Annotated in this window: 55 protein-coding genes and 1 tRNA gene (1 of these 56 running past the window's edge); 33 read left to right on the forward strand and 23 right to left on the reverse strand. The window is 40.1% G+C overall.

The annotated features are described in order from the left end of the window. From Q4575_RS17760 to lldD, 18 genes are all read left to right on the forward strand, one after another. A tRNA-Phe gene (locus tag Q4575_RS17760) sits at positions 1–76 on the forward strand. A gap of 656 nt (positions 77–732) precedes the next feature. Beyond that, positions 733–1,221, forward strand: coding sequence for a GreA/GreB family elongation factor (locus Q4575_RS17765; RefSeq protein ID WP_215964255.1), 489 nt, complete (start codon positions 733–735; stop codon positions 1,219–1,221). A 215-nt stretch (positions 1,222–1,436) separates the two neighbouring features. Continuing rightward, on the forward strand, positions 1,437–2,504 hold the full coding sequence (locus Q4575_RS17770) for a glycoside hydrolase family protein (RefSeq protein WP_215964254.1): 1,068 nt from the start codon (positions 1,437–1,439) through the stop codon (positions 2,502–2,504). A gap of 231 nt (positions 2,505–2,735) precedes the next feature. After that, positions 2,736–4,298 (forward strand): sodium/sugar symporter, encoded by a 1,563-nt coding sequence (locus tag Q4575_RS17775; protein WP_272180776.1) that lies wholly within the window; start codon positions 2,736–2,738, stop codon positions 4,296–4,298. A gap of 133 nt (positions 4,299–4,431) precedes the next feature. Then, positions 4,432–5,457 (forward strand): family 43 glycosylhydrolase, encoded by a 1,026-nt coding sequence (locus tag Q4575_RS17780; RefSeq protein ID WP_303523710.1) that lies wholly within the window; start codon positions 4,432–4,434, stop codon positions 5,455–5,457. A 529-nt stretch (positions 5,458–5,986) separates the two neighbouring features. Beyond that, a complete protein-coding gene (locus tag Q4575_RS17785) occupies positions 5,987–8,257 on the forward strand; it encodes a dockerin type I domain-containing protein (RefSeq protein WP_215964251.1) in 2,271 nt (756 codons plus the stop codon). A gap of 70 nt (positions 8,258–8,327) precedes the next feature. Then, a complete protein-coding gene (locus Q4575_RS17790) occupies positions 8,328–8,885 on the forward strand; it encodes a hypothetical protein (RefSeq protein WP_303523711.1) in 558 nt (185 codons plus the stop codon). A gap of 157 nt (positions 8,886–9,042) precedes the next feature. Next, positions 9,043–10,722 (forward strand): glycoside hydrolase family 172 protein, encoded by a 1,680-nt coding sequence (locus tag Q4575_RS17795; protein WP_303523712.1) that lies wholly within the window; start codon positions 9,043–9,045, stop codon positions 10,720–10,722. Between the two features lie 227 nt (positions 10,723–10,949). Further along, positions 10,950–12,191 carry a leucine-rich repeat-containing protein kinase family protein gene (locus Q4575_RS17800; RefSeq protein ID WP_303523713.1) on the forward strand — a complete coding sequence of 414 codons (1,242 nt, stop codon included), beginning with the start codon at positions 10,950–10,952 and terminating at the stop codon, positions 12,189–12,191. A 662-nt stretch (positions 12,192–12,853) separates the two neighbouring features. Next, positions 12,854–13,159: a UxaA family hydrolase gene (locus tag Q4575_RS17805; RefSeq protein WP_215964247.1), complete on the forward strand. Its 306-nt coding sequence runs from the start codon at positions 12,854–12,856 to the stop codon at positions 13,157–13,159. Beyond that, complete coding sequence (locus tag Q4575_RS17810; RefSeq protein WP_303523714.1) at positions 13,156–14,349, forward strand: UxaA family hydrolase; 1,194 nt, start codon at positions 13,156–13,158, stop codon at positions 14,347–14,349. Before Q4575_RS17805 ends, Q4575_RS17810 begins: the two co-directional genes overlap by 4 nt. Before the next feature lie 15 nt (positions 14,350–14,364). Next, on the forward strand, positions 14,365–15,402 hold the full coding sequence (locus Q4575_RS17815; RefSeq protein ID WP_303523715.1) for an aldo/keto reductase: 1,038 nt from the start codon (positions 14,365–14,367) through the stop codon (positions 15,400–15,402). Further along, the gene (locus tag Q4575_RS17820; protein WP_303523716.1) at positions 15,402–16,259 is read left to right on the forward strand and encodes an amidohydrolase; all 858 of its coding nucleotides are present in this window, start codon (positions 15,402–15,404) and stop codon (positions 16,257–16,259) included. The genes Q4575_RS17815 and Q4575_RS17820 overlap by 1 nt, the downstream gene beginning before the upstream one ends. 34 nt (positions 16,260–16,293) lie before the next feature. Further along, the gene (locus Q4575_RS17825; RefSeq protein ID WP_215964243.1) at positions 16,294–17,064 is read left to right on the forward strand and encodes an SDR family NAD(P)-dependent oxidoreductase; all 771 of its coding nucleotides are present in this window, start codon (positions 16,294–16,296) and stop codon (positions 17,062–17,064) included. Between the two features lie 47 nt (positions 17,065–17,111). Further along, positions 17,112–18,482 (forward strand): L-fucose:H+ symporter permease, encoded by a 1,371-nt coding sequence (gene fucP, locus Q4575_RS17830; protein WP_215964242.1) that lies wholly within the window; start codon positions 17,112–17,114, stop codon positions 18,480–18,482. After that, positions 18,483–18,830 (forward strand): L-rhamnose mutarotase, encoded by a 348-nt coding sequence (locus Q4575_RS17835; RefSeq protein WP_303523717.1) that lies wholly within the window; start codon positions 18,483–18,485, stop codon positions 18,828–18,830. It abuts the gene before it with no gap. Between the two features lie 26 nt (positions 18,831–18,856). After that, positions 18,857–19,705, forward strand: a complete 849-nt coding sequence (locus tag Q4575_RS17840; RefSeq protein ID WP_303523718.1) for a fumarylacetoacetate hydrolase family protein — start codon at positions 18,857–18,859, stop codon at positions 19,703–19,705. Between the two features lie 21 nt (positions 19,706–19,726). Then, positions 19,727–20,869: an FMN-dependent L-lactate dehydrogenase LldD gene (lldD, locus tag Q4575_RS17845; RefSeq protein ID WP_215964239.1), complete on the forward strand. Its 1,143-nt coding sequence runs from the start codon at positions 19,727–19,729 to the stop codon at positions 20,867–20,869. A 138-nt stretch (positions 20,870–21,007) separates the two neighbouring features. Here the strand turns inward: lldD and Q4575_RS17850 are convergent, their stop codons facing one another. Both Q4575_RS17850 and Q4575_RS17855 read right to left on the reverse strand, forming a co-directional pair. Continuing rightward, on the reverse strand, positions 21,008–21,958 hold the full coding sequence (locus tag Q4575_RS17850; RefSeq protein WP_252736725.1) for a GntR family transcriptional regulator: 951 nt from the start codon (positions 21,956–21,958) through the stop codon (positions 21,008–21,010). Between the two features lie 469 nt (positions 21,959–22,427). After that, complete coding sequence (locus Q4575_RS17855) at positions 22,428–22,817, reverse strand: MAPEG family protein (RefSeq protein WP_303523719.1); 390 nt, start codon at positions 22,815–22,817, stop codon at positions 22,428–22,430. Between the two features lie 359 nt (positions 22,818–23,176). On the opposite strand from Q4575_RS17855, the gene Q4575_RS17860 reads away from it, so the two are divergent. Further along, positions 23,177–24,976, forward strand: a complete 1,800-nt coding sequence (locus Q4575_RS17860) for a sodium:proton antiporter (protein ID WP_215964237.1) — start codon at positions 23,177–23,179, stop codon at positions 24,974–24,976. 91 nt (positions 24,977–25,067) lie between these two features. Beyond that, positions 25,068–25,595 carry a DUF3750 domain-containing protein gene (locus tag Q4575_RS17865; protein ID WP_215964236.1) on the forward strand — a complete coding sequence of 176 codons (528 nt, stop codon included), beginning with the start codon at positions 25,068–25,070 and terminating at the stop codon, positions 25,593–25,595. A gap of 127 nt (positions 25,596–25,722) precedes the next feature. Here the strand turns inward: Q4575_RS17865 and soxR are convergent, their stop codons facing one another. Further along, positions 25,723–26,166 carry a redox-sensitive transcriptional activator SoxR gene (gene soxR, locus Q4575_RS17870; protein ID WP_215964235.1) on the reverse strand — a complete coding sequence of 148 codons (444 nt, stop codon included), beginning with the start codon at positions 26,164–26,166 and terminating at the stop codon, positions 25,723–25,725. A gap of 114 nt (positions 26,167–26,280) precedes the next feature. Here soxR and Q4575_RS17875 point away from each other — a divergent pair, with 114 nt between their 5' ends. The 5 genes from Q4575_RS17875 (at position 26,281) to Q4575_RS17895 (ending at position 28,734) form a co-directional block, all read left to right on the forward strand. Beyond that, positions 26,281–26,436 carry a hypothetical protein gene (locus Q4575_RS17875; RefSeq protein WP_303523720.1) on the forward strand — a complete coding sequence of 52 codons (156 nt, stop codon included), beginning with the start codon at positions 26,281–26,283 and terminating at the stop codon, positions 26,434–26,436. 11 nt (positions 26,437–26,447) lie between these two features. Further along, positions 26,448–26,864 (forward strand): VOC family protein, encoded by a 417-nt coding sequence (locus Q4575_RS17880; protein ID WP_303523721.1) that lies wholly within the window; start codon positions 26,448–26,450, stop codon positions 26,862–26,864. Next, positions 26,857–27,366 (forward strand): flavodoxin family protein, encoded by a 510-nt coding sequence (locus Q4575_RS17885; protein WP_303523722.1) that lies wholly within the window; start codon positions 26,857–26,859, stop codon positions 27,364–27,366. The genes Q4575_RS17880 and Q4575_RS17885 overlap by 8 nt, the downstream gene beginning before the upstream one ends. Before the next feature lie 97 nt (positions 27,367–27,463). Beyond that, the gene (locus tag Q4575_RS17890; RefSeq protein ID WP_303523723.1) at positions 27,464–27,637 is read left to right on the forward strand and encodes an oxidoreductase-like domain-containing protein; all 174 of its coding nucleotides are present in this window, start codon (positions 27,464–27,466) and stop codon (positions 27,635–27,637) included. 134 nt (positions 27,638–27,771) lie between these two features. Beyond that, the gene (locus tag Q4575_RS17895) at positions 27,772–28,734 is read left to right on the forward strand and encodes a zinc transporter ZntB (RefSeq protein ID WP_215964230.1); all 963 of its coding nucleotides are present in this window, start codon (positions 27,772–27,774) and stop codon (positions 28,732–28,734) included. Positions 28,735–28,788: 54 nt separating this feature from the next. Here Q4575_RS17895 and Q4575_RS17900 read toward each other — a convergent pair whose 3' ends face one another. Then, positions 28,789–29,637 (reverse strand): LysR family transcriptional regulator, encoded by an 849-nt coding sequence (locus Q4575_RS17900; RefSeq protein ID WP_215964229.1) that lies wholly within the window; start codon positions 29,635–29,637, stop codon positions 28,789–28,791. 148 nt (positions 29,638–29,785) lie between these two features. Between Q4575_RS17900 and rimK the strand changes: the two genes are divergently transcribed. Genes rimK through Q4575_RS17920 form a run of 4 tightly spaced genes read left to right on the forward strand, consistent with a single transcriptional unit; the run spans position 29,786 to position 33,090 of the window. Next, positions 29,786–30,691, forward strand: a complete 906-nt coding sequence (gene rimK, locus Q4575_RS17905; RefSeq protein WP_215964228.1) for a 30S ribosomal protein S6--L-glutamate ligase — start codon at positions 29,786–29,788, stop codon at positions 30,689–30,691. Positions 30,692–30,702: 11 nt separating this feature from the next. After that, positions 30,703–31,743, forward strand: coding sequence for a succinylglutamate desuccinylase/aspartoacylase family protein (locus tag Q4575_RS17910; RefSeq protein WP_252736724.1), 1,041 nt, complete (start codon positions 30,703–30,705; stop codon positions 31,741–31,743). 15 nt (positions 31,744–31,758) lie between these two features. Continuing rightward, a complete protein-coding gene (locus Q4575_RS17915) occupies positions 31,759–32,208 on the forward strand; it encodes a RimK/LysX family protein (RefSeq protein WP_215964227.1) in 450 nt (149 codons plus the stop codon). Between the two features lie 3 nt (positions 32,209–32,211). Further along, positions 32,212–33,090, forward strand: a complete 879-nt coding sequence (locus Q4575_RS17920; protein WP_303523724.1) for a mechanosensitive ion channel family protein — start codon at positions 32,212–32,214, stop codon at positions 33,088–33,090. Between the two features lie 105 nt (positions 33,091–33,195). On the opposite strand, the gene Q4575_RS17925 is transcribed toward Q4575_RS17920, so the two are convergent. The 14 genes from Q4575_RS17925 to Q4575_RS17990 form a co-directional block, all read right to left on the reverse strand. Then, positions 33,196–34,389, reverse strand: coding sequence for an OprO/OprP family phosphate-selective porin (locus Q4575_RS17925; protein WP_303523725.1), 1,194 nt, complete (start codon positions 34,387–34,389; stop codon positions 33,196–33,198). An 11-nt stretch (positions 34,390–34,400) separates the two neighbouring features. Further along, positions 34,401–34,997: a DUF4956 domain-containing protein gene (locus tag Q4575_RS17930; protein WP_215964224.1), complete on the reverse strand. Its 597-nt coding sequence runs from the start codon at positions 34,995–34,997 to the stop codon at positions 34,401–34,403. Continuing rightward, entirely contained in the window at positions 34,981–35,742 is a 762-nt protein-coding gene (locus tag Q4575_RS17935; RefSeq protein WP_215964223.1) for a polyphosphate polymerase domain-containing protein, read from the reverse strand. The genes Q4575_RS17930 and Q4575_RS17935 overlap by 17 nt, the downstream gene beginning before the upstream one ends. A gap of 31 nt (positions 35,743–35,773) precedes the next feature. Then, entirely contained in the window at positions 35,774–38,590 is a 2,817-nt protein-coding gene (locus Q4575_RS17940) for a CotH kinase family protein (RefSeq protein WP_303523726.1), read from the reverse strand. A gap of 192 nt (positions 38,591–38,782) precedes the next feature. Continuing rightward, positions 38,783–40,012: a cyclopropane-fatty-acyl-phospholipid synthase family protein gene (locus tag Q4575_RS17945; RefSeq protein ID WP_303523727.1), complete on the reverse strand. Its 1,230-nt coding sequence runs from the start codon at positions 40,010–40,012 to the stop codon at positions 38,783–38,785. Positions 40,013–40,019: 7 nt separating this feature from the next. Next, positions 40,020–40,760: a DUF1365 domain-containing protein gene (locus Q4575_RS17950; RefSeq protein ID WP_215964220.1), complete on the reverse strand. Its 741-nt coding sequence runs from the start codon at positions 40,758–40,760 to the stop codon at positions 40,020–40,022. After that, the gene (locus Q4575_RS17955) at positions 40,757–42,013 is read right to left on the reverse strand and encodes an NAD(P)/FAD-dependent oxidoreductase (protein ID WP_303523728.1); all 1,257 of its coding nucleotides are present in this window, start codon (positions 42,011–42,013) and stop codon (positions 40,757–40,759) included. Before Q4575_RS17955 ends, Q4575_RS17950 begins: the two co-directional genes overlap by 4 nt. Continuing rightward, the gene (locus Q4575_RS17960; RefSeq protein ID WP_303523729.1) at positions 42,014–42,739 is read right to left on the reverse strand and encodes an SDR family NAD(P)-dependent oxidoreductase; all 726 of its coding nucleotides are present in this window, start codon (positions 42,737–42,739) and stop codon (positions 42,014–42,016) included. It abuts the gene before it with no gap. Further along, positions 42,736–43,179 (reverse strand): nuclear transport factor 2 family protein, encoded by a 444-nt coding sequence (locus Q4575_RS17965; RefSeq protein WP_215964217.1) that lies wholly within the window; start codon positions 43,177–43,179, stop codon positions 42,736–42,738. Before Q4575_RS17965 ends, Q4575_RS17960 begins: the two co-directional genes overlap by 4 nt. Next, the gene (locus tag Q4575_RS17970) at positions 43,179–44,555 is read right to left on the reverse strand and encodes a deoxyribodipyrimidine photo-lyase (protein ID WP_303523730.1); all 1,377 of its coding nucleotides are present in this window, start codon (positions 44,553–44,555) and stop codon (positions 43,179–43,181) included. The genes Q4575_RS17965 and Q4575_RS17970 overlap by 1 nt, the downstream gene beginning before the upstream one ends. Before the next feature lie 6 nt (positions 44,556–44,561). After that, positions 44,562–45,509, reverse strand: coding sequence for a DUF523 and DUF1722 domain-containing protein (locus tag Q4575_RS17975; protein ID WP_215964215.1), 948 nt, complete (start codon positions 45,507–45,509; stop codon positions 44,562–44,564). 20 nt (positions 45,510–45,529) lie between these two features. Next, on the reverse strand, positions 45,530–46,219 hold the full coding sequence (locus Q4575_RS17980) for a ChrR family anti-sigma-E factor (RefSeq protein WP_272180735.1): 690 nt from the start codon (positions 46,217–46,219) through the stop codon (positions 45,530–45,532). Then, positions 46,212–46,829: a sigma-70 family RNA polymerase sigma factor gene (locus tag Q4575_RS17985; RefSeq protein ID WP_272180734.1), complete on the reverse strand. Its 618-nt coding sequence runs from the start codon at positions 46,827–46,829 to the stop codon at positions 46,212–46,214. The genes Q4575_RS17980 and Q4575_RS17985 overlap by 8 nt, the downstream gene beginning before the upstream one ends. A 76-nt stretch (positions 46,830–46,905) precedes the next feature. Further along, a complete protein-coding gene (locus tag Q4575_RS17990) occupies positions 46,906–47,526 on the reverse strand; it encodes an LON peptidase substrate-binding domain-containing protein (protein WP_215964274.1) in 621 nt (206 codons plus the stop codon). 196 nt (positions 47,527–47,722) lie between these two features. Between Q4575_RS17990 and prsT the strand changes: the two genes are divergently transcribed. From prsT to Q4575_RS18005, 3 genes are all read left to right on the forward strand, one after another. Continuing rightward, entirely contained in the window at positions 47,723–50,500 is a 2,778-nt protein-coding gene (prsT, locus tag Q4575_RS17995) for an XrtA/PEP-CTERM system TPR-repeat protein PrsT (RefSeq protein WP_303523731.1), read from the forward strand. Positions 50,501–50,749: 249 nt separating this feature from the next. Beyond that, entirely contained in the window at positions 50,750–51,025 is a 276-nt protein-coding gene (locus Q4575_RS18000; protein WP_215964211.1) for an HU family DNA-binding protein, read from the forward strand. 382 nt (positions 51,026–51,407) lie between these two features. Next, positions 51,408–52,292 (forward strand): choice-of-anchor A family protein, encoded by an 885-nt coding sequence (locus tag Q4575_RS18005; RefSeq protein WP_303523732.1) that lies wholly within the window; start codon positions 51,408–51,410, stop codon positions 52,290–52,292. 62 nt (positions 52,293–52,354) lie between these two features. Here Q4575_RS18005 and Q4575_RS18010 read toward each other — a convergent pair whose 3' ends face one another. The 5 genes from Q4575_RS18010 to Q4575_RS18030 are packed head-to-tail and all read right to left on the reverse strand — an operon-like array spanning position 52,355 to position 56,958. Next, positions 52,355–53,518, reverse strand: a complete 1,164-nt coding sequence (locus tag Q4575_RS18010; RefSeq protein ID WP_303523733.1) for a retroviral-like aspartic protease family protein — start codon at positions 53,516–53,518, stop codon at positions 52,355–52,357. 54 nt (positions 53,519–53,572) lie between these two features. Further along, positions 53,573–54,130: a division/outer membrane stress-associated lipid-binding lipoprotein gene (gene dolP / locus Q4575_RS18015; protein ID WP_215964208.1), complete on the reverse strand. Its 558-nt coding sequence runs from the start codon at positions 54,128–54,130 to the stop codon at positions 53,573–53,575. A gap of 23 nt (positions 54,131–54,153) precedes the next feature. Then, positions 54,154–54,741 (reverse strand): SIS domain-containing protein, encoded by a 588-nt coding sequence (locus tag Q4575_RS18020; protein ID WP_215964207.1) that lies wholly within the window; start codon positions 54,739–54,741, stop codon positions 54,154–54,156. Then, the gene (locus Q4575_RS18025; RefSeq protein ID WP_215964206.1) at positions 54,738–55,100 is read right to left on the reverse strand and encodes a YraN family protein; all 363 of its coding nucleotides are present in this window, start codon (positions 55,098–55,100) and stop codon (positions 54,738–54,740) included. Before Q4575_RS18025 ends, Q4575_RS18020 begins: the two co-directional genes overlap by 4 nt. Next, positions 55,075–56,958, reverse strand: a complete 1,884-nt coding sequence (locus tag Q4575_RS18030) for a penicillin-binding protein activator (protein WP_303523734.1) — start codon at positions 56,956–56,958, stop codon at positions 55,075–55,077. Before Q4575_RS18030 ends, Q4575_RS18025 begins: the two co-directional genes overlap by 26 nt. 128 nt (positions 56,959–57,086) lie before the next feature. Between Q4575_RS18030 and rsmI the strand changes: the two genes are divergently transcribed. Then, positions 57,087–57,671, forward strand: the 5' portion of a protein-coding gene (rsmI, locus tag Q4575_RS18035; RefSeq protein WP_303523735.1) for a 16S rRNA (cytidine(1402)-2'-O)-methyltransferase. 258 nt of this gene lie beyond the right edge of the window; 585 of the gene's 843 nt are visible here — the first part of the coding sequence; the start codon lies at positions 57,087–57,089; the stop codon falls past the right edge of the window.

The following is a 57,671-nucleotide window of genomic DNA, read 5'->3' on the forward strand; positions in this document are numbered from 1 at the left end:
GCCTCGATAGCTCAGTCGGTAGAGCAGGGGATTGAAAATCCCCGTGTCCCTGGTTCGATTCCGGGTCGAGGCACCATTTTTATCCTAATAAAAATCTCCCAAATCCTTTATATCCAGTAGTATTCGCACGTTTTATCGAATTGGGTTGATTCTGTCTTTTTCTTTATTTCTACAAAATCAATTGGGTCTTAAATTCACTTTCAATCCCGCAGTATATGCAGCCCGAACTCGCGAACAGAAGGTAAAAAGCATTAATAGGTTGCAGGTTAGTGGTGGAGTAAAAAACTGTGAAGGGTACTAGCACCACAAATATCCGTGGCTTGTGTAACCCTCCCATAAAATCAGAATGTTGAAACTCTTGGATTTCATGCATATCTAGTAACTAATAGAAAGTATATTGACTAATCAAAAATCCCCGTGTCCCTCGTTCGATTCCGGGTCGAGGCACCATTTTTCTTCTAATAAAAATCACCCCACTTATCCAATTAAACTTAATAAGTAGCCTTTTTGAGAAGTTTTTGTGCGCGCTAAATAGCGGGTTGTCAAAATATAGCCCGAACATCTCACGATACTCGAGCCGCTTATGTGCTTCGAGCTTTCTGAGTTAATCTCTTTGTCATTTCCAGCCTTACATATTAATAGACACCTAACTACGTTAAAATGACCACCTTGTTAGCCTTCTTTATGTTGGCAATTTAACGCTTTGCTTTCGACCAATAGTGATCCCTATAAATGCATATTGATAAACAAGAGCTGATCCAATCTCTGATCGCTGAGTTGCAACAGTCTCTTTTAAATGCCGTACAAGCAGCGAAAGATGCCCATGATCTTGCGACGCATGACCAAAGTAAAGCCGAGACCCAATACGACACCGTTGCCATCGAGGCGGCTTATTTAGCTGAGGGGCAATCTAAACGTGTTGAGGGTTTTAAACAGGCCATTGCAGATTGGAAAATGTTGAAAGAAAAATCTCTAAACGGTGAAGCTGTTGTTAACGTCGGCTCATTAGTTTGTGTCGAAAATGAGCAGGAACAGGTTTTATATTATCTACTGGGCAATGAGGCTGGTGGCTTAAAATTGCAATTTGACGATAAATGCGTGACGGTCATCTCTGTACTATCTCCAATCGGTAAAGCATTGCTTGGTAAAGAAATTGACGATGAAGTGCAATTTAAAGTGGGTAATGAAACGCGGCTGATTGCTATTTTAGAGATCCATTAAATTGTAATTTTGTTTTGATAAAAGTACTTATTTCGCATGATGCTCCGCGCTTGCTTTAAACACCATTTCATTTATTTCCTGATAGGGATTAGCACCGCTAGTGCGTTATTTTCCGCTGCTTATCTTTTATTACAATTAAATTAATGCGGTTTTTGCTACATCATTTGTTTTAATCATAACGAGAAAAACCAAGTACATTTATCGGAGCATACTAAATGAAATTCGCCTTCTTAAAAAGGAGCTTATTTGCTTTTTTATTCTTAATTCCTGGGTTAAGCCAAGCTGAAACTTATGATTTTGACTACGAATATGTAGGCAAGGTATTGGAGAAAAAAGATACCCATATATGGGGAGCATCACCTATTATAGGTCCAGACGGCAAAGTGCATTTATTTGTTGCCCAATGGCCAACTAAAACCCAAAAAAATTTTAGCGGTTGGTTTAAAGATAGCGAAATAGGCCATTATGTCGCCGATAAACCAGAAGGCCCGTTTACCTATCTTGGTAAAGCGGTTGCCGATTTGGACACCGGTTTTAATGCCCCGCACAACCCTACAATTAAATACTTAGATGGAAAGTATGTACTTACTTTTATAGTGAACTCTAACAACCAGTTAAAAACACAACGAATTATTATGTTTGTCGCCGATGACTTAAAGGGTAACTGGCGACCGGCTAAAAGTGCTGAGGCTGACGGTACCATTTTACGTAAATCTACTGACAAAACTGCTTGGAATTATCACGCAAGACTGGGTGTTTCTAATCCAAGCCTGATTAAAAAAGATGGTAAATATCTGTTGTATTTAAAATCTGTTATTCAGAAAAATCCAAAGAAAAAAAGAGGCGCGTTCACTTACGGTATAGCAAGTTCTGATAATTTAGAAGGACCATACACTTATCACAAAAGTGCAACAACCCGTGCAGGCATTGAAGATGCTTATGCGTTTGAGTACAAAGACAGTGTCTATTTGCTGAGTCGCGATTTTGGTAACTTAAAAGGCGATCACGGTGGTGGTTTACTTTGGCGCTCAGATGACGGCATGTTTTTCCCAGAGGAAAAAATTACACGCTCTTTTGAAGCATTGGAGCACTATGTTGGCAAAGCGGCGCTCAAAGACTCTATTGTCTATCGCGGTAAAATAAATGGTCGTTTAGAACGCCCACAAATCTTATTTATCGATGGCAAACCGGCTTATGTTTATATGGCCACAGGCATAAATGAAACTCCAGAACATGGCAGTGCTTCGCATTTATTTAAGATCATTCCTAAAAAAGTAGACTAACGTGTCTAACTTATCATGGTAGATAACTAAAGGGGCCAACATATTGTTAGCCCCTTTAAGTTTTTGGATCGAATCAAATTGCGGCATTTGTTATGTATATTAGGCACCCACAATCTCCCGTCAAAAATATAAATAATTCAATGTCTTATTATTGCTGATATTAAAAATACGGTTTTTTGATGTTCCGCTTGTTTACTAATAATAAAATAAGAACCATCCCAAGGAACAATAATGAAGTTAGAAATGTTGGATACAACGGTATTCATTGCATATGTATTAGGTCTGCTAATGCTAGCGCTGTGGATTTCACGTGAAGATAAACAAGGCGGTAAAAATACCGAAGATTATTTTTTAGCGAGTAAGTCTTTACCATGGTGGGCAATTGGCGCATCACTCATAGCCTCTAACATATCAGCAGAACAAATTATCGGTATGTCTGGTTCAGGATATGCGGTTGGTATCGCAATAGCATCGTATGAATGGATGGCGGCCATTACCCTAATTATTGTAGGTAAATACATGTTGCCTATTTTCCTGAAAAACAATATCTACACTATGCCACAGTATTTAGAGCAACGTTTTGATAGCAAAGTGAAAACGACGTTAGCGCTATTTTGGTTAGCAGTTTATGTATTTGTTAACTTAACCGCGGTACTTTGGTTAGGCGGATTAGCTATCGAAACGGTAGCAGGCGTAGATTGGATGTATGGCATGATCTTCCTTGCTGTATTCTCTATTGCTTATTCGTTATACGGCGGTTTAAAAGCGGTTGCTTATACCGACATTTTACAGGTTGTATTGTTAGTCTTTGGTGGTTTGTTACTAAGTTACTTAGCGCTAGACGCGGTTTCTGATGGTCAAGGCTTTATCGCTGGGTTTAGTGTTTTAACTGAACATGCTCCTGCTCATTTTGACATGATCTTATCCCCTGAAAATGAACATTATATGAGCCTACCAGGTATATCGGTATTAGTTGGTGGTATGTGGATAATGAACTTCAGCTACTGGGGTTTCAATCAATATATTATTCAACGAGCTTTAGCGGCTAAAGATGTAAAAGAAGCCCAAAAAGGCATCGCGTTTGCTGCTTTCCTTAAATTACTAATGCCGTTGATTGTTGTTGTACCTGGTATCGCTGCAGTTATTCTATATCCTCAATTAAGCGCACCTGACCAAGCTTATCCTTCGATGATGTCATTAATGCCAGTCGGTATTAAAGGTTTAGTATTTGCGGCATTAGTTGCGGCAATTGTGTCGTCATTAGCATCAATGACTAACAGTATTTCAACAATATTCACTATGGATATTTATGCCAAGATGAAACAAGGCAAGTCGCAACGTCATTATGTACAAGTTGGCCGTGTTGCAGCGTTAGCATCACTAACAATCGCGCTATTTGTCGCTGAACCATTACTTGGTAAGTTTGACCAAGCATTCCAGTATATCCAAGAGTTCACGGGCTTCTTTACGCCGGGTATTGTTGTGATATTTGTTATGGGTATGTTCTGGTCTAAAGCGACATCTGCCGGCGCATTAGCTGCTGCATTAGGTTCAGCCGGGTTCTCATTACTACTCAAAGTTTACTGGCCTGAACTGCCGTTTATGGACCGTGTAGGCGTTGTCTTCTTATTATGTTTGGCATTATGCGTCATCGTTTCGCTTGCAGGTAAAGCTGAATCGAGTAATGAAAGTGTTGATTTAAGTGAAGTCAGTTTTGAAACGACCAAAGGATTTAATATTGCTACGGTTGTTGTTGTAATCATTCTAATCGCCCTTTACACCACATGGTGGTAGTCAAAGTCTAGTACCTTTATAGAGCAGTATTTTTATTGCAAGGTACTTTTAGAATAATACTGAAAAAGGCTGCTAATGAATATTAGCAGCCTTTTTTAATTTAGATTTTCCGAATTAACATGAGCGTACTTAGATGGATCAAAAACGAATTAAGGTTATGGCAACATTAACAATGGCTCTGGTAATGAGTTTACTCGTTGCGTGCAATACATCCCCTATTAAAACAGACAATACAGAAGAGGCTGAGGTGTTACCTTCTAACCCTATCTTAAAAAAAGGCGAAGCGGGTTTTTTGTATGTAGCTGACCCTGCCGCTGAAGTATTTGACGGCAAAGTCTATGTTTACGCATCTCATGACCAACCTGATGCAAAAAGTTTTAATAGCATGCAAGATTATTTAGTTTTGGAATCATCGGACTTAAAAACCTGGATAAATCACGGCGTAGTGCTCAAACCTAGGGAGTATAGCTGGGCATCGGGCCAAATGAATGCACCTGATGTTGCCTATAAAGATGGTTGGTATTATTTCTACTTTCCATATGAAAAAACACATGTTGGCGTCGCTAAAAGCCGAACGCCCATCGGACCTTGGGAAGAAGCAGTCACTGACAAGATAACCTCTATTTTTGACCCAACCGTATTTGTTGATGACGACGGCCAAGCCTATATTTATGGTAATGATCATAAAGTGGATATTGGCGCTCCCGGTTGGCATGTCATGGGCGCGAAACTCAAATCGAACATGACAGAGTTAGATGGACCTTGGATCAGACTATCAAAAGAGCAGGTAAACGAAGCTGTGACAGTGTTTAAACGAGACGGTAAGTACTACTTTTTAGCGCGCCGCGGGGCAAGGACTGAATATTTTATGTCAGATACGCCACTGCCTTCATCCTATGCAACTCACATGGGACCAATGACACCGGATCAAACAGATTCTCCAGCGCATACTTCTGCAATTGAATTCGAGAACCAATGGTACTTATTTTACCATCGGAGTGATGTTAATGACGGCACCTTCTTCCGACGCTCTGCAAGTTTTGAGCGTATGGATTTTAATGAAGATGGCAGCATTAAAATGGTTCAATTTTCGCCGGAAATTAGCGCATCCAAAGTTCCTGGCTCCCGCAAATTAAAACCACCAAAAGCGGTAAATTAGCATGACCTACTTTATTATCGAGTAATAATAGAGCGCAATTAATGACACTTTAATCGTAATTCGAGGGCGCTGAACCCAAAATATGTGCGCTCTTATTTACAAACTATGAACGTATTAATGACCTTCGTGCTCTTTTTGTCATGTTTGCAATCAGCATATTTTCCTAAATTATTACCTTATCTACCTGAAATTTAGTTCCATTTCACCACGTCTCGACATTGTTTTATATCCGCCAACCTCACAACAATATTCGAAATATTAACGAATATTTACGGTTTTCGTATTTTCTATTGTTTAAATTTTAGGCCGGAGTAAGGGCATGCGGTTTTACCACCTATGGTTGAAATTGATTTCGTTAATTCGTTGGTATTTTGCGAGTGACGATCGTCGTTTATTTAGGAAGGTTGAATGTTCACGTATTAACCGAGGTGTATTAACAATAAAGATGAAAGAAACGGTAGTGGAATGAATTTACTGCCAAAAGTCGACAGGTAATTTGAAAAATATAATAAAAATAAAAGGTATTACTATGAGTAATCATCAACAAATTAAAAACGGAATAAATCAGTACCGAGGAAAGCGGAAGATTCGTGTTTCTAAAGCACAAGTCTCATACGCATCGTATTTCAAATCATTACATCTCATGCTTGTTATGTGTCTAGGCCTATTTGCTGGCGCTTCCCAAGCAGCGGAAACCATTCCACCTGGTGCTAACTGGAGTTTATGTTCTAGCGCGTTAGAAACCTGCGAATTTGACGGAAGCAAAGAAGTTGCTTTTGGGGTCAATGGCGCTTTTGCTTATCAATATCATACTGATGGCGTGTATTGCGCGCCTTCGGTTTTTGGCGACCCTTTGCCAGGAAAAAGAAAGTACTGTTGGACACGTAAAGATACATCACATTTAACACCGCCAGAGGGGGCCGGCTGGATTTTTTGCATAGGTGAACGTAATACCTGTCCATTTGAAGGCACATATGAAGTCGCTTTTGGTCGTGATGGGTTATTTGCATTTCAAACCCATGAAGATGGCGCGAGCTGTACAAATGCGGTATTCGGTGACGCTGCACCGGGTAAATACAAGCACTGCTGGATTAGACAACCGGTTACTGAAGAACCAGTTGCGCCAGAGGGCGAAGAATGGACATATTGCGGTTCAGAAGGTGATACATGTTACTTAACTGACTATCATGAAGTCGCTTATGGCAGAGAAGGCGCTTTCTTTTATAAAACGGTATATGAAGATGTCTCTTGCTCAAATAGCGTATTTGGTGACCCAGCGTCAGGTAGAAGTAAATTTTGTTGGTCGCGCCCGGTTGAAGTTGAAAACAGTATTACGATTGACTTAACTGATCCTCAACAAGAAATTACCTTGATGGGCTCAGATATGGAGCGCTCGCAATTCTTCCTAAATAATGCCAGTAATTCGCAACAAATTTCAGATTGGGTATTCAAAGACATTAAATTCGACTATTCACGAGTGTCTTACGACCGTAAACAAGAATTAGTTGAAGGTGCACCAAATTTGGCTTTTTACAATAGAGCCGTTTTATCAATGAAAATGGCGAGACAATCTAATCCAAACCTTAAGTTTTGGGCGACATTAAAATCTGATTATGACGGGTATGGCACAACCAATAATCTACCAGACTGGATTTATACCGGCGGTGGACACAATGGCGGTAGTTACGAACCAAGCAAACTTAACATTCAAAAGTACGCACGATTTTTAGCTGATTATCTCAAGTACATGAGTGATAACGACGTTGCAATTAGTGTAATGAGCGTGGTTAAAGAGTGGTCTCAGGTGGTTTCAGCAACAAACGAAGTTGCCGTGATACAAGAAATTAAACGTCTATTAACAACAAGTGACTACGCTGGCGTGCCTGAGCCAGAGTTTTCAGGACCATCAACTTGGGGCACTAAGCAAGCGATCTCTATTTTAAACAGCTACAAAAATCAAAATGCGCTTGGTTTGTTTAAAGGAATTTCAACTCATAGTTATGACAACGCGACGGAAGCAACTTGGACCACTCTTATTAATAACGCCAATGAATTGGGTTTGTCTGTTTGGCACACTGAAACGGGTCTAGGAACTGGCCCTACTTATGGTGTCGAGTTGGACATGGATTTTCCAATTGGTCGAATGTCTAGCCGAGCTATGTTTTATCGTTCAGGTATGGAAGGTGAATTGTTTTTTGAACCGTGGTCACGCGGTATCGGGCGTGAAACACGCGCTATTTATTTCGCGAACAAAGGTGAAGGTGAGCGTATGCGTGCTTACTACATCATGAAAATGTTTGGTAACCATGCCCCAGCTGGTGCGCATTATATTCCAACCCAAAAAACAGGTTTAGCCAATGTTGAAACCATGGCGTTTCGCGATGGCAATAAATTAATCCTTTGGGTTATGAATAGCAATGAAGCTGAGCACTTAGATACAACGCTTAATATTAATGGCGAAGAACTTGGTGATGCGACTATTGAACGTGTTGCTTGGTTTGAAGGGACATCGGCAGAAGGTGAGCAGATGTCACTTACTAAAATGACTGAAACAAGTGCAGAAACCGAGATAAATGCAAAATCGGTTGTTGCTTATGTCATCACGTTCCCAGAACCACAAATTGCTGGTGATATTAACAACGATGGCGAAATTAACCGCGGTGACATTACGGCATTTATGGCTGTCTATGGTTTAAGAAGTAGCGACGAGGGTTATTTGCCCGCTGCTGACTTTGATAACGATGGTGTCATTTCACGCTTAGATTACGGTCAGCTTTACGCTATTTACCGTCAACAATAATCAATCAACTTGCCGCCACTAACTCTTTATGTGGCGGCATTTTAAAACAATAATAAATAGGTAACTTTTAATGAAAACACTAATATCACTAAAAAACTCGATGAAGACATGTTTGGTCTCACTCTTTTTGATTTTATCTACAAGTGCACAAGCTGGCATTATCTATGAAATTTCATCTACAGATATCAAAGTAGGTGATGATTTTACTATCGACGTTGTATTTGATAATGCAACGCAGCAAACGTTAGAAGGTTTCGCTTTTGATATTAATGATGAAGCATTACAAACTGTCGATTATTTAGGTGACAGTCTATTTAATTTAGACTTTATGTCATTTCCTGGCGGCGCAGATATCGATCAGTTTGTCGTTTCTTTTGACCCAATTAACAGTGCTCAAGTGACATTAGCAACGCTTAATTTTACTGCTCATACAGCCGGTTCAGATACCCTAACGTTATTGGGTAACGATGGCATGTTTACAGGCATATTCTTGGCTAATTTTGGGTATGAATCCGTTGATAGCAGCGTTACATTTAGTGTAACTGACGTACCTGAGCCTTCAGCATTTGCATTTCTAATCTGCTCGCTTGTCTTATTGGTCGGTAAACGTCGCGCTTCTAGTAAGTAATCTAAGTAGAAGCTTTGAATCACTGACGTTTATTCAGTTGGCCTAGCTTCTACAAATTTAAAAATAGTCATTTATCAGCTTCAAAATCAGATTGTTTCTACCCGTGCAATGTTCGGTTTTTAGTAGAAAATAAGCGGTAACTCATAAGGTAAATATAATGCCAAAGTTAAGATATTTCGTAATTGTCGTTTTATTAGGGGTTCTTGCCCTTAGTGTTATTAATTTAACCCACAATTCGGAGTCAGGAAAAACCAGCAGCGGAGAGGACAGGGGCGCAAGACTTATTTCGGTAGAGTCGCTTTTAACAGAAATGATTGACCGGGATTTGATTACGCATTATCCAGACGCAGAATTTAGGCTAAAGCAAGAGTCTAGTTACAACAGGGCGTCTGACGATCCACAAAATCCAGAAACATGGTTTTTAAATCATGATTTTAACAGTAATAAAAAAGATAAAAACTTTATTAGAATTGAAGAAACAGCAAATGGTAATGAATGGGTCTTAATGGATGCAAAAGGTCCGGGGGCTTTAGTGCGTACTTGGATGCCGTGGAAAAATGATAAAAAAGCTACGACCAATTCGATCATTCGCTTTTATATAGATGGCGCAAAAGAGCCTGTGCTAGAAGGCAACATGTTTGAGTTGTTAAATGGTAAAGGCGCCATACCCTTCCCACTTGCGCATGAATCGCTTCGTTCTGCGGTTTCATTCTATCCAATTCCATATGCCAAAGGTCTAAAAATTACCGTTTCGGAACGCCCGTTCTTTTACCAAATGACTTATCGTGAATATAACAAAACAGCTAAAGTTGAAAGTTATTCTGCGGCAGAGTTTACAGCTGCAATACCTTTGATGGAAAAAGTCGCAAAACAACTTAATGCACCGTACAAAGCAGTAGAAGGTCAGGTTAATGCAATCGCTGGGACGTTAAACAACGGTGAGGAGAAATCGTTAGATATCGATACCGGCTCGTCGGCGATTAACGAATTGTCATTAAAACTGAATGATTATAGTGATAAAAACATCACACGTTCAGTTGTTTTAAAAATAGAATTTGATGGGCAACAAACGGTCTATACACCAATTAGTGAATTTTTTGGCACTGGCGTTGGCTTAAACCCGTTTGAAGGTTGGTATCGAACGGTCACCAAAGCCGGTAAGTTAACGACTCGTTGGGTTATGCCATTTCAAAAAACAGCTAAAGTGTCGATTTTAAATATGTCCAATAAGCCTGTCGATTTTACACTTCAGGTTAAAGTCACTGATCGTAAATGGGATGACAGCTCACTTTATTTTCATGCGAGCTGGCGTGGCGAATATCCTGTTGCCACTCGTCCGTTCTCAGACTGGAATTACGTTAAATTAAGTGGCCGCGGGGTTTATGTGGGTGATACGTTGACCATTTGGAATCCGATTGCCCGCTGGTGGGGTGAAGGCGATGAAAAAATCTATGTTGACGGCGAAACATTCCCATCAATTTTTGGAACGGGTACCGAAGACTATTATGGGTATTCGTGGGGCGGTATAAGTACCGACTTTTACCAACACCCATTCCATGCTCAACCGGCGAGTAACGTTTATAATCAGTTAAATCGCAAAGAGACAAATGAACGAAATACGCAGGGTTATAGTGTTGAAACACGTACTCGCTCACTTGATACGATGCCATTTTCTAAGTCACTTACTTTAGATATGGAAGTGTGGCACTGGAAAGACGTTGAAATGGGATATGCGGTTGGCGCTTATTGGTATGGTGATTTAGCCACTAAAAATAATGGCGAGACAAATGTTACCAATGCGCCCAAATTAACTGAGTTGGAATCAAAACTAGACTAAATTCAGATGCGGGTTTGTGTGGCGATGAAGCCTAATTGTTCATCGTTCCACCTACTCGATATTACCCTGAGCCATTGGTAAATGCTTATCACAGCGACTTAAAATGGCCAAGCGGCAACATCAATTTGAGATGGCGTTCCACAATTAGTCGGTAACGCCATCTGATTTTTTCGGCAAAACCTTGTAGACTACGCGCGATTTGTTTTTCAACATTTGGACGTTTTGTTTTGCATACTCTATCTCAACTTCAATCTGGTGAACTCGTTGGCGCACAGCACCTAAAAATCCAACAAGATTTAACTTCATTTCCAATGGAAATTTTGACCCTAGCGGATAGTTTAGAGATATTAGATTTGTCGGGAAACCGCCTAAGCAGTTTACCGCCAGAGTTTAGCCAACTGCACAAGCTAAAGATTGTATTTGCTTCTAATAACTTATTTACCAGTTTGCCGGTGGTGTTAGGTCAATGCAAAAACCTTGAAATGGTCGGCTTTAAAGCGAACCAAATCAAACACGTTCCAGAACAGGCTTTACCAGAACAGTTGCGTTGGTTGATTTTGACCGATAACGAAATAGAGTTATTACCGGAGTCGTTAGGTTATCGCCCACGATTGCAAAAGTTGGCACTAGCTGGGAACCAGCTTAAAACTTTGCCACAAAGCTTGCGCCATTTACACAACCTCGAACTTATCAGGATATCAGCTAATCAACTTACCGAATGCCCTGAGCAATTATTAGGTTTGCCTAAATTGGCATGGTTGGCATTTTCTGGTAATCCTTTTTGCCAAGTTAACATTAAAATACAAGATGTGCCTACGGTTCGTTTCGATAGTTTTGAACTGCAACAAGTGCTTGGGCAAGGAGCCTCGGGAGTGATCTCAAAAGCTAAATGGCGTAAACCACAAAATCAGTTTCCAGAAGACGTAGCAGTTAAAGTATTTAAAGGTGAAGTGACCAGCGATGGTTATCCTCAAGACGAACTGCAAGCGTGTTTAAAAGTAGGTAATCATCCTAATCTTATTCAGTCATTAGCCCAAGTTAATGAAGCTGGCTATTTAGCGCTAATCATGGAATTAATCCCAGATAATTTTTATAACCTAGGCTTGCCACCGTGTTTTGATTCGTGCACTCGTGACAATTTTGCCCCCGGTCTGAGTTTGCCAATTTCAAAGATAAATAAAATGGTAGATCAGATGACAGAGGTCTTTGAACACTTACATCAAAACCAAGTTTGCCATGGTGATCTCTATGCTCACAATACGTTATTTGATGACGAGGCTAATATTATTGTTGGTGATTTTGGCGCTGCGACCATGTATCACATGTTGACGGGAACTCAGCAAGCTCTTGTTAAACAAATAGAATACCGCGCACTTATGCACTTTATCGATGACTTACTTAGCATCTGTGATGTTAAGGATAAATCGTCGGCATCCTTTCAAAAGCTCAGTGAAATGGTTAACGCTTAGTTTAGCTGTTACTTAGCGGCATAAGCCAAACCACAAAAGACGGAACCTGACCTTCGGTGGAAAAATTATTCACCGGAGGTAATAGCATAGGGTTAGGGAAGCACAACTTAATGCTAGTTTACATGGTCGCAAGTCCTACACTCTTTTATATTCACCTTTTAACAACGCGTCTTGGTATACCCCACCGGTGCGACTGTTTTTCCTATAACCTCACAATCACCATATAACAGCAATAAAATTTACCTTATTGATGGTTTATAAAGTGATGGGCTCGCTCACATCTTGACGTCCCAAACTTGGCTTTTAAATTGCCTGCCATTTAGTCATTTTTACGTTTTTTAAGGTGTTCTTTTGTTATCAAAGTATCAGCTATTTTGAAATTTCGAAATTGGCCATTTTGAAACGCTTTTAAGCGGGCAATAAAAGGCTATCTGAAACCTTATTTGGTCGTATTGATTATGATGTTTGACTATTTTTATACACCAAATGTGTAGAGTTAAATATAAAAATACACAAATTTATTGACGAAGAGCTTGAATGTTGTTTAAATTCACGATATCCGGAAATAGCTTTTCGATGCGCATAAAAATTAGGTTTAGCTGCGAGTGTCATAGTTGTTCCTCGGCGAATGCTTGGCTTAATGATCTCAATAGGATGTAAAAATGATAAACAAACATTTTGTATTGCTGCACCAAGCTGACAATGTTTTTGTATGTTGCAAGCAGTTGGCTGCTGGCAGTTTAACGACCTTAGAAACAGTCGAAGTTGCTATGACAACCGACATCACTGTCGGCCACAAAATCGCAAGAACAGAGATAAGCAAAGGCGACAAAATTATTAAATACGGCGTATCAATTGGATCCGCTACACAGGATATTGTATTTGGCGAACACATCCATATGCACAATATGAAAAGTGACTATATTGCTAGCCACACACGCCAGAGTCGAACAGGGGAAGAGTCATGAAAGGTTATCTAAGAGCGGATGGCCGCAAAGGTATTCGTAACGTCATATTAGTCACTTACCTAGTGGAATGCGCGCACCATGTTGCTCGTTCTGTCGTTGCTGACTCAACTGATGATGAGGTACAACTCATTGGCTTTCCTGGATGTTACCCAAATGAATATTCGTTAAAAATAATGGAAGGTTTGTGCAGTCATCCGAACGTAGGTGGTGTCCTTATTGTTTCTTTAGGTTGTGAAGGCTTTAACCGCGAGCAATTAGCCAAAACTGTCGAAGCAAGCGGCAGACCAGTAGAAACACTTGTTATCCAGCAATCAGGTGGCACAAGGAAAACCATTGAAGCTGGGTTATCAAGTGTTAGCCGACTTCGTGAAATCGCGGATCAAACTGAGTTAGTGCCTATGGCCATGAATGAACTTGTTGTCGGGACTATTTGTGGTGGCTCTGACGGAACAAGTGGTATAGGTGCAAATCCTGCGGTTGGTCGTTGCTTTGACAAGCTTATCGAAGATGATGCTATTTGTATGTTTGAAGAAACTGGTGAATTAATCGGTTGTGAACAGATCATGGCTGAACGAGCCATAACGCCAGAGCTTGGTGTTGAAATTATAAAATCCGTCGAGAAAGCAGAAGATTACTATACCCGCATGGGCTACGGAAGTTTTGCACCAGGCAATGCTGAAGGTGGCCTTTCTACTCAAGAAGAAAAATCGATGGGGGCGTACGCTAAATCGGGCAGCTCTAAAATACATGGTTTGATTAAGCCAGGTGATATTCCAACCCAAGGTGGTTTGTATTTAATGGACGTTGTACCTGACGGCGACCCGATGTTTGGTTTTCCAAACATTGTCGATAGTGCAGAAATTGTCGAAATGATCGCATCTGGGTCCCATATCATTTTATTTACAACAGGCCGAGGCTCTGTTGTCGGTTCTGCAATTTCTCCTGTTATTAAAGTTTGTGCTAATCCAGAAACCTATGAAAACTTGTCCGAGGATATGGATATTAATGCTGGTAAAGTCATCAACGGTGAAGCAACCGTTGACCAAGTTGGTGAAGAAATTTACCAATTGGTGACAGAAGTAGCGCAAGGCAAACAATCTAAATCTGAAGAGTTAGGGCACCAAGAATTTGTGTTAACGTACAAAAAGTTTGAAGGAATTGGTCCTTCTTGTTTGCCTACCATTAGATAGTGGAGTCGAAAATCGATGTTTAAAAACAGACAAATTGGTGACACAGGTCTTGAAGTTTCAGAACTTGGTTTTGGAGCGGCATCGCTTGGAAATTTATACAAGGCTATTTCTGATAATGAAGCTCAAGAAACCCTTGATGCAGCAAAAGCATCGGGGATTAACCTTTATGATACTGCACCGAGATATGGACTGGGTTTAAGCGAAAGAAGACTAGGTGATGCGCTTAGAACATTACCTAAATCTGACTATGTAATTTCCACCAAAGTTGGCCGAACTTTAACTCCTGATCACAAAGCAAATGTAAAAGAACTTAGGTACGGTTTTGACACCCCAATGCCTTTTGACTCGCACTACGACTATACCTACGACGGCATAATGCGTTCGTTTGAAGATAGTTTACAGCGTTTAGGCTTGGCTCAAATTGATATTTTATTAGTACATGATATTGGCGTAGATACTCACGGTGAGCAAGACCCTTATTATTACCAACAACTAGCTTCTAGCGGTTATAAAGCGCTGGATGAACTTCGTTCCCAAGGTGTAATTAAAGCCGTTGGCCTAGGTGTAAATGAAACCGAAATTTGCGAACGGGTTATGGGAATTGGTCAATTTGATTGTTTCTTATTAGCCGGTCGGTATTCATTACTTGAGCAAGACGCGTTAGACACTTTTTTACCTCAATGTGAGCAACACGGAGCATCCATTATATTAGGTGGTCCCTATAACTCGGGGATTCTAGCGACAGGTGTTAAAAATAGTAAGATTACACCTTACTACAACTACGAACCTGCGCCGGCTGAAGTGGTGGCGAAAGTTAATAAAATTGAAGACATCTGCGCGCAGTTTCAAGTACCACTTGCCGCCGCGGCGTTACAATTTCCACTAGGACATTCTGCGGTCTCGACAGTTATACCTGGTTTGGGCAGTGCCAAACGAGTCGATCAAGCCATAGAGTTGTTTAACTACGATATTCCAAAGGCGTTTTGGACTCAGCTTAAAGATGATGGGCTGTTGCGACAAGATGCGCCATTACCAACTAGAGACGCTTACTAATGACAGATGCCCGCACTGAAATTATAGATAGCCATCAGCATTTTTGGCAGTTGAGTCGTGGCGACTATAGCTGGTTGACGCCTGAGTTATCGGAGTTGTATAGCGATTTTTTACCGACGGATTATATTCAAGTTGCAGGAAAAAATTTACCTAGCAATACGGTTTTAGTGCAGGCGGCTGATAGTGATGAAGAGACGGACTTTCTTTTGCAATTGGCCTCTGAAAATGAGCTGGTGTCTGGTGTCGTTGGCTGGGTTCAATTTGATGGAATAAGTCAAATTGTTGTCGAACGTTTAAAGCAGCTTTCAGTTAATCCTTTTTTTAAAGGTGTACGGCCAATGTTGCAAGACATTGAAGATGTCGAATGGATTTTAAATCCAGCCTTTAATCCGACGTTTGAATGTTTAGTGAACCTAGATTTGACCTTTGATGCATTAGTTAAAACAGAACATTTGAAAACAATTTATACCCTTGCGAATCGTCACCCAAAACTCAAAATTGTGATCGACCATTGTGCGAAACCCAATATCACTGAAAATGAGTTCCAATTATGGGCAGATGAATTAGCGGTGTTTAAACCGCTAACCAATGTTTATATCAAAGTATCAGGATTAACTACCGAAGCGAATGCTGATCAACAAAGTAGCGCTCATTTCCAACATTATTTTGATCATGTCTATCAGACATTTGGTGCAAGCCGAATGATGTGGGGCAGTGATTGGCCAGTGGTGAATTTAAAAAGCAATTACTCTGACTGGCTGACTCTTTCACAAACATTAGTGAGTGACTTATCAGAACAGGAAAAAGAACGGTTTTGGTGCGGTACAGCAAACGAATTTTACCAACTGAATCGTTAACCAAAACGATTAAATAGAAATCATGGGATTTAAGATGAATACGCAAAAAGTTTCAATTGTAACGGGCGGCGGCAGCGGCATCGGTCACGCTATCTCTATCGCATTAGCATCTGCGGAGCAGTACATCATTGTGGTTGACCTATCGTTAGAATCCGCGCAGACAACCGTGGATGAGATCAAATCTCTAGGTGGTAATGCCGAGGCAGTTGCGCTGGACGTGTCTAATCATCAACTGACAAAAGAGACTTTTGATAATATTGCCGACAAACACGGCCGTATTGACGTTTTAGTTAATAATGCCGGAATTGGCTCTGTTGGTACATTAGAACAAACGCCAGAAGATGAGCTTGATAAAGTCTACCGTGTCAATGTTAAAGGGGTTTACAACTGTGCTCAAGCGGTTGTTGGCCATATGAAAAAGCAGCAATCAGGTGTTATCGTTAACATGGCATCAATCGCCTCTAGTGTTGGTATCCCTGACCGTTTTGCTTATTCAATGAGTAAAGGGGCGGTGTTGACCATGACTTATTCTATCGCTAAAGATTACGTTAATGACGGTATTCGCTGTAACAGCGTTGCACCAGCTCGAGTACATACACCGTTTGTCGACAGCTACTTAGAAAAAAATTACCCAGACCAAGTCGATGAAATGTTTGAAACATTATCAAAAACACAACCGATTGGTCGAATGGGCACACCAAAGGAAATCGGCGCATTAGTAAAATACTTATGTTCAGATGAAGCTTCCTTCATCACCGGCAGTAATTTCCCAATTGATGGTGGTTTTGTAACGATCAATAACTAAACGTTTTATAAATTTGTACTAATAAAAATAATAAAATAAGGCCAATTATGAATACGACAGATACCGCAAACAGCGCTGCTGACCTTCAACAGGGTGGTGAAAGATCTTCAAAAGAAGTCGTGCCAAAGGTATACCTTGTTAGTTTTATCCTTGTCACTTTGTGTTTTCCTTTGTGGGGGTTTGCAAATGATATAACGAACCCTTTGGTAAAAGCTTTTTCAAAAGTATTGCAGATGAGTACAACTCAAAGTACCTGGGTGCAAGTGGCGTTTTACGGTGGTTATGGCGTAATGGCCATTCCCGCTGCTATCTTTATAAAAAAATTCTCCTATAAAGCAGGTTTGCTTATGGGATTAGGGTTTTATGCGTTGGGTGCGTTGTTGTTTATACCGGCAGCTGGTGCCCAGGCATTTGCGCCGTTTTTATTGGCCTTTTTTGTAATGACTTGTGGGCTTTCGTTTTTGGAAACGAGTGCAAATCCATATATTTTATCAATGGGACCAAAAGAAACAGCAACTCAACGACTCAATTTGGCCCAGGCGTTTAATCCTGTTGGTTCATTACTCGGTATGTTTGTCGCCACCCAATTTATCATTCAAAAACTAAACCCAGCTTCAGATGCAGAACGTCAGGCCCTCGCGGCAGACGGTTCAGCTGCTGCGCTGGATAAGCTATCTGCGATTACGGCCAATGACTTAGAGGTAATTCGTAATCCGTATTTGGCGATTGGTGTAGTCGTATTGTTGGTCCTTTTTGTTATCGCCATTAAAAAAATGCCGCGTACTGAAACTGTGTCAGAAGGGCTTGATTTAAAAGGTACTTTTAAACGCCTGTTGGCAAACCGAAATTATCGTGAAGGTGTTATCGCACAAATGTTTTATGTGGGTGCGCAAATCATGTGTTGGACTTTCATTATTCACTACGGCACAGAAGTGTTTGTCCAGCTAGGAATGACAGAACAAGCAGCTGAAGCAAAATCGCAAATGATGAATATTTACGCGATGATCATATTCTGTTTGAGTCGTTTTATTTGTACTTTCTTATTAAAGTACATTAACCCAAGTAAGTTATTGATGTTGCTGGCTGCAGGCGGCATGTTCTTTACTGTATTAACTATATTCTTAGATGGCGTTGCAGGGGTTTATGCCCTTGTTGGAATATCCGCCTGTATGTCACTGATGTTTCCAACTATCTACGGCATAGCGTTAACTGACACTGGCGATGATGCCAAATTGGGTGCCGCTGGACTAATTATGGCTATTGTCGGCGGGACTTTCTTGCCAATGGCACAGGCATCAATCATTGATATGAACACAATATTTGACAGTTTCTCGGCGACTAAAGCGTCATTTGTGCTGCCGTTATTGTGCTTTGTTGTTATTGCTATTTATGGCAAACGTTCGCAACAGGTGAACTAAATGGCTAGTAAGTATTGTTTTGCCCTAGATTTAAAAGACGATAAAACGTTAATTGAAGAATACAAAAAATACCACGAAAGTGGTGCTGTTTGGCCTGAAATTGTTGAAAGCATTAGGTCAGTAGGCATTACGGGAATGGAGATTTTTTTGGTTGGAAACCGCTTATTTATGATCATGAATGTCGACGAGACATTCAGTTTTGAGAACAAAACAAGAGTCGACCAACAAAGCGAAAAAGTACAAGAATGGGAAGCGTTAATGAGCACTTTTCAACAAAAGTTACCCTGGGCGAATGAAGGCCAAAGCTGGGAACTGATGGATAAAATTTTTGATTTAAATGAACAATAATGTAAAAAATTGAAGCAGAGGTAATTATGAAATTAGTAAGATTTGGCGACTTAGGTCAAGAGAAACCTGGAATTTTAGACAGCCAAGGTGAGCTTCGCGATGCGTCTAGTCATTTTGATGATTACGACAAAGCTTTTTTTAACGATAACGGTCTGGCTAAATTACAAAAATTAGATATTTCAAGCCTACCAGTGGTCGACCGCAATGTCCGTATTGCAGAGCCTGTAGCTGAAGTAGGGAAAATGATCTGTGTTGGTTTGAACTATGCGGATCATGCGGCTGAGTCTGGTATGGATGTACCACCAGAGCCGGTTTTATTCTTCAAAGCAACATCTTCTATTATCGGTCCAAACGACAACGTTGTATTGCCACCTAAATCAGAAAAAAGTGATTGGGAAGTCGAGCTAGGTGTCGTTATTGGCAAAGAAGCTAAATATGTATCAGAAGAAGATGCAATGGATTACGTTGCTGGTTTCTGTGTCGTTAACGACTTGTCAGAACGCGAATATCAAATAGAGCGCGCTGGTCAATGGTGTAAAGGTAAGGGCTGTGACACTTTTGGTCCTGTTGGTCCTTATTTAGTGACACCGGACGAAGTTGAAGATTTTGATAACCTGAACATTTGGTTAGAACTTAACGGCAAAAAAGTGCAAAACGGTTCGACCAATACCATGGTTTATAAAGTGCCACACTTAGTACATTACATAAGCCAATTCATGAGCTTACAACCTGGCGATATTATCAGTACAGGTACACCTCCAGGCGTTGGTCTTGGAATGACACCACCATTATATCTAAAAGAAGGTGATGTAATGCGTTTAGGCATCGATGGGTTAGGGGTTCAGCAACAAACTGTTGAACGTTACAAAGCCTAAATCAAACTAAAGGGATAGGTTATGATAATTTCAGCTCCTACGGATTTTCGTGCAGCGGCTAAAAAGCGCCTACCGCCATTTTTATTTCATTATATTGATGGAGGTTCATACCGAGAGGACACACTGCGTCGTAATGTTGATGACTTAGCGGACATCGGGCTAAAGCAACGCGTATTGAACAATATGTCTGAGCTTGATTTAAGCACCGAAATATTTGGTGAAAAATTAGATTTACCTATCGCTTTAGCGCCTGTTGGTCTTACTGGTATGTACGCAAACCGTGGTGAAGTTCAAGCGGCTAAAGCGGCTGAAAAGAAAGGCATTCCTTTTATCATGTCCACGGTTTCCGTTTGCCCAATTGAAGAGGTGACACCTGCGATTGAGAGACCAATGTGGTTTCAATTGTATGTTTTAAAAGATCGTGAATTCATGAAAAATGTGCTGCAACGAGCTAAGGCAGCAGGTGTAACAACTTTAGTATTTACTGTTGATATGCCAGTCCCCGGCGCACGTTATCGCGATATGCATTCGGGAATGAGTGGCCCATTTGCGGCATCTCGTCGAATTTTACAAGCGATGACTCACCCTCATTGGGCATTTGATGTTGGTCTGTTTGGTAAACCTCACGACTTGGGTAATATCTCAGCGTATCGTGGCGAACCAACAAAACTTGAAGACTATATTGGTTGGTTAGGGAATAACTTTGATCCATCGATTTGCTGGAAAGACCTTGAGTGGATAAGAGAATTCTGGGATGGCCCTATGGTCATTAAAGGCATTCTTGATGTTGAAGACGCAAAAGCTGCAGTAAAATTTGGGGCCGACGGCATTGTTGTTTCAAATCATGGTGGTCGTCAACTTGATGGTGTTTTGTCATCTGCCCGCGCGTTACCTGCGATTGCTGATGCGGTTAAAGGTGAGACTAAAATATTTGTCGACTCAGGAATACGTTCTGGTTTAGATGTTGTTCGTATGTTGGCGTTGGGCGCCGATTGCACCTTATTAGGTCGCTCATATATTTATGCCCTAGCGGCGCAGGGACAAAAGGGTGTAGAGCAATTGTTAGACTTGTACGATAAAGAAATGCGAGTAGCGATGACATTAACAGGCGCACATTCTATACATGATTTGTCCACCGAGTCGTTAGTCAACTTACCAAGTTAACAACCCAATTGGCTACTTTTAACAAAAGTTAGCTGATAAATCTTTAATAGCAAAAAAGCTCAAATTTTTTATATTTGAGCTTTTTTATTTTCAATTGACGATTTTAGACTTTTATTAAAGTCGCTAGACTTAATTTTTTTACTGTTCTAAACCATGAACACAACGCAAGAGCGTGCTTTCGGCACTTCGTAGATGCTTTTCCATACTCATAATTGAGCCTGCGTTATTGTGTGTTAAAAGATTATTCATCAGGTCGATATGTTCATCAATTGCGACTGTAAAACGTTCTAATTCACCGGTTTTATCCCACTGATAGTGGTAGTGACAGACAAATGAAACAATGTCGAAGAACTGTTGAGTAAATCTGTTCTGAGAACTTTTCTGAATGATTAAATGCAATTCTCTATCAAGATCTGGGAACTCCAAGTACCGATTTTCTAAATCCGCTCTTACTTCTTGATGTTTTTCTAAAAGAACTTTTAACGATTGCCAAACTTCATGTGATTTTGGGAATTTAAGTAGTTCTGTCAGCGCGCGCATTTCTACCATTTCTCTAAATGCGATTAATTCTCGGGCAAAGCTATCGTCAAACTTAACCATTTTCCAACGTCCACGTGGAATTTTTTCTATTAAGCCATTATTCGAAAATTTAATTAGAAACTCACGTACGGTAACCGTAGTGCAACCGGAGTTTTTAGCTAAACTTAACTCTGAAAATCGATCACCAGGCAATAACTGACTCGTATTAATTAGATTCAAAAAGTACTTTTCAATTTGGACTTCTTTAGTCGAATTTTGCTCGTCGATTTCGTAATAATCTTCCTTGGTCGGTGGTCGCAAAACGATTTTATTAAAACCATCACGTTTGATAACGCCAGTCTTAATAAGTTCTTCAACACACGTTCTTACAGTAGTACGACTGATGCTTAGCAGTTTGGTTAATTCGATATCATTAGGCATTTTTGTTTGACCAGCTTCAAGATTCGAAATTAGGTCAAGCATTTGATTGATCGAATTTTTAAACAGGTAAGTCTTGTTGCTCAATTCAGTTCCCTCGTCATTATCATTACGTAATATGTTGTTGCGCATTAGGTGCGATTCAACCTGATACTATACGCTTATTGTAGTGTAAGTGTATTATTTTGGTAAAAAATACATTTAAGAGAAATTTAGTCGTCTACATTTTAATATATGGCGCTTAGGTTAAACCGCAAGTATATTCAAAATTAACACTATTTTTGCTATTAACATGCAATGATTAGGTTAATTACAAGACGTTCGATAAATTCTGTTTATGGTAATTACTGCCAGTGTTTACCTGTGGTATTTATTCAAATAATTACGAATGTGTATTTTGTCGGTTTTAAGTACATTTATGATTGCAACTATTTGTAATAATGAATAAATACGCATTGAGGAAAGCGCCTCACCATAAAGAAGTGCTTTTTGTCACTTTTAGGTAGTAACACTCACCTCCAATTGATTAAACAATATATTTACGCAGGCGTCAGGTAACGCGAGAAAAACCGAGTGACATATCACCCGGCTATTTACCTTTTTATTTGTACAATAGTTGGCCAACGATAAAACCTGCAGTAATTAACACGAGTGCCATATTGCTGAAAAAAGTTAGTGCGAAACCGATTGTGCGTTTTGATGGATCGTTAACATAAGCCATCGCATAAAGTTGGCGACCAATAATAAATATAACACCCGGAATAAACGCCCATTTCGCGCTAACATAATAGGTAAACGCTAATAACGATGGGATATAGATGATAAGTTGCTCTAACGTATTTTGTTGCACTCGAAAGAGCCTTTCCCATGTTTTTTCACCGCTAATATTAGGTGCAGTGACTTCGAATTTTGGTCTTGAAACACCCACTTTTAAAGTGAACCAACTGTATTGCAACAGCGCGACCATTATAATTAAAACTGATAATTCCATGATTTTACCTTTTTATAGTTGTTTGTAATTTTTAGCCCGCACTAAATTAATACAGGGGTAATGTTTAAAAGATTAACAGCCTTAAGTAAATTTGCTAATCGTTGTTTTCAATCAGTCCTTCTATCCATCTTAGTGATCACGCGGTATTTTTATTTAAGAGAGTCCATTAAAGAAATAAAAGTTAACGGAATACTAAAAGTATTTTTATAAAGTTCGTTTTACAAGCTATAACATTAAGTGTGTTACACACTGGGTATTTGCAGTCCAGTAGAGGACCAAATTAGCATTAGAATTAGTTTGGTATCTACTCGTTTTTCAATTACTCTTTTTCTTCACTGGATAATTGAGAACTTTACTTCATGGATTTCGAACCTATTTCGTTACTTGTTTTGATAGGCATCCTGTCTATTTCTTGCCAATTGTTTGCTCATAAACTAAAAATTCCGGCGATTTTACCGCTATTGCTTATTGGCCTTATGGTTGGCCCCGTCTTTGGGCAACTTAATAGTGAGCAGTTATTTGGTGATTTATTGTTTCCAATGGTCTCGCTTTCAGTGGCAATCATTCTTTTTGAAGGTGCATTGTCGCTCAACTTTTCTGAGTTGGGATCACAGGGTAAAGTCGTGCGAAATCTTTGCACAATAGGCACCTTAGTTAACTGGCTGGTAGTCGCGCCCGTCGCCCATTTTGTATTAGGCATATCATGGCAAATTGCGTTTTTGTTTAGTGCGATTGTTACGGTTACCGGACCTACGGTCATCGTACCTATGTTAAGAACGGTTCGGCCCAGTAAAAATGTGGCACAAATTCTTAAATGGGAAGGGATCATCATCGATCCAATAGGTGCAATCCTCGCCGTACTAACCTTTGAATACATAATATCAACTCAAAATGCGATACAACATACACTCGTGGCATTTGGCAAAACAGTGTCTGTAGGCGTTATCTGTGGCGCCTTATTTGGGCATTTGTTAAGTGTTACCTTAAAGCGTGGGTTGATCCCTGAATACCTTATCAACACCGCGGTATTTACCTTTGTCCTTGGTGCCTTTCAACTGTCTAATGTTGCGGCGCATGAAAGTGGCCTGTTAACGGTTACGATAATGGGGATTTGGTTAGCGAATAAAAAAGACGTATCGATTAATAGCATTATCGAATTTAAAGAAACGTTAAGTGTATTGCTTATCTCAGGGTTATTTATCATCTTGGCGGCTCGGGTTGATTTGGCTCAATTAGCCGATATCAGCGTGAACTCAACGGTGCTTCTATTGTGTATGATTTTTGTTGCAAGGCCAATTGGTGTTTACTTATCGACGATGTCGTCATCACTGCGTTGGCAAGAAAAAGCACTTATTAGCTGGATCGCTCCGCGAGGCATAGTTGCCGCTGCAGTCTCTGCATTATTCTCTATAAAACTCGAACAAAACGGCATGGATGAAGCAAGTATTTTGGCGTCCTTGGTATTTTTTGTGATTATATTCACCGTCGTATTGCAAAGTTTGACCGCCAAACCGATTGCCAAAATGTTAGGTGAGCGTGAACCAGCACCACTTGGATTCTTAATTTTTGGCGGGAATCATTTTGCCCGGTTGTTGGCTAAAGAGCTGATGCAAACTGGCCTGCAGGTAAAGATTGCTGATACTAACTGGGAAGCTATTTCTGCGGCTCGAATGGAAGGCATCCCAACTTACTTTGGTAACCCAAGTTCTGAACATGCACAACGTACAATGGATCTCACAGGTATTGGAAATCTATTAGTGTTGTCACCTCATAAACAAATGAATTCTCTAGTGACCCAGTACTATCAATTTTTGTTTGGTGAAGAACATGTGGCAGGTCTAGGTGCAACGGATAAAAAAGAATTTGAAGGGCATTTGCCAACTGAAAAATACATGAAGAGCTTAGGTTTGTTTAACAACGTGAGTTACTCGAAGTTAGCGAGTATGTCATCACAAGGCGCAAGCCTTAAAAAGACGTCGATCACAGCTGAGTTTTCATGGGAAGACTATAAAAAGAAATATGAAAATAGGTATACCCCTTTGTTTATGTTTGACGAAAAAAATCACGTTAAATTGGTAACCAAAGAAACAACCTATAGTGAAGATAAAATAAAAGGCATAGTCAGTTTAATAAAGCCAGAAACGCCTGTATCTGAATAAATATTGCTGAATGTTAAATTTCTGAATTGAAATCACCAAGCAAGGCTTTATGCTTTGTAGGAGTTAAGTAAATAAACAGTTTGGGTTTGTAATGAAAGCGCTATTAGTTTTGGTTTTAGTAATGTTTGTCACCAGTTGTGCAAATTCCAACTGGCGAACGGCCAGTCGAGAACCTGCTGGTATTTCACCTAAACCTTGGGTCGAAGAAGCGGCGGTTATTGAGTTTTACGCAGCAGATGCGTTTAGTTGGCGCGGATGGTTTGCCGTGCATACGTGGGTTGCGATAAAACCTGAAAAGGCCGTAGAGTACACTGTATATGAAGTGGTCGGGTGGCGTGTTCGCAGTGGACTGCCAGCACTTAAAGAATATAAAACCATAACACCTGATACATACTGGTATGGCGCTAAGCCAGAAAAAGTATTGTCAATTAAAGGTGCAAAAGCCGAAAAACTCATTCCTAAAATCGTTGCCGCAGTTGCAAGGTATCCGTGGGCTGATGAATACACATTATTCCCTGGCCCTAATAGCAATACATTTCCTGCTTGGTTAGGAGTGCAAATACCAGAACTGGAACTCGATATGCCGTTCAGAGCGATTGGCAGCGGTTACGCAGATTAAAAATAATTTTCTAATCATGATGTAAAGTTTTTAGCAAAAGACATAAATTTGGCTAATTATCACAGCTCTGAGGAGACTTTGAACGAACCTGTTCGTTATGTGGATTGTTATCATATCTTCACGGCTATTATTTTGAATCTAAAATAACGGGTCCTGGTCCTTGACTGGAAAGCTCATCGTCGGGATTGTAAATTGGACACGAATTCAGGGACAAACAACCACAACCAATACATCCGGTCAGTGAGTCACGGAGGTTCTCCAATTGGTGAATTTTACGATTAAGGGCGTCGTGCCATAATTGACTTAAATGTTGCCAATCTTCTTTAGTTGGCGTTCTATTGTTTGGTAATGTCGAAAAGGCATGTTTTATTTCATCTAAACTCACCCCCATTTTTTGCGCCGCTTTAATGACAGATATACGACGTAATACTTCTGGTTTATAGCGTCGTTGATTACCTTGATTGCGCCAACTTCTAATCAATCCTTTTTCTTCATAAAAGTGCAACGTTGATACTTTTACGCCGCACCGTTTTGCCACTCGCCCGACGGCCCATGTAGGTTCTTGTTCCATTTTTTTTCACTTTTTTCAAAATAACACTTTACCTCAGGTTAACTTGAGGTTTTAGGATGTGCAACAGCTTAATCGAGCTAATTATTAAAAAATGAAATGCATTAGGAGAATCAAATGAAAAATACAAAGCAACATGATCAGGCACCTAGAAAATTAACTTCAACTTGCGCCGAGAACAACGTTAGGCAGTCCAAAACCGAACGAATGAACGACAAACAACTGGGTTACCGCTTTTGCAGTTTATTTAATGCCGTTATGAATTTGAAATAAGGAGAACAAAAATGAAACTGGAACATTTAAATTTAGTGGTTGTCAGTCTTGAAAAATCGTTAGCATTTTATCAAGCCGCATTTCCGCATTGGGTTATTCGTGGGGAAGGGCAGTCGACTTGGTATGGCACACCAAGAAACTGGCTACATTTTGGTGATGATTACAATTATTTAACATTTAATGACGGCGGTTCCGGTGAAAACCGTGACTTGAAGTCCAACTCTGTTGGTATGGCGCACTTTGCATTTGTAACCACTAACTTACAAGATGTCATCGACAGATTAAGGTTAGCTGGGTTTGAACTAGCCAAATATTCAGATGCCGAGGAATACCGAAAGAATGCGTATTTTATTGACCCTGACGGATATGAAGTCGAATTTGTTGAATACCTATCGGACATTCCAGCGCAGAGGAATTTGTATGTCTGAGTCAACGGTAATTATTTTAGGTTCTAGCCGAAGTGACGGTAATACAAGCGCACTCGTTCATGATTACGCGACAATCATAAATGCGACCGTGGTGGATCTTAACGATTATGAGATAAGCCCCTTTGATTATAATGCAGACTATAACGATGACTTTATTTCCCTCATGGCGGGCTTACTTAAATACGACAGAATAATTCTAGCGACGCCAATGTATTGGTACAGTGCCAGTGCACAAATGAAGACATTTATTGACCGTTGGTCTGATCTATTAAAAACGGAAAAAGCCAAAGGCAGGCAGTTACGGGGTAAACAAGTGGTTGTTTTAGCAACCGGCAGCGACAAGATCCCGCCGAACTGTTTTGAACAGATGTTTCAACTGACCTTCAGATACTTAGGCATGGATTATCGCGGCATGCTGTATTGCCAATGTGAGTCGCAATATCTTGTAGAACATCATCACGAAGTTATTGCCAAGTTTGTAATACAGATGGATCGTAACTAATTAACAGCCCTTAGTTTTCACTGTCAAAATCTTTTGTATACTCACTAAGTGACGAATAATTAGGTGGAATGGTATAAGTTTACCGCGCGGTATTTGTATGGAAAAACCAGAAAAACCCGGCTTGAGTGAATGTTGTGGCGGCGGTAGTTGTTGTCCATGTGTCTGGGATGTGTATTTTGCTGAGCTAAAGAAATGGCAAATTGAGCAAAAAAATAAACAACCAGATACAGAGGTTAACCACGATGTGGGAAAAACACCAAATGAGCCTTAGTCGCCCGAGTTAATTGCGAAACGCGGCATAAAATAAACGCTGTTTTAGGAATAAATTGATGTGCGACTTCGGTTTATTTGTGTATGTTTAGCGGTAATTCTACAGGTAACAAACTTATAAGGTTTGATTAATTTATGTCAAATTCAGATTTTATTTATGGCTTTTACTTTAATGCGGAAGGGCCAGCAGATCCCATTCCGTCATTAAATGAGTTAGATAATAACCGTCCAAGCTGGTTGCACTTTGACTACACAGAAGAGACAACCCAGACCTATTTAAGGGAAGTCAGTGGACTTAATCCCGTCGTTGCTGATGCATTATTGTGTGATGAAACGCGTCCCCGCGCGACGACGCTAGACGATGGTTTACTCATCTCATTGCGTGGTGTTAATTTAGCGCCCAATAGTGATCCAGAAGATATGGTGTCAATTCGCCTGTGGGTAACCAAAAACCGCGTGATCAGTACCAGACGTCGGAGATTATTATCGGCTAACGATATTGCTGTAAGTATGGAAAATGGTACGGGACCAAAGTCTGCCACTGATCTTGTGGTGCAACTGACCGATCTATTGATCTCTAGAATGACCAACACCATTGAAGATATTGAAGATAAGGTTTCAGTTATCGAAGAGAGTATTTTAACGAACAATAGCTATGCTCTGCGTAACGAAATATCAGATGTGCGACGCCAAATTATTTCACTTCGACGTTATTTGTCCCCACAAAAAGAAGCGATGAATCAGCTGATAAGTGAAAAGATTGCATTTTTTACCGCTTCAGAAAAAATTCAATTGCGTGAAACCACTGATCATCTCACCCGTTTAGTCGAAGACTTAGATTCTGTCCGCGACCGAGCTGCAGTGACACAAGAAGAGTTAAGTAATGGTCTTGCCGAGCAAATGAACAGCAGAATGTATGTGTTGTCGATTGTGGCCGCAATATTTTTACCGCTGGGTTTTTTAACAGGATTGTGGGGAGTCAACGTTGGGGGTATCCCAGGTGCCGAAAGCTCGACCGCGTTTAGTGTTTTTGTAGCAAGCTTAGTGGCTATAATTTCTGTACAAATTTGGTTATTTAAAAAGAATAAGTGGTTTTAACAGAACTTAACATTTGCAAATGCGCTTACAGTTACGAAGCGCATTTTTTATGCCCTAAAATTTTATGTGGGGAAATAAATTCAAAACCTGCTCGATAATTTCTACTTTTTGGCTTTTAGCTAAATATGCGGCGTACACGTCCCGGGAATAAACCGGTGCGCTTTCAATTAGATGTAACCGTTGTGACGCAATATGCTCAAACGTCATCTGACGGGGAAGATAAGCACTGCCTCCGGCATCTAATATAAAATTGAGTGCAATTCTAGGTTGGCTCATCATATGTTTTGGCGGTGGCGCTGCACTAAACTCCCTTAAATGCTGTGCATTAATGGCCTCGCCGTAATCAACCATGACATAATTATCCATATTTATTGCTGAATTTAGTGGCATTGGTTCTGATGAAACTAGCGTTAAAGGAACTGTAGCGACTTTTTCAGTCATTAGTTCTTCGACATAAGGGGGCTCAAACAAAAACGCGATATCAATTAGGCGACTAAGAAGATTTTTCCGCAATTCAAAAGGGCTATAGTTTGTTGTCATCAAACTTAAGTCATCTAAATTTCGATGAATTTTTTGTAACCAACTCTGCAAAATAATATCCCAAATAGACATCATTGACCCAATGACCAGTTGCGACGAAATATGTTCAGAGACGCCAACATCTTGTTTGGTCTTCTGCCACATTAATAACAGCTCGTTGGCGTGTTTTATTAATCGATTGCCTTCCGGTGTTAATTTGAGGTGTTTTTGACTGCGGTCAAATAACATGACCCCTAAATCGTCTTCGAGCAGTTTAATTCGTGCACTCACAGCGGATTGAGTTATATAGAGCGATTCTGCCGCAAGTCGAAAATGCAGCGTACGGCTTACTTCCAAGAATGTTTTAAGTAATTCAATTTTCATGGCTTTTTCTTTCTTACCAGTCTAATCAAAAAAATTGATTAAACCGACCAAAATATTGCGTTTTGTTGTTTGATAAATGCAGTCTACACTCTTTAAACATTAACCCGTTAGTGAAACGGAAACAAACTTAAAAGTTGGACAAAATATTATGAAAATCGCAATTTTATCTCGCAACGCAAACTTATACTCAACTCGTCGCTTAAAAGAAGCTGGCGAAGCAATGGGTCACGAAGTGGATATTATCGACACTCTTCATTGCTACATGGACATCACGAGTAGTCGTCCAACGGTTCGTTACCATGGTAAAGAACTGCCAATGTATGATGCGATTATTCCGCGAATTGGTGCGTCGGTAACGTTTTACGGTACTGCGGTTGCGCGTCAGTTTGAGATGATGGGAACGTTTAACGTTAACGAATCGGTTGCTATCAGTCGTTCTCGTGACAAATTACGCTCTTTACAATTGTTATCTCGTAGGGGCATTGGTCTACCGCGCACTGGTTTCGCGAGCAAGCCAGACAACATTAAAGACTTAATTAAAAATGTTGGTGGCGCACCCGTTGTTATCAAATTACTTGAAGGTACACAGGGAATTGGTGTTGTATTAGCCGATACGGCAAAAGCTGCTGAAGCGATTATTGAAGCGTTCATGGGCTTAAAAGCAAACATATTGGTTCAAGAATTTATTAAAGAAGCTGGTGGTGCCGATATTCGCTGTTTGGTGGTTGGCGGTAAAGTGGTTGCCGCGATGAAACGTCAAGGTGCTGAAGGTGAATTCCGTTCTAACTTACACCGTGGCGGATCTGCTGAAGTGATCAAGTTAACGAAACAAGAGCGTGAGACTGCGGTAAACGCAGCAAAAATAATGGGTTTGAATGTATGTGGGGTCGATTTACTGCGTTCACAAAACGGACCTATGGTTATGGAAGTTAACTCTTCTCCAGGTCTTGAAGGTATTGAAAATGCGACGGGTAAAGACGTAGCCGGAATGGTTATCGAATTTATTGAAAAAAATGCAAAACTACATGCGACAAAAACGCGCGGTAAAGGTTAGTAGGTAAAGATATGAAAGGAATGACGATGGCGCCATTAAAAATTGGCGAATTTACAATTATGCCAGGTGAGCAACGTAAAATTGAATTACCCGTTGCTAAATTGTATACCGATGCTGATGTATCTTTACCTGTGCATATTTTTCGCTCTAAAAAACCAGGACCAACAATATTTATAAGTGCAGCTGTGCATGGTGACGAGTTGAATGGGATTGAAATTATCCGCCGTCTTATCACCCAGAAGAACTTTAAAATTATTCGTGGAACTGTAATTGCTGTGCCTATGGTTAACGTATATGGCGTTGTAAATCAAAGCCGTTATATGCCTGACCGACGTGACCTAAACCGTTGTTTTCCGGGGTCAAGTAAAGGTTCATTGGCTGGTCGTGTTGCGTTTAAATTTTTGAATGAAATAGTCAAACAGTGTGACTACGGTATTGATTTGCACACAGGTGCGATACATCGTTCTAATTTGCCACAAATTCGTGCCGATTTAACCGATGATGCTACTAAAGAGTTAGCCCAAGTATTTGGTGTTCCTGTTGTATTGCATTCAAACGTATTAGACGGTTCTTTGCGTCAAGCGGCAGTAGAAAATGATACTAAGGTATTGTTGTACGAAGCCGGTGAAGCTTTACGATTTGACGAGTTTTCAATCCGAGCTGGAATGAAAGGTATATTAAATGTTTTACAGTTTTTAGGCATGATGCGAAGAAGCTCGGGCAAAAAACGGAAACCATTAGAACCTTTTATTGCTAATAGCAGTGGCTGGATGCGGGCAAATGCGAGTGGCATTGTTCACAATAAAGTTGATTTAGGTGACCAAATCGAGAAAAACGATATCTTAGCTGAAATCGGTAGTCCATTTGGTGAAGTCATCGATGTTGTAAAAGCAACACGCAGCGGTATTTTGATTGGCAAACAAAATATTCCGTTAGTGCAGGAAGGTGAAGCTATGTTCCACATTGCTGACTTTGAAGAAGATAGCCAGGACATTGTAGAGCAAATTGAAACTGTTCAGGGCCAATTATTACCTGATGGTATGCAAATTTAAATTTAGGACTCAGTGATGAATAACAAAAAAATCATAGGGCGTTTAGAATCGATAGCATTGCCAGATTTGGCGATAGGTGATTTACAAGTACGAGTGGATACTGGCGCTAAAACGTCATCGTTACATGTTGATAATATTCAAAAAGTAGTTAAAAAAGGCAAGCCTTTAGTCAAGTTTGATATTCATCCTGACGTCCATAATGTTGACAAGGTCGTCAGTTGTATTGCACCTATTTGTGATATTCGCAAAGTGAAATCATCAAACGGTGAAGCAGAGCAACGTTACGTCATTGAAACTTTATGTGAGTTAGGTGACGAGCAGTGGATGATTGAAATATCGTTGACTGACCGCTCTGACATGAACTACTTAATGTTGTTTGGCCGTGAAGCAATAGGTAAGCGATTTTTGGTGGACCCATCAAAAGTGTTTATTAATTCTCAAACTAACGACGAAATAAAAGTGTAAGTTATGGATTTTCAGCAAACATTTAGTTCGATTAGAGATGTATTAGGGACAACAATATTTACTGTGTCGGAGCAACCCATCACCTTTGGTGGGCTGCTTATGATACCGATATTGATTGTTTTGGGTCTAAAGCTAACTAAGATGTTAGTTCGACGTGTTAGTCAAAATTTGGCGTCAAAACACACCGACCCTAATGTCATTCACTTGATGCAACGATTGTTTTATGTTGTTGCGATAGCGATTTTGGTTATCACCATTTTAGACATTTTAAATGTGCCGATAACTGCGTTTGCATTTCTTTCGGGTGCCATTGCCATCGGTTTTGGTTTTGGAGCCCAAAACATCATTAACAACTTCATCAGTGGTTGGATTTTGATGTGGGAAAAGCCAATAAGAATAGGCGACTTTTTAGAAGTTGAAGAAGTTAAAGGTGTGGTTGAAGAGATCAATACGGGGTCAACTCGTATACGACGAGTGGACGGGGTTCATATGCTAATACCAAACAGTAAACTGCTGGAAAATACCGTGGTTAACTGGACGTTAGTAGACCGGTTAGTCCGTTCTACTGTACGAATTGGGGTAGCCTATGGCTCAGATCCAAAACAAGTTGCGGCGTTAATTCAACAGGCGACAGATGAGCAGCAGGAAGTATTGCAAGATCCAAAACCGATTGTTACGTTTGAGGATTTTGGCGATAACGCGCTAATATTTGACGTTAATTTTTGGATTAACTCAAGTGTTGAAGGAGGACTGAGAATGGCTCGAAGTCGCATCAGGTTCAGGATAAGCGAGTTATTTGAAGAAAAGAACATTGTTATTGCGTTTCCACAACGTGACGTCCATATTGACGGTGCGGTTACCATTACTCGGGCACCAAAATAATTAACAATTTTCAATACGGTTGATGACGTGAGTACGTTATGCCATCAATAAAAAACGGTCACCAAAGGTGACCGTTTTTTATTATACAGGGTAAGGAACCTTTATTTAAAATGAATACTGTAACCTCAAAGAGGTCGCGGAACCTTGATTAATGAGCAAAGCGTTTTTACCTGATATATCGGCTTGTTGATAACCAAGCTGGGCTCTAAGATGTTTGCTATAGGTGTAGTTTAAACCGTAATAAAGCGATGTCGCTTCAGTACCATCGTAATTATCCCGCGCATTTAGCTCACCATATCGAACCACTAAACTTAAAGCACCATAATCCGATTCTGGTTTTATGCCTCCGAGTTTGCCATTTTTGTAGTCCATTTCTTCACCGGTTAAGGTGTAGGTCATTTGTGTGTAGAAACCATCGTATTGACTGTTTAAGTCTGACGAGTCTGGGGCGGCAGTGACTTTTTGGTTAAAATATTCGCCTTGCAAAACAACTCTTTCAGCTATAAACGCAAATTCAAGTCCGGTGGTAGATTGGTCAGTCGCGTCGATTTTTTCACTTTCTATAATTGAATTAGATCCATAAAGCTCTAAGTCTTCGTTAATTCGAATTGAGTCATCTGGATCTTGATTGCGGCTGGTGGCAGAAAGACCAAGATGCAATCTGAACTTATCGGTTTGACTGAATGGCAAAAGAAACTTTTTGTTATATGTCGCCCGAGCGGTTATCGCTGTTTGTTTAAAATCAATGTATTCGGAGTTATTAAATACACCGACAGCCCACGTATAGCGCTTTTGGTTATCGCTAAGCATGATCCCGGCATTGCGTTTAGGAGCAAAAGTATTGGTTGCCATCGACCGTTCCATGGCCCCAACTTTTGTTGAGCTTGTTAGATATTCTAAACCCATAGGCTCTTTAAATTGACCTACCGTAACGTTAAAGGCAGAAAAATATTTGCTTTTAATACTGGCGTCTTTGACTTCTATTTTCTCTTCTAATTGGTCGTAGGCGACTTGGAGTTCGGCACTCCAAAGTTCAGAAAATGTATATTCAGCGGTTAAGTCTAAGCGCCGCAGTAATGCATCTTCAAAATCATCGTCGAGAAACAAATCATCTGCTTGACGAACATCAACCATAACCTTGCCTGATATCTCTAAAGCCGGTTTTTGTTCGGCCTCGTTTTCAACAATTGATTCGGCGGCTGTTGCAGCGGGTAATGTAAAGAGCGTCAATACCGATAAAGCAAATGCAGCTTGGGCAGTATTGTTAACGATTGATAAATTAAAAGGTTTATAAAACATATATCATCACTTCATTCTATGGGGTTCACGGGACGACGATAAAACACTTTTAATAAGGCACTGTCCCTTAAAAAATCGACATCACCGATTTCAACGTTGGTCACTTCCACGCCAAGTCGTTGCTCTAAATCAGCATAAAGTTGCTGACTTTCGCTAGGCTTAATTAACGCAATATTTTCATAACGAACCAGTTTGTGTTCGATGGTTTTAGTAAATAAAGACGTTTCACTAAATCGTGTAATGATACATAGAGCCGCATTGACCCCAGTAAGTTCCATCATACTTAGCGAACTTACCGAAGAAAGTAATGAAATTGCAATTAAAACAAAAAGGTAGGTCATATCACGCACTGACAATGTTTCGGTTCGATAGCGTAACATGGAGAAAACGGCAAATAGACCAAAAGCGAACCCCATGGACATCTCGACATCGTGAAGCAGGGCGGTGACAAAAAATACCCCATTACCAAAGACTAAAAAGCCAGAACTAGATTCACTTTGGGCATCGTTTCGATAATAAATGCCTCGTAATAAAACGATTAGACTAACAAAATTAATTGCGAATCGTGTTAAAAAATCGGTATTAAGAAGTTCAAACGTTAGGTTCATTAATAACTCCGTGGCGGCGTTTTAACGCCAAAAGGGTAGGTTTAAATAAATTAGATTTAATCTCATTTGGTCGCAGTAATGCCGTCCCCAAACAATATTTGCTAAACGAGCTGGGTCGCAACCCGTTGTGTTTTAAGACTCGATAAAGTGGTGAGCTTAGGTTTAATTTTTGTTGCTTTAATTCGACAATACAAACCCGGTCAAGGGTGATTGTGTTGTTGGTTTGTAAGTCTGTAAACTCAGTATTTAAGTCTATTGTCACCCGCTCACCAAGCTGTTCGTTTGCCAAACTTAACCGTTGGTAATTGCAATTTTGAACATCGATTAATGCCCCAAATTTCTGCAAGCACTGCTGCGTCGTAAAGGTTGTAAACTGCTTAGCTTCATTGTCGGCGACAATTTTAATTCTGGTTTTTTCGGTGCGTGATTTATTAGATTTAATTTTAAGTTCAAAAAAAGCTAAATCATGATCGGCATAACAGCGTCGTCGAACTTTAACGCGATTAAGTTTACCGTTGTGGTGCTGATGATAAAAATCAAATTCTGGCGTGTCGTAATAGACGTTTTCATATTGAGCAAGTAAGTTGCCATTTATATTTAACAAGCTGCAATGGGGCTTTAAGTCTTTTAACAATAAAGGCAATTGGGCCATAGGTAACAAAAACTTACTGTCGACCCGATTCATTAATTTTGCATTTTTAAGATCATCTAACCCATGCTGGTTAAACGAATTTAATATATTCAAATCGAGAGAAAAACTACGAGCTCCCACAGGCTTATGGCTCTACAAATACGGCTTCTACACTCGTATTTGAACTAAGGGTAATCTGCACTTTAGCGCCTTCCATTTTTTGTCCGTTAACTAACCAATGAGAAAAGACTACGCTATCTTGTGGCTTAGCTTCAAATTGAATAGGTATGGAAGAGAAATATCGACCTTGCCATGAAGCGTCATTTAACTCGATTGAATTCAATTGAATCATGGCCTTGTTCGGCAAATTATTGTCTATGGTGAGTGCATAGTCTTGATTTAGTGCAAAATAGTTTTTTATATGTGTGCGCATATATCCCGGGCGAAGCATGGCAAATTCTTGCATTATTGCAACCTCGCTGTGCCACGGTTGCGTGCTACTACTGCCTGTCCAACGTTGAAATTGCGCCGGAATTTCAGACTCAATATGGGCAGCTAAATTGGCGATATGTTGAGAAACCGCGGTGGGTTCAAATCGACTATTTAAGTCATCTGAAAATTGATTAATAAAACGATGTTTAAAGCTTTCATTGGTCAATAGCGAACGCAGTAGTAATGTGGACCAAGGTGGATTTGGCCAATCAGGACCATATTCGGTAGTGGCAAAACTTAACGAATCAAATGAGTTTTGCTCATGCCAACTGGGGAAGTTATTAAACGAAAAATCTGTGTCATATAAAATCCAATGCCACTTGCCGTTTTTGGGACGCCACATTTTAATATTATTTCCAGGCCAATCGTGGTTGTCGAAATAAATTTGTGCAATTTGATAACGCATAAAATTGTCGATATCAATTTTACTGTCTACATATGCGTAATTGTCGTCATTGTTTAAGTTATTCGAAGCCACAAATGCCATTAAGTTTTTAAAGTCTCTATTGTCGCCATGAACCAGTACGCCGTTGGCTTCAACAATATCGATTTGGTCGGGGTTTAGGTCATGTTTGCTCGCCAAAAAGTGTTCGTTCACTTTTTCCCGTAAGTTGTATAGTCCCCAGAAAGCTCCGTTTAGATAAACAAGGCTGGGTTGAGCGGCTTGAACATCGATACTTGAGCCTGCCATTAGCCGAGTTGTCGCAATGTCCTTAAACATGGTTTTTAGCCAATCCTGGCCCGAATTTCGAAGGACTAAACTTTGAAATTTATCGTAGGGTAGATCATCAAAAAACGTACCTTCAATTTCTTTTTCACCATAACGCCCGCGAGCAAAGAGTGAAAATGAACGTTGTTCGTTCGCGCGACTCCAGCCTCCAAATATTTTGGCTCCTAAATCAATTTCAACCAATAAATTGTTATCACGACCGTACATGGAAAAATGCATAGGTTTTTCCCAGTCTTGCCAAAAATTTGAATTGAAAAATGGCAAGATACTATTGGCATTGGGACCTGAAACATACATTCCGTTATGGTGATCCCATAAATTTTTATCTTCAGTGACCAAAGAAATTATAGGTAAAACATGATCTTTATTAGGTAAAAATACGCGTGTCGAAGTGGGTGAAGGGATTGCATTGGGTGCAAATATGGCTGCTCGAATAACCGTGTCGGCGTCGATATTTATTGGCCCGGTATAGAGTGGCGAGGTTTCTGTCGGCACGCTGTGATCCGTCGTATATCGAATTTCTTGCCCAGTCTCAGCGCCACTAATAATTAAACTGAGGTCATCAACAAGTCCGCCTTGATGTGAATAAATTGGTTCATTGATTACGGCCCCTAAAAACGAGGTGCTCGAATTTTCTTGTTCCGGTGTTGCCTCTTTAAAATAAACTGACTCACCCTCGTCATTTATTCCTACTGAGCCATTAAGTGAGTGCCGACCCACTAACAGTGAATGAACTAACTCCCCAGTGTCATCAATTAAATACAAGGTTTCAGGGTCGGTACTTGATAGTTTAAAATTACTATGCAGTTCATTATCTGTCAGCTTTAATAGCGCAGGTGGCGTTACACCACTTGTAAAAGGCAATTCGCCGTTGTTGATATGACCCGTTAAATACGGACGCATTGACATATCACTCGACGATTCTCCGTGGTTATGGACTTGAATTGCTAACACATTGTCGCCGATTATCAGTTCATCAATGAATGCGCTTACATCAAATCTTTCAGGGGAACCGCCAGAGTAGATAACAGCTTCATGTGAAGCGGTTGCGGGGGTATTGTAGCTTGGCAACAATCCGCCAATATTATTACGAGCGATTTCTTTGCCGTTTAAGTACGCAACAAATGCGTCGTCATAATCTATGTCTAAAAATAATTGTTCAATTGCTGTGGTGTTATCGAGGTTAAAGGTAAAGCGAGCGAATATCGAGCGCACTCCAGCTTCTACTATAGTTGTGTCATCATTATCGCCATAACCAAGACCTGATTTTCCCGTTGACCAACCTGCAGTGTCAAAGTTAAGTTCTGGCCAATCACTTGCAACAGCCGATTTTGGCGTGAGGTAGGTAACATCGTGTTCAGTGGTTACAAATGTTCGGTATTGCCCAGAAAATTGGCGATCTTTGTCAGACGCCCAAACCAATAGATAGCTTTTGGGAGAAATAGCCATTGCTGGAAATGACCATTTTGATGGCTCGTCAACATCGTCTGTAAGTGACCAATTAGCGAGTGATACCGTTTCATCTGAGCCATTATATAACTCGATCCAATCAGGGGAATCACCGTCTGCATCGTCGTATAAAGAGTTTTGGGAAGCGGCTTCGTTGATAACAATTTGAGAAATTTCACCGTCTGTAATGTCTGGTGTGGTATCAACCTGTTTTTTACTTTCGCCATCGCTGCCACCGCTGCAAGCAGACAGGAGCAAGCAAGTTAAGATCACGCTAATTTGAATGTTCATTTTATTATTAGTCTGTTATTTCATGCCAATGCGTAAAATTTAGACTAAAGCAGTTTTTTCTATTTGTCAGTATAAGTTTTTGCCCTATACGTTATGAAAAATACCTTTAAATGCAGTTATTTGTTAGGAACAACATGGGGAATGGGGCTATCGGATAATTTAAGTTGAACCAATAGCCGTCATTATTTTCGACTAAACGGATTTTTGTGCGACGAGATGGACAGTGCTTACTCGACGCTCTAAAAAAGCGCCCTCGCAATAACACAGGTAATAATCCCAAAGGCGTTTAAACTTCTCGTCGTAACCAAGTTCATTTATATGTGACCAATTGCTTTGGAAACGTTCTCGCCAATGGTTTAGCGTTTTTGCGTAATCGATACCAATATCAGCCAGAGTAATAGGCACCATTTCGGTATATTTGGTAAGGTGCTGGTTCATCACAGTAACAGAAGGCAAACAACCACCAGGGAATATGTATTTTTGAATAAAATCAACATTGTTTGCGTAATATTCAAATCGCTGATCGGCAATGGTAATGGCTTGAAGCAGTAACTTCCCGTCTGGTTTCAATAAAGAATTAAGCTTTTTGAAATACGTTGCAAAATACTCTTTGCCCACAGCTTCAATCATTTCAATTGAAACGACCTTGTCATACGTTCCAGTGAGTAAGCGATAATCTTCTTTCAGTAAAGTGATCTTGCTACTAAGGCCAAGCTCGTTAACTCGGTTATTGGCGTAATCAAATTGCTGGTCAGAAATGGTTGTTGTTGTGACATGAACGCCATAGTGTTGAGCGGCGTATATTGCTAGGCCTCCCCAACCTGTACCGATTTCAAGTAGGGATTCGCCAGGCTTTAGGTCGAGCCTTTGGCAAATGAGTTCAAACTTGTTTATTTGCGCTTGTTCCAAAGATTGGTCTGGGTCGCTGAATATAGCCGACGAATACACCATATTGTCATCTAAAAATTGCTCGTATAAATCGTTACCAAGATCATAATGGGCCATGATATTTTTTTTGGCTTGGAACATTGAGTTTCGATTACTGCGATGCATGAGCCAATCTGCGATTTTCGACAATACAGACTTACTGTTTTCAAGTTTATCCAATATTGCTTGGAATCGAGCAAATACGCGGATTAAGGTGACTAGATTATTGCTTGACCACTTGCCATCTAAATAGGCTTCTGCGGCGCCGATACTACCGCCCTTAACCATGTCAACAAATGTGCTACTGTCGTGGATAATGATCTGGCTTTGCAGTTCGGAGCTTAAATCGCCAAAATACTGTTCGTTAGAGCCTTCTTTTATCGTTAGACCGGCGTCTGTCAGTTTTTCAAACTGCTTAAAAACAAGCTGGCGACAACGCTTCTCAAACCACGAATGTTTTATTTCATTATCCGACTGGATTCTAATGTTTTCCATAGTTTCCTCAAGGTTTTGGGTTTGCGATAAACGGTATACGTTTCGCAAATAATTTAGCCGCTTGCCAATAAATCCCTAATACGATTTTGAATGTCATTAAGGGATGCTTAAACAGCACTTTTAACAGATTTCGGCGGTTTAACACTGTCTTTTTAAGGGTCAATGTTGCGTCGAATACTTTGTCAGTTTTGTGGTTTTCAATATGCACAAGTAACTTGCTTTTTGGAGGGCTCACCCGCCAGTGATAAGTCATGTCTATTGGCATAAATGGTGACACATGGAAGTCCTTTTTATTGGTACTCCCACCAACCACGTCTAAGTTAACTAAATAATAGTGAGTCTGATTCCAAGGTGTATTAGAAACCTCAGCTATCATCACCACGCACTTATTTTGGCTATAGCAAAAATAAAAATTTACTGGGCTGAAATACAAACCAAAACAACGACATTGAGCAACAAGTATTATTTTGTCAATTTCTCGGCTTTCGCCTAATTCCAGCGCTTTGTCTTTAATACGTTTTTTTAAATCAGTTGGATCACTTTTATTTTTCATGTAATCCGATTGCTTAAATCTTAGTGGTGACCACCAGTTTGTGCCAAATAATCGAGACTGTTGCGTTAATTGTGGGATTTCATCAACATCAATGGCAACCATGAACAGGCCATAACTGAATTCATGTTGTTTAGGGCTAAAACGGCGGTGTCTTATTTGTCCAACATATAAGCCGCTGTTGAGCTGTTTGCTCATAGGTAGAGACCAAACCTTGCGGTTACATCAAGTGCACTTTTAACGCCGTCTTCATGAAATCCGTTGTACCAATAAGCACCCGCAAAGTGAATTTTATTGGTTCCACATATTTCTTCTCGGCGTTTTTGTGCTTTAAAACTTTTGTTGTTAAAGATGGGGTGATGGTAAATAAATTTCTTTAATACTTTGTCAGGTTGAATGTTTTGAGATTGATTTAAGGTGACACAAAACGTGTGTGGTGTGTTTTTCAATCCCATTAAAATATTCATATTGTAGGTCACCGCAGCGGGTTGATCTCGATTGTCGTCGAGTTGATAATTCCAGCTGGCCCAAGCGAGTTTGTGTTTGGGTAATAAATTGGTATCGGTATGTAATATGACTTCATTTTGTGAATATTCGATATCACCCAATATATCTTGTTGCTGGGCGGTTGGATTATCTAATAGGGCAAGTGCTTGATCTGAGTGACAGGCTAAAATGACTTCATCAAATTGTTGTTGGTCACCGTTTGAAAACTCGATGATCGGGCCTGTCTCATCTTGAATAACTTTGGCGATGTCTGAGTTTAAAATGATGTTGTCGGCAAAGGGTTTTATTAAATTAGGAATATAATTTTTTGAGCCACCCGGAATGACATACCACTGGGGCCGATCACTAATATTAAGTAAGCCGTGATTGTAGAAAAACTGAATAAAAAACTGCAACGGGAAGTCCCGCATTTGAGTTAGGCTGGTGGACCAAATCGCTGCGCCCATTGGCAAAATGTAATGTTGAGCAAAAAAATCATTAAACCTCTGATCTTTTAAAAACTGTCCAAGTGTTAGGTTTGGGTCAATTGCCCCTTCCGTATATAAGGATTTGCATGTTTTGTTAAAACGTACAATCGAACGTAGCAAACGCCAAAAGGTCAGGCTAAAAATATTTTTGCGCTGGGCAAATAGGGAATTTAAATTGTGCCCATTATATTCCAAACCTGTAAGTGTATTTAATACACTAAAACTCATCTCAGTTTCTTGTTCGTCTATGCTTATTTGACCAAGTAGTTTTTGAAAGTTTGGGTAAGTACGGTCATTAAATACGATAAACCCAGTGTCAATATCATAGGATTTGCCGTCTAAATTCACTTCAACAGTAGCAGTATGCCCGCCAATGTAGTCATTTTTTTCGAAGACAGTGACATTGTGACGTTTAGATAAAAGGTGAGCACTAACTAAGCCAGATACGCCAGTACCGATTACTGCGATGTTTTTCATTTAAACGTCCTTTACAGTTAACAATGTCTGCCACTTAACAGGCAAAAGGGAAAGAAATTTGAGGGTCAAAATAAGCATAAGTGGAAAGCGTATTCGATTTTTCTTTTTCGAAATTCCTTTAACAATGGCGTCACTGGCTTCCTTGGCGGTCATTAAAAATGGCATGTCAAAAGTGTTTTTATCGGTCAAAGGGGTTTTGACAAAACCGGGTTCGACCAATGTAACGGTATAACCTTTTGGCGCTAGAGATTGTCTCATTGAATTGGCTAAATAATTGATACCCGCCTTTGAAGCGCCGTAGGCTTCTGCTTTGGCGAAGGGAAAATAGGTGACACTCGAGCCGATAAAAACGATGTGACCGCCAGGTTTCAATCTTGGGAGCCAAAGATTGAGGCAATATCCAATGGAAATTAAATTGGTTTTAATGATCCGTTCAAACAATTTGTCATCAAAATTGATGGTGTCGTCGATGTATTCGCAGTCGCCTGCGTTTAGGACAATTAAATCTAAATCAAAAATTGCTTTAGAGGCCTCTTCGATCTCTGGCTTGTTGGTGACGTCAAACTGCAGCGGGTAGATATTTTTACTCGATTTAGTCAGAGTATTTAGTCTATCTACATTCCGGCCGCAACCATACACTTGATAAGAGTTTGCGAGGTTTTTGGCAATTTCTGCACCTATGCCAGAAGTAGCTCCGGTTACCAGAGCAATTTTAGCCTCACTCATGACGATAACTTATTTTTGAGTTTTTTTATGACGAGGCCAATTAAAGGCACATGTTCATACACCATTTGGCCTAAATCGAGATAGTCTTTGTGGTGAGTGACTCTGTCTTTTTCGCCAACAAGTTTACTGTGACCAGTTACGGTTATTGGCTTGTGGCTGTTAAGACGTCTGTGACGATAGGTCATTGTCCAATATACAGCGGCGTTTTTATCTTGAAAAAACACTTCGTCTATAACGAAAGTGCATTCCGTAACATTGCTATAAAGTTGATCAAAATATTTAAGCAGTTGCGACATACCCGAAAGCTGATGTGCAGGGTCACTAAATTTAATATCTTCGTGGTAGACATCAATTATATGATGGACGTTTTCAACCGAAAGTTGTGAATAAACTTCGATGAATTGGCTTAACCATAGCGGTTTATCTGGCTGCTTAGACATTATTTCATACCATAAAATTCTATTGCGTTTACGCGACTCGATTTTAAGTCGACAATTTCAGGCCAGTATTTATCCGCTTGACCCTGTTGGATAAGATATTCAAAAGGGGCATGGATGTATTTGTCTGGCACATCTCTTAACTCTGGTAGATATGTACGTATGAACTTGCCAGACGGATCAAACTTTTTACTTTGAGACTGCGGATTAAAAACTCGAAAATACGGTTGAGCGTCACAACCTGTGCCAGCAGACCATTGCCAACCACCGTTATTTGCCGCAAAGTCGCCATCGATTAATTGCTGCATAAAATAAGCTTCACCTAATCTCCAATTTACGAGTAAGTTTTTGGTAAGAAAACTCGCTACAATCATTCTTAGACGATTGTGCATCCAACCGGTTTGTTGCAGTTGTCGCATCGCAGCGTCGATTATAGGGAAGCCTGTTTTAGCATCTCGCCATAATTGGAAATAGGTTTCGGTAGGTGGCCACTGAAGCTGATCGTATTTGGCATTAAAACTCCGGCCCTTAATTAAGTCTGGAAAATGGAACAGTAGATGGCGATAAAAATCTCGCCAAATCAACTCATTTAACCAACTAAATTCGGCACTGTCGGGTGAGTACAAAATGTCTGGGTGTTTATACATTAATCGTTTTAAAACGCTACGGGCACTTATCGCACCGATGGCTAAATAAGGCGATAGTCCAGACGTCCCTTTTACACCAGGGATGTCTCTGTCCACCTTGTAATTTGCTAATTTAGTTTGAAAGAACTTGGGTAAAACCGTTTGTTCAACTTCGTTTGCAAGTGGCCATTTGCTTGAGAGCTGATTTTGGTCGGAAGCGTCGTTAACTTGAGTGAGATGATTCTCAAGGGGAAAGTGAGAAAACCCAGTCATTTGAACTTGTTCTAACCAAATGCGCCGGTAAGCTGAAAAAACTCGATACATCTCACCTTGTTTATTTTTGATGATCCCTTTGGGAACTATCGTATCGGCTTCAGTAAGGTGTAAGTTAATGCCACTTTTGATGATCTTGTTGTCGCGAACTTGCTCATTGAGTTCTAACTCAGAGTTCGCGTATACCGTGGTGATATCGTGTTGTTCACACAATTTCGCAAGGCTAGTGTGTTGTTCATTAAAATCGGTGGTATCGATAACAAGGAGTTCGATACCTAACTGCGCTAATTGTGCTTTTAATAGCTGAACGTGGCGATGAATAAAGTTAATTTTAACTTCCGCCATCTGGTGTTTTCGCCACTGTGGTTCGCAATTAAAAAACAGCGCCAATTTAGTATTGGCGCTTAATGCGTTTTGGAGGGCGGGATTATCATCTACACGTAAGTCATTGCGGAACCAAATAATTGAATGATTATTCATCGATGTTTAGTACCCGTATCGCAGACGTAATTGCAAAGGGTAAGGTGAAAAATAACTTTGCTTCGATAGATAGTCGTTAGGGTATTCTTTTAAATAGTGGCTAAACAAAGTTAATGGCGCAAACAGAGGAACAAGTCCTTTACTGTAACCATCTATGTTTTCTAGCATTTCTTGCTTTTGACTCGCTGTTAAGAACTTTTTGAAGTAACCCAATAGGTGCATCAATGTATTACAGTGCCCTTTACGCGTTGCATTTTTACTTAATGCGGCCATTAAGTCTGCGATGTACTGCTCTGCTAGTTCTTCAAGCGGCAAGGTGCTAGTGCCCAATTTGTTCCCCAACTTTTTATAGGTCGCTATGTGATGAGTCATGAGCAGATATTTATGCTTTGCATGAAATTCGGTTAGGGCATGTTTAGTTACTTTTGCCGCCTTGAGTTCCTGCCATTGACGATAAACAAAGACGCGCATGACAAAGTTTTCACGTAATGCCGCGTCATTAAGGCGACCGTTTTCTTCACACGGTAAATTAGGATTATTGAGCATGATTTGTTTTGCAAACATACCAATACCAGATGAGTCTGAACCTTTACCGTCTGCTGAATAAACTTTTACCCGTTCCATACCGCAACTCGGGCTTTTGGCGCAAAAGATAAAGCCTGAAAGATGGTCGGTTTGTTCAGCAACTTTTTTCCCATACTCAGTTAACGCATCCGTTACATCCATAGTGCCATCTGGTCGACTGACTTTGATCATGTCTTCGTGGCGGATCTGCCTAATGGTTGGGCGAGGTACCGGTAATCCAACGGCGACTTCTGGGCAAAATGCCTGATATTCTACAAACTCAGATAGTGCGTCCATGCAAAATGTAGAACGTTTATGGCTTTTGTCGAACCGAACTTCCTGCCCAGTTAAACATGCGCTTATGCCAATTTTAATTTTGTCTGTCGACATCAATTCTCTCCTAACTGAGCTTAATAGATTAATCTGCCAATGGGATTCAGCAGTCGGCTCACGCCATGACTAAAGTGCAATGAATCACTGACAACTGTGTAACATAAACAGCCTTCGACTGTTTCAGGTTGATGCTTATGCTCGCCATTGAGCCACATAAAATCTCCGACGCCGTAACTTCCCATTTCGTCGGTAAAGCTGCCGTCTAAAATTAACGTTATTTCAAAACCATTATGGGTATGGTGTGGTACTTCACCACCGGCCCCTATGTACAACATGCTGCTGCGTAGATTCCCGTCTGGTATCTCCATTCTGCTGCGACTAAGCTTGCCAAGGTTTAACCAATCACCAAAATTGATGTTTGATAATGCTCTTGGTATTGGTAGTGTTTTATTACCGGCTTCAAAAAATTTCTGAGCAGTAGGTTCCATACGTGCAAGTGAGTCATCCTGAGTAATTGCATTGAGCATATTTTCTAAATCAAGTTCAGGTTCTGTTCCAGATGGCATTTGGGTTTCAAATTCACCATCGGTGACATAGTCTTGAGTTGCTAATTCTACATCTGCGACCTCAGCTGTTTTTGCGTCTACAATCGCTTTACAAGTGGCACACATATCAACGTGCAATGAAACCGCAACAGTAATAGATGCGGGTAATTCCGCTTTGACATAAGACTGTAAAATATCGAGTGAAGGGTGATGATTAATCATTTTGTTCTCCAAACTCTTGTTTTAAACGTGAAAGGGCGAGTCGAAGTCTCGATTTAACTGTGCCAAGCGGAATGTCCAAATGCCGGGCAAGTTGCTCTTGTGAAAACTCTTGAAAAAAGACACCTTGTACAATTTGCTTTTGTTTCTCAGGCAAACTTTCTACTTTCTGAAGGAGTTTTTTATCGAACAAATGATCAGTAAATACATCACTTTCGACCACGACCTCTTCGTGAATAGGCCATAAATCGTCAGAGATATTTTGTTCACATTGAGTTTGCTTTTTCCGTAAGTGGTCAAAGCACAAATTTCTCGCAATAGTATAAACCCAAGTTGTCACTGCACCTTTGTCAGCGTGATACAAATGGGCTTTTCGCCAGATTTGAGTCATAGCCTCTTGCATTATTTCCGCCGCTAAGGCGTCATTATGCACTTGGCGACTGGCCATGCGTTGCACCTTGCCACTGAACCAATAAAATAGGTTGGCAAAACTTTGCTTACAACGTTTGTCGGCAACTGCCAGCATCCAGCCTTGTAATTGCGATGTATCGTCTTTATCCATAATCGCCCTGTTCTGGCCGATTAAAGCTGACTGTTCTTGATGTCGGTTCATTGTGTTCACAATAGTTACTCAACGATTTTCGATTAGTCAGTTGTACGGCGGTTAAAATGATTTGGATCACAATAGCTCATATTTTTATGGTAGGCGAATTTTGTAACCCTAAGACCATGGTTTGTATAAAGTTTTGAGCGACGTCAAAAGTTGATGATTGAATAAACTTGGCACGGTGTTGATAAGAAATTGGTAAAATTTCGAGCCAACGTTGATTCACCCAAACGGGATTGTGCCATTGTGGCGCTGCGTCAAATAACGCATTTTGGTAAAGCGAGCCATATTGTTTATTTTGCGTCATAAGTTGTTGTAATTGCGCCGCGAGTCGTTGACTATATTGATCCTCATCTCGTTCGGGCCAATGCTCCAAAACACTGATTGTTGCGCACCGCAAACCATCATGTTCGAGTTCCATGTTGGTCAGTTCTACTAAGTTGTTTGCTTTAATTACAATGCCAAGTAAGCCATCCGGTAACATCTCAAAGTCAACGATGCTGACATGTACACCCCATGGCGAGCTTTCGTGGACTAAATCTGGTTTATACAGACTGAGAACAAATCCACTTTGCATCGATTCTTTAACCATGCGTATGTAACGTTGTTCAAATATTTTCAACTTAGTAATGCCACCGGGTAAAAGATAAACCGAAAGTGGGAATACGGCGCAGCGTAGAATATTAATGTTGATCTCCAGAATACGTAAAACTAAAACATTCTTTTATTACGTAAACGATAGGTGTTGGGATCAAGTATAGAAGTAAAATTTAAATTTGATTAAAAACAAAATAATTAAGTTTATTTAACAATTGATAATAGTTTTTCGTCTAAACAGTTCCAAGCTGTGGCAATGCCTGATATTTTAGTTACTTGTCTAAATTAAAGGAAGTCATAACATGTTTAGAAAAAGAACAATTGCAATGGTTTTTTGTTCGGTATTAGCAATCCAAGGATGTGGCGAAAAATCGGCGACAGAATATATGCAGGAAGCGCAAACTGCACTTTCTGAGGGTAGTACCGAAACCGCTATGATTCAGCTAAAGAACGTTTTGCGAATTGAACCGCAAAATGCAGAAGCGCGATTTTTATTGGGTAAGCTGTATCTCGAACGTGGTGATTGGGCTTTTGCACAGAAAGAACTCGAACGAGCTCTTGAATTAAGTTATTCCGCAGATGAAGTCGTGCCATTGGTTGCAGAGGCCTACCGTAAAATGGGGGCAGACTCACAACTGTTAAAGCTTGACCTAAAATCTAAAGGCATTAAAAAAAGTGACTTAGTTAAAATTAGATACTATCAAGCAAAAGCTTATATCCAAGGGCAACAAGAAGAAAAAGCCCAAAGTATCATCAATGAAATCAAGCAGATTAAAACGAACTCTGAATATAAATCACTGACTTCTTATTTGGAATATAAGTTAAAAAAACAAGATGATGCTGCGTTAATTCAATTAAAAGCCGTCTTAGACAAATCACCAGAACATCCAGAAGCCCTATTATTAACCGCATTAGAATCGTTAAAACAAGGTGATGCTGAAGCTGGTATCGAGTTTCTCGCTAAATATCGTGACGTTGCTCCGCTTGAATACGAATATCACTTTTTACTTGCGCAACTTTATGTTGATTACAAAAAGTATGAAAAAGCAGAAGAAGTAGTTGATGAATTACTGACTATCAATGCAAATCAGCCTTACCTTAACCAAATAAAAGCACTTGTTCGATTCCATCAAAAAGATTTTGAACAAGCATTACATTTTGCCAACATATCCATTATGTCTTCTCCTGAAGACATACCAACACGACTTGTTGCCGGTGCAGCTGCATTTGAACTTAGAAAGTTTGAAGAGGTTTATCAACACTTAAATCTTATCGCAAGTGCCTTACCGGAAAATCACCAAGCGTTAAGGTTATTAGCTAAGTCACAGTTAGAATTAGGCTATGCACTTGAGGCCAACGATACGGTTAAACGCTTTGTTGAATTGGACGAACGTGATGCAATTTTATTGTCGTCAATTGCTGGAGCTTTGAGTCAATCGGGTGAAAAAAAGAAAGCTAGCCAGCTTATTATGCGTAACGAAGAGAATAAATTGGAAGGGGAAACCTTAACTCAATTTGGTCTGGTGAAATTGTCGCTAAATGATGTGTCGGGGATTCTAGATTTAGAAAATTCACTGCCTAATTTAACGAATGATGAGAATCAAAAAGTCATTGTTCAACAGGTATTATCAAATAGTTATTTACGGTCTGGGAAATTTGAGGAAGCAAGCAAAATTGCACAGGAATGGTTGCAGCAAGACGCCATGAAGTTTGATGGACATATGTTAATGGCGGCGATTGCAGTAAGTAAAAATGAGAAAGAACAAGCTACCGCAAGTTATCTTCAAGCTCAAAAAATAAGACCAACGGAACCGTCACCACAATTGGCTGTCATTAATCTCATGCCTACAACGAGCCAGGATGAGCAGTTTGCTGTGTTGGTTGAAGTTGACAAGATGATTGCTAAATTTCCTAACTTTATCCCTGCAGTTTTAAAACGCTATGTGTTAGCTAAAGTTCTTAAACAGCCAATTAAAATGATTTCGCATTTAGAGAGTTTACGGATTAAAAATAATAATGCGCCTCAAATCATCAATGTGTTGGGCAAAATGTATTTGCTTGAAGGCGAAAATGACAAAGCTATCGCATTATTTGAGTCGATAAAAACGGATACCCCAGCGGATTATTGGCAGTCGCTTGCTAACGCTTATGTGAAAAATGATAACTTTGAAAAGGCCGTGGAAATATATCGTAAGTGGTTTGAAAAGGAACCAAATAATTCAGTTGCGATCTTTGGAATGGCACGAGTTCTTCAAATGCGAGGTGATCACAAAAAAGCACTTGAATTAACAACTCGTTTTAAAAATGAGCTGGGTGGTGAAGACATCAAAATTGACCTTTTCCATATTCAGTTGTTAATAACAAACGAAGATTATGACGAAGCCGCAGCTGCTTATGACTTATTACCTAAAAGCGAGCTTCAAAGACCTTATACCAAAGGACTATTAGGCCAGCTACAGTTTGTGGACAAAAAGTATAAAGCCGCCAAAACGAACTTAGAAATTGCGTACAAAGCACGACCAACCTCCGAAAACGCAACGCTAATGATGAAAGCGATTATGAATACCGCCGACAAGTCTGCTGCAATCGATTTTTTAACGGCTCATGTTGAAGCGGTACCTAAGGATCAGATTAATTTAATGATACTGGCAGGTTTACAATTATCTGTTTCGCAATCGAGCGCGATTCCTACCTATAAAAAGGCGGTAGCATTAAACGACAGCAACTTTGTTGCCTTAAATAACCTAGCCTACTTGGTACTGCAGCAAGGTGACTTGAAGCTCGCAGAAGAATACGCAACTAAAGCGTTAGAGATCCAACCTACTAATGCCAGTGTAATGGACACTTTGGCGTCGGTCGCTGTTAAGAAAAAAGAGTTCGATCGAGCGGAGGAGTTACTTGCCAATGCAATGGAAGCGATGAAGAACAACATAGACGAAACTATTTTTGTTAATTACATCGAAATTTTGTTGCTAAATGACAAAAAGACGTTGGCGAATCGTCAAATTAAAAGATACGAATTGAGTTCGAATAAAGAAAAACAAAGGTTGCAAAGTTTAATGACTCAATACAATATTTAACATTCGTTGTTGACGGGGATAGGTTTGTGACAATTTTCAAGACTTTTGACTTTGCTACTAGCAAAACTTTTAAAAGTAGGTTAATTTTCCTCGGCAGGCCCCAAATAATGGTGAATTGGTCGTTTTATAACAAGTTTTTGTTGTTTATTTAGCGATGCTGTGACATTTTCGTTAATTAGGGGATGAAAGTGTTGAATTTTATTTTTTAAGTCCCTAGGATACTGAAAGTCTTAACAATAGGATAAAATAATGAACAAAAGTGAATTGATCGAAAAAATGGCACAAAGTGCAGATATGACTAAAGCTGATGCGGAACGTGCGCTAAATAGCTTTATTTCTACAGTAACTGGTGAACTTGCTGACGGCGGTGATGTATCTCTAGTTGGTTTCGGTACTTTTAAAGTAAATGAGCGTGCAGCTCGTAGCGGTCGTAACCCTCAAACTGGCGAAACTATTCAAATCGCTGCTGCTAAAGTTCCTGCTTTCAAAGCCGGTAAAGCGATCAAAGACGCTGTAAACGCATAATTTAGCGTTTATTGGTAATTGTCGCGGACCGAATCTTGGGCCGCGATAATTTATTTTTAACTTCCTCCACCCTTCTTTCTCATTCGCGATACCTTACAACCCCCTAAATATAGTTAACTAAATCTTATTTACACTTCTATCGAATTCGATGCACTCAAACACGCATACATCGAACTCCAATAACGCATACTTGCTGATGTAATTAGTTACTCGACCAAAAACCAATTTCCACAAATTTGAATTACTACTGAGTCCCATCTCTCCCGCTGTAGGGATAATCCCTATTTATTTAGACAGCGCTGTCATTTATTGTTTAGTTACATTATTATCCACCATGAAAATTGGTATCAGTGTTAACTTTAAATAGGAAGATGGTCGTCAAATGAAAGTTTTAGTGATTGTTATAGGTTTATTATTTTCCCACATTGCAAGTGCTGGGATGATTGACCTGGGTGCCGCTGAAGAGTACACCGTTTTTATTAAAGAGACGTATGAGTACTCAACTGGTGATGTTCAGGGGCATAGCGCAATTGGCGGCGAAATCACGAATACGAGTGGCCAACAAAATTATTTTGGTCAGATGTTAGATGAACTTAATATCCCAACGCCACCTGCGCTGCTAACAACGGCTGCGCAATATGGTGATGCATTTGAGCATCTAATTGATTTGTCTACAGCCCTAACAGAGAACTCTGCTACTGGTACGGTAAATAAACCCTGGTCTAGTAAGTTGGAATTAACCGCAGCGGCCGGCACTGGCAACAACGACATTCACTATTTTTCATTTGATGCTGCCGATTTACTTAATGTCACTGAAATAGCGATAAGTGGTATTTTCAGTGGTCAGGTTGTACTCAATATTACTGGCGCTGACGCTGATATTAGCTGGGGCGGACAATACATTAATGGTCTTCATCTTAATTATAGTGATTCGAGTTTAGATGGGCGTTCAGATGTTGATGTTCTATATAACTTTGTTGATGCTACATACATAGAAATGGATGGCACCGTATATGCCTCTATATTAGCGCCACAGGCAAATGTAATTGGTACTGGCTCAGTAACGCAATGGGGGCAACTAATCGCTAACAGCTGGCGTACAGAGTCTGCTAGTCAATTTAATTACGATCCTTTGTCTCCAGCGGATAGTTCGATTACCGATGTTGCAGAGCCGAGTTCTTTTATATTGCTTGTATTAGTACTAATGGCAATATTCTGGCGTTTTAGCGGTTTTTCAAAAACAACTAAAATTAAAATAGAAGAGTAGGCTAAGTTTGCAAAGGCATTAAGTACGTAGCAGTATTATTCTGTTGCGTACTGCGTTCGGTATTAACGATGTTGCAGGATAAGTTGATTGTCTTGCTGGTCAATTTGAAATACAAAATGTTGTAAAAAGTTCATTCCTAATAAACCTGAGCCTCTCGAAAACTCTGGCATGTTTATCACTGCAAACTCTATGTCATTGACGGTAAACCCACCAATACTGAATCTATCGAACCGATATATTGGTGCGTCGACCAGACCACCTGCGGTATTAAATTCCGAGGTTCGGACGTAAGTCGGATATTGCCAATTCACTAAGTTATCAAAATGTTGTTGGGTTAAGACCGACATACTCGCTCCCGTATCGATCATTAATGCGACTGAGCTTTGCGGCCCAAACTGGCCGGCAACTAAATAATGACTACCCGCCTGTTGTAGGGGAATTGCCTGCTGACCAATTTCCAATTTTTCGATTTGTTCCAGCAGTTCGTTAGCCGAAATCTCGTATTCTTGCTGCTCAATAATGTCATCAAGCAACACTTTGGCTCGTTCATATTGGCCTAGTTTTACTAAGGTTTGAGCAAGATTGAGCTGAAAAGAAAGGTGTTCTGGTTCTTCGTAAATGGCCCGTTCTAGTAGGGTGATTATTTCCTGCCATTGTTGTTCGTTAGATAACAATGTTTGATACTGCTGAATGGTCGCATGTAATAAAACCGTTAGTCGGATTTGTTCTGCGGGATCGAATGTATCGCTCAAAATCAAATAATACAGATCTATTGCTTCGATGAAGTTGCCATTGAGTTCCTGTCGGTAAGCTTCTAATTCTAAGAAATCTGTGGCAAAAGGCTGGTAATGCAATATTGTCTGTAGAAATTGCTTGGCGAGTATTAGTTCATTATTATCTAGCCAGTACTTTATTTTCAATCGCCATTTATGTCTCAATTGAAGTGCTGACTGTTCTTCTAATTTAATCAGGTCGTCATATTTTTCAATGGCGAGTGCAAAATCATGTTCAGAAAATGCTCTAATTGCAGCGTCAAGGTCACTGTTATCTTGCTCAGTGAGTTTGGGCTCTATGGCTATATTAGTCGCCGTTGTGTTATTTGGCGTTAAAGGTGATGGTTGTTCGTCGTTTGTACTCGGTGAGTGTAGTGTTTTAAATAGATAGAAATTCACACCAACTGAAATCGATAATAGGACAACTAACAATACACAAATCTGCTTGTACATATTAATCCTATTATCTTATTCGCTTATCACGTTACTGCGACATAATTGCACTGGCTAAAAAACTTTAACTACGCGTTCTACGCCGTAAATCTCGGCGGCAATTTGTGCGGCTCTAGTAGCCTCTTCTGGTTTAACTAAGCCCATTAGAAAGACTTCTTTGTTTTCAGTGATCACTTTGATTTTATGACCTTCTAACTGCTCGTCGGTAAGCAACTCAGATTTTACTTTCGTAGTGATCCACGCATCTTTAGCTTTTGCAGAGAGATCCGCAGGTGTGCCAAGTTTTATTTGGTTATGGACCTTCTTAACACCATCGAGTTCGTTGAGAATCGCAATGGCTTTATCTATTAGAAATTTGTTTGGTGACTGACCCACAGCCAAAACAATGCCATCATATGAAATCACATTGATATTAGTATGTTTTCTTAGGCCTTCATCCTGCGCCATGTTGTACATTGCTTTGACTTCAATCGTGCTGTCGTCAATTTGCTTGCCAACCGTTCTAGGATCGTTCACTGCGCTAACGGCTGTTATCGCACCAGCCACAATGGCGGTTTCAACACAGGCCTGTAAAAATAATGTCGAAAGGATGACAAAAACAATTTTTTTCATAATGTGCAATAACCTAAATTCAATTACATAGAGAAGATAACTTCATCTATCAACTCGCTTAATACATGGATTGTAAACAGTTGTATTTCAAGGGTTCGACTTGGTTTATTGGTTGGAAGGCGGATTTCGATGTCGTTCTCTCCTAACAAACCGGCGATCTCACCACCGTCATCCGATGTAAACGCAACTACTTTAATATCTCGGGTTAATGCAGCTTCGATTGCAGATTTGATCATTGGTTCCCGATTATTTAAAGAAAATATAACCAAGATGTCTTGTTCGTTGCCTATGGCTCTAATTTGGCGCGCGTAAATTTCTAATAAATCGGCGTGTTCGTTATAAGAAATTGCACAATGCTGAACGGTGTCATTTAGTGCGATTGCGGGTAAACAAGGACGTTCAATTTCAAAATAGTTAACCAAAATACCGGCAAAGTGTTGCGCGATCATTTTACTTGCGGAATCGCCGCAGGTTAAGACCTTGTTACCCGACAGCAAGGTTTGTGAAACTAAGGCCGCAGATAACGCTAAGTTATCGGCATTTTGCTCACCGGATGCAATAAAGTTTTGTATATTTGAAGTGTATAACTGCTTGATTTTATTGTCGTTCATGAAAATGCACTTTGGATCCAATTTAGCTGTTGTTGTTCAATTGCGATGACATCAAATCTGACTCGGGTATCTAGTTTACGTGTTGCGAGGTAAAAAAGCGCGGCTTTTTTAATTTTTGCTTGTTTGCTTTTTGTGACTGAACCTGCGGCGCCACCATATTTGTCGGTATTTCGATACCGAACTTCAACCATGACTAAGGTTTCGTTTACAGGGTCAAAACAAATAATGTCGATTTCACCAAATCGACAAGCATAATTTAGAGTGACAATGGTTAATCCATGAGCCTCTAAATAGGCTTTTGCGCGATGCTCTTTTTCATCACCAATCTTTCGCTTATTGGTCCGTTTTAGCCACTGCAATTATTCTTCCTTGTTGATAACGAGACCACTCCAGATCCCGTTTTATACGGTTGTTTTTGGTAATAGCAAGTTGACCTGTTAACCCATCAAACGATTGGTCTGTTAGCGTTTCGAGTTGTTTAAGGGCAAAGATGAGACGTTGCGCGTCAAAGCCAAACGCAAATAGCTTTTTGAGTTGTGTTTGTTGTTCGCCTACTTTGGCATAAAGATTGTGCAATGAGCGCGCTTTGTTTCTAATTAACCAAGGCATTTCGGTAAATGTTAGGTCGTTTAAATCACGTTTTTGCGATTTACTTTCATCTACAAGGTAACTTCTGCTTGAGCCAAAAATAGGCAGTTTTTCGCCAAATACACTGACATTAACATCAAAAAACGGTTTTATTAGCCGTGTTTGTTGAGAATTGGCAATTATGTAAACGGCATCAATATCGGTGCGAGACCTAGAGGCTGTTTCTAAAGCCGTACCAAATAAACGTTTCATTTCTGCAATTCGCTTTTTACTTAAATTTACGTCGAGTAATTCTTCGACGGCTTCACCCAACTTAGATTTGTTTTTAAATGCTATCGACTCTGCTTCGCGTTCAGTGGCTTGCAGCCACAATTGATTAAAGTGCAAAGCCAATCGACGGCCTAAAGAGTTGTCGGCATAGATAAGTGTTGGGTGTTTAATTTTGTTCGCTAAAAAGAACTCTATTGCTTGCTCAATTTCGTCTTCCGGGGCTAGGGCAAAATAATAGGCATTGGTTCTTTGCGGTAACAGCGGCGTAAAGTCAGGTGCATTTAGATGTAAGCTCGGAATGTGCGCAAGTAACTCACTATGCATAATTGTTTCGACATCTTCTTTTACCAAAGGGCCAACAATGAAGTCGACATTAGCAGTTAAGATTTTTTGCTCAATTTCTGCCAATTCATATTTATCCGTATCAATAATCGTCAAAGCGGTATTTGCATTTAAATCCATTGCGGCGATAAATCCATTTCGAATACTTTCAGCTTGGCGCTGTAACTTTCCTGAAAGCGGCAGTAATAAAGCAATATGATTTGGCGTAAATGGTGAAATGGTTAACAACGTTTTGATATCAGTTGGAAAATAGTTAGAAGTGGCATGTTGTGGAAACATACGTTGCCAAATTGCTAATTGTCTGGGAAGTTCGTATGCGTCGGACAAATATTGTTTAATAATTTTAGCAAGGCTGATCCAACCACCAGAGGATTGCCCAAAATCATTTTGAAATTGCGTTAAAGTTTCACCGGATACATGCAGTAAATGACGCCATAGTAGGTCATTCAGTAGGATGTTGTCTTGTTCAGTTAATTGATTTTGGTGCAGGTCTTCAATACGGAAAACGGTTTTAACCACTTGAATGTGTTGTTTTTGATTCGACTCCAACTGTGCTTTTAAGATCCACAATGCGACTTGATGTTTACGGTGTACGTTGCCTTGATTTAAGCGGTTCATGACAACTTCTGCGTCTTGATTTAGCGTTTCGTCATAACGGGCTGCAAACAATAAGCCATTTGCCAATGTAATGTCTAAGGCTACTGAGTTGTATTTTGTGCTGTCGATCCGCTCAATTATTGCAAGTAAATATTCTTCACTTCGTTGCTCTGCAATCGCATATTTTAAGGCTGTAATGTACATTGCACGCATCTGTTCATCATTGCCAGTGGACGCATCGGCCTTTTGTATAAAGTCTTGGCTACTGCGCTTATCCTGAGTGCTAATGTCACTATCTACTGTAGCTTCTTGCAAAGTTTCACGCTTGGCTTCGGACGTAGGCGAGGAGCCACAGCCGTTTAAAAATAAGACGACTAAAAATACAAAAGTGATGAATTTCATTGCGGTGCTAACTGTCATTTTTATCCCAACCAAGATGAAACAAGCTTTTATCCTATATCGACCAAAATCAAAGGTATTAGAAACTTGTATGAAGGGGTATCATACAAGCCACAAGTCTCATTAACAATGATCATAAAGTACAGAAAATGACAGAAACCGGCACTTTATTTATCGTCGCAACGCCAATCGGTAATCTTAGCGACATTACGCAACGCGCATTAGACACTTTAAATGAAGTGGACTTGATTGCAGCGGAAGATACGCGACACAGTGGCAAGTTGTTATCCCACTTTGGGGTGAAAACAAAAATGTTTCCGCTACATGATCATAATGAAAAGCAAAAGTCGCAGTTGTTAGTGAACAAAATTAAAGAAGGGGAAAACATCGCTTTGATCAGTGATGCCGGAACGCCTCTTATTTCTGACCCTGGTTACAACTTAGTCAATGTTGCCCGTGAACAAGGTGTTGCTGTCGTGCCAATTCCAGGGCCGAGTGCCGTTATCACCGCTTTATCCGCTGCGGGATTGCCGACCGATAAATTTATGTTTTGTGGTTTTTTACCTGTTAAACAACAAGCGAAGATCACAGAAATCGAAGCTCATAAACAAGCCATTTATACTTCAGTGTTTTATGAAAGCCCGCGTCGTATTCTCGATACACTCGCTACAATTCAAGCAACCTTGGGTGACGAGCGCGAAGTGGTGTTGGCTAAAGAATTAACCAAACACTAT

The sequence above is a fragment of the Psychrosphaera sp. 1_MG-2023 genome (genome assembly GCF_030548245.1).
GTDB lineage: Bacteria > Pseudomonadota > Gammaproteobacteria > Enterobacterales > Alteromonadaceae > Psychrosphaera > Psychrosphaera algicola.

What these genes read in the sequence shown, in the direction of transcription:
- Q4575_RS17770 (WP_215964254.1), top strand. Translation starts at nt 1,437, where the DNA reads ATGAAATTCGCCTTCTTAAAAAGGAGCTTATTTGCTTTTTTATTCTTA.
- Q4575_RS17890 (WP_303523723.1), top strand. Translation starts at nt 27,464, where the DNA reads ATGGAAAAACCAGAAAAACCCGGCTTGAGTGAATGTTGTGGCGGCGGT.
- Q4575_RS18005 (WP_303523732.1), top strand. Translation starts at nt 51,408, where the DNA reads ATGAAAGTTTTAGTGATTGTTATAGGTTTATTATTTTCCCACATTGCA.
- Q4575_RS17940 (WP_303523726.1), bottom strand. Translation starts at nt 38,590, where the DNA reads ATGAACATTCAAATTAGCGTGATCTTAACTTGCTTGCTCCTGTCTGCT.
- Q4575_RS17785 (WP_215964251.1), top strand. Translation starts at nt 5,987, where the DNA reads ATGAGTAATCATCAACAAATTAAAAACGGAATAAATCAGTACCGAGGA.
- Q4575_RS17780 (WP_303523710.1), top strand. Translation starts at nt 4,432, where the DNA reads ATGGATCAAAAACGAATTAAGGTTATGGCAACATTAACAATGGCTCTG.
- Q4575_RS17945 (WP_303523727.1), bottom strand. Translation starts at nt 40,012, where the DNA reads ATGGAAAACATTAGAATCCAGTCGGATAATGAAATAAAACATTCGTGG.
- Q4575_RS17860 (WP_215964237.1), top strand. Translation starts at nt 23,177, where the DNA reads ATGGATTTCGAACCTATTTCGTTACTTGTTTTGATAGGCATCCTGTCT.
- Q4575_RS17835 (WP_303523717.1), top strand. Translation starts at nt 18,483, where the DNA reads ATGGCTAGTAAGTATTGTTTTGCCCTAGATTTAAAAGACGATAAAACG.
- Q4575_RS17970 (WP_303523730.1), bottom strand. Translation starts at nt 44,555, where the DNA reads ATGAATAATCATTCAATTATTTGGTTCCGCAATGACTTACGTGTAGAT.
- Q4575_RS17920 (WP_303523724.1), top strand. Translation starts at nt 32,212, where the DNA reads ATGGATTTTCAGCAAACATTTAGTTCGATTAGAGATGTATTAGGGACA.
- Q4575_RS17930 (WP_215964224.1), bottom strand. Translation starts at nt 34,997, where the DNA reads ATGAACCTAACGTTTGAACTTCTTAATACCGATTTTTTAACACGATTC.
- Q4575_RS17820 (WP_303523716.1), top strand. Translation starts at nt 15,402, where the DNA reads ATGACAGATGCCCGCACTGAAATTATAGATAGCCATCAGCATTTTTGG.
- Q4575_RS17795 (WP_303523712.1), top strand. Translation starts at nt 9,043, where the DNA reads ATGCCAAAGTTAAGATATTTCGTAATTGTCGTTTTATTAGGGGTTCTT.
- Q4575_RS17955 (WP_303523728.1), bottom strand. Translation starts at nt 42,013, where the DNA reads ATGAAAAACATCGCAGTAATCGGTACTGGCGTATCTGGCTTAGTTAGT.
- Q4575_RS17895 (WP_215964230.1), top strand. Translation starts at nt 27,772, where the DNA reads ATGTCAAATTCAGATTTTATTTATGGCTTTTACTTTAATGCGGAAGGG.
- Q4575_RS17765 (WP_215964255.1), top strand. Translation starts at nt 733, where the DNA reads ATGCATATTGATAAACAAGAGCTGATCCAATCTCTGATCGCTGAGTTG.
- Q4575_RS17810 (WP_303523714.1), top strand. Translation starts at nt 13,156, where the DNA reads ATGAAAGGTTATCTAAGAGCGGATGGCCGCAAAGGTATTCGTAACGTC.
- soxR (WP_215964235.1), bottom strand. Translation starts at nt 26,166, where the DNA reads ATGGAACAAGAACCTACATGGGCCGTCGGGCGAGTGGCAAAACGGTGC.
- Q4575_RS17980 (WP_272180735.1), bottom strand. Translation starts at nt 46,219, where the DNA reads ATGATTAATCATCACCCTTCACTCGATATTTTACAGTCTTATGTCAAA.
- dolP (WP_215964208.1), bottom strand. Translation starts at nt 54,130, where the DNA reads ATGAAAAAAATTGTTTTTGTCATCCTTTCGACATTATTTTTACAGGCC.
- Q4575_RS17855 (WP_303523719.1), bottom strand. Translation starts at nt 22,817, where the DNA reads ATGGAATTATCAGTTTTAATTATAATGGTCGCGCTGTTGCAATACAGT.
- Q4575_RS18030 (WP_303523734.1), bottom strand. Translation starts at nt 56,958, where the DNA reads ATGACAGTTAGCACCGCAATGAAATTCATCACTTTTGTATTTTTAGTC.
- Q4575_RS17815 (WP_303523715.1), top strand. Translation starts at nt 14,365, where the DNA reads ATGTTTAAAAACAGACAAATTGGTGACACAGGTCTTGAAGTTTCAGAA.
- Q4575_RS17865 (WP_215964236.1), top strand. Translation starts at nt 25,068, where the DNA reads ATGAAAGCGCTATTAGTTTTGGTTTTAGTAATGTTTGTCACCAGTTGT.
- Q4575_RS17840 (WP_303523718.1), top strand. Translation starts at nt 18,857, where the DNA reads ATGAAATTAGTAAGATTTGGCGACTTAGGTCAAGAGAAACCTGGAATT.
- Q4575_RS18020 (WP_215964207.1), bottom strand. Translation starts at nt 54,741, where the DNA reads ATGAACGACAATAAAATCAAGCAGTTATACACTTCAAATATACAAAAC.
- lldD (WP_215964239.1), top strand. Translation starts at nt 19,727, where the DNA reads ATGATAATTTCAGCTCCTACGGATTTTCGTGCAGCGGCTAAAAAGCGC.
- Q4575_RS18010 (WP_303523733.1), bottom strand. Translation starts at nt 53,518, where the DNA reads ATGTACAAGCAGATTTGTGTATTGTTAGTTGTCCTATTATCGATTTCA.
- Q4575_RS17950 (WP_215964220.1), bottom strand. Translation starts at nt 40,760, where the DNA reads ATGAGCAAACAGCTCAACAGCGGCTTATATGTTGGACAAATAAGACAC.
- Q4575_RS17965 (WP_215964217.1), bottom strand. Translation starts at nt 43,179, where the DNA reads ATGTCTAAGCAGCCAGATAAACCGCTATGGTTAAGCCAATTCATCGAA.
- Q4575_RS17960 (WP_303523729.1), bottom strand. Translation starts at nt 42,739, where the DNA reads ATGAGTGAGGCTAAAATTGCTCTGGTAACCGGAGCTACTTCTGGCATA.
- Q4575_RS17985 (WP_272180734.1), bottom strand. Translation starts at nt 46,829, where the DNA reads ATGAACCGACATCAAGAACAGTCAGCTTTAATCGGCCAGAACAGGGCG.
- Q4575_RS17910 (WP_252736724.1), top strand. Translation starts at nt 30,703, where the DNA reads ATGAAAGGAATGACGATGGCGCCATTAAAAATTGGCGAATTTACAATT.
- rimK (WP_215964228.1), top strand. Translation starts at nt 29,786, where the DNA reads ATGAAAATCGCAATTTTATCTCGCAACGCAAACTTATACTCAACTCGT.
- Q4575_RS17885 (WP_303523722.1), top strand. Translation starts at nt 26,857, where the DNA reads ATGTCTGAGTCAACGGTAATTATTTTAGGTTCTAGCCGAAGTGACGGT.
- Q4575_RS17790 (WP_303523711.1), top strand. Translation starts at nt 8,328, where the DNA reads ATGAAAACACTAATATCACTAAAAAACTCGATGAAGACATGTTTGGTC.
- Q4575_RS17805 (WP_215964247.1), top strand. Translation starts at nt 12,854, where the DNA reads ATGATAAACAAACATTTTGTATTGCTGCACCAAGCTGACAATGTTTTT.
- fucP (WP_215964242.1), top strand. Translation starts at nt 17,112, where the DNA reads ATGAATACGACAGATACCGCAAACAGCGCTGCTGACCTTCAACAGGGT.
- Q4575_RS17925 (WP_303523725.1), bottom strand. Translation starts at nt 34,389, where the DNA reads ATGTTTTATAAACCTTTTAATTTATCAATCGTTAACAATACTGCCCAA.
- Q4575_RS17850 (WP_252736725.1), bottom strand. Translation starts at nt 21,958, where the DNA reads ATGCGCAACAACATATTACGTAATGATAATGACGAGGGAACTGAATTG.
- Q4575_RS17975 (WP_215964215.1), bottom strand. Translation starts at nt 45,509, where the DNA reads ATGTCGACAGACAAAATTAAAATTGGCATAAGCGCATGTTTAACTGGG.
- Q4575_RS17900 (WP_215964229.1), bottom strand. Translation starts at nt 29,637, where the DNA reads ATGAAAATTGAATTACTTAAAACATTCTTGGAAGTAAGCCGTACGCTG.
- Q4575_RS17915 (WP_215964227.1), top strand. Translation starts at nt 31,759, where the DNA reads ATGAATAACAAAAAAATCATAGGGCGTTTAGAATCGATAGCATTGCCA.
- Q4575_RS17825 (WP_215964243.1), top strand. Translation starts at nt 16,294, where the DNA reads ATGAATACGCAAAAAGTTTCAATTGTAACGGGCGGCGGCAGCGGCATC.
- Q4575_RS18000 (WP_215964211.1), top strand. Translation starts at nt 50,750, where the DNA reads ATGAACAAAAGTGAATTGATCGAAAAAATGGCACAAAGTGCAGATATG.
- Q4575_RS17775 (WP_272180776.1), top strand. Translation starts at nt 2,736, where the DNA reads ATGAAGTTAGAAATGTTGGATACAACGGTATTCATTGCATATGTATTA.
- Q4575_RS17875 (WP_303523720.1), top strand. Translation starts at nt 26,281, where the DNA reads ATGAAAAATACAAAGCAACATGATCAGGCACCTAGAAAATTAACTTCA.
- Q4575_RS17880 (WP_303523721.1), top strand. Translation starts at nt 26,448, where the DNA reads ATGAAACTGGAACATTTAAATTTAGTGGTTGTCAGTCTTGAAAAATCG.
- prsT (WP_303523731.1), top strand. Translation starts at nt 47,723, where the DNA reads ATGTTTAGAAAAAGAACAATTGCAATGGTTTTTTGTTCGGTATTAGCA.